A 57,671-nucleotide genomic window follows, 5' to 3' on the forward strand; every position below is an offset into this window, starting at 1 on the left:
AGTCATTGCTAACGTTACGGCTGAACCATCTACTTCTGCTGAAGAGATTCAGAACCACTTATTGGAGCAAATCTATTCACCCGTTCTATGGGAAGATACGGTAAGAAAACTAATGGACCTTGGTGTTGATACGTTTATTGAAATTGGTCCAGGTAATGTCCTTTCCGGTCTTGTCAAAAAGGTTAACCGTCGTGCATCTGTTCATGCAGTCGGAACTCCAGAACAACTCGATCAACTCATTGCTAAGTTAGGAGAGGAATAAACGATGGCTGAAAATAAAACGGCTCTAGTAACAGGAGCCTCCCGAGGTATTGGACGCGCAATTGCATTAGAGCTTGCTAAAGAGGGCATGAACATAGCTGTCAATTATGCAGGAAGTGAAGCGAAAGCAAATAGCGTTGTAGACGAAATTAAAGCAGTTGGTGGAAATGCGATTGCGATTAAAGCAAACGTAGCAAGCATGGAAGAAGTTCAGGGCATGATTAAGGAAGTTGTTTCAACTTTCGGAAGTCTTGAGGTGCTTGTGAATAATGCCGGCATTACACGTGATAATCTCATTATGCGCATGAAGGAAGAAGAGTGGGATTCCGTTATCGACACAAACTTAAAAGGTGTCTTTAACTGTACGAAGTCCGTTACTCGTCAAATGATGAAACAGCGCTACGGTCGCATTGTAAACGTAGCATCTGTCGTGGGTGTAGCTGGGAATGCAGGTCAAGCTAACTATGTAGCAGCGAAAGCAGGCGTGATCGGTTTAACGAAAACAACTGCTAAAGAGCTTGCTAGTCGCAACATTACGGTTAATGCGCTTGCGCCTGGTTTCATCGAAACTGATATGACAGACGAACTTTCTGATGAAGTGAAAAGCGGAATGAAAGGTCAAATTCCACTTGGAAGACTCGGTGCAGCTGAGGACATCGCTAAAGCAACGAAATTTCTCGTTTCTGACGATGCCAATTATATTACAGGTCAAACGCTTCATATTGACGGCGGCATGATCATGTAACTTTTTCAACAACATCTAGTTTTTTTGTTTTATATATCCTATAATAGCTTGAGGGGAGGTGAGTCTAATGGCAGATACACTAGAGCGTGTAACAAAAATTATTGTTGATCGTCTTGGAGTTGAAGAATCTGAAATTAAACCAGAAGCTTCTTTCAAAGACGACCTTGGTGCCGATTCCCTTGATGTAGTGGAATTAGTCATGGAACTTGAAGATGAATTTGATCTTGAAATTTCCGATGAAGATGCTGAGAAAATTGTAACAGTTGGCGATGTAATTGATTACATAAACAGCCATCAATAATCTTCAGGATCACCCTGAAGTTGTGGAATAAACCTCGCTAGCCTGGGGGTTTATTCCTATTAATGATTAAAGCTCCAGAGTACAAAGAGGATAGTGATAAGTCGTGGAGGTATCTATGTCCAAATCAAAACATTCACCAAAAACGAGAGCCAGACGTTTCAAACCTAAGCATTCACGACAACTCGTGGTTGGAGAGGCAATCAGATCGCAATTCACTGCTTTTCAAAAGGAAATTGGTGTATCGTTCGAAAATGAACAGCTTCTTTTTCAAGCTTTTACCCATTCATCCTATGTGAATGAGCATCGACTGCATCCGCAGATGGATAATGAACGTCTTGAATTTCTTGGAGATGCCGTACTTGAGCTTACGATATCAAGATACTTATATGAAAAGTACCCGAATATGAGTGAAGGCCAGCTAACGAAGCTAAGAGCCGCAATTGTTTGTGAACCATCACTTGTTCAGTTTGCAAATGACATGAATTTTGGACATCTCGTGCTTCTTGGCAAAGGAGAAGAGATGACGGGTGGTAGAATGCGCCCTGCCCTTCTTGCTGATGTATTCGAGTCATTCGTCTGTGCTTTGTATCTTGATCAAGGTCTTGAAGTCGTCTTTGAATTTCTTGAGAAGTTTGTTTATCCCAAAATTAACGCCGGTGCTTTTTCTCATGTGATGGATTATAAAAGCCAGCTTCAGGAAGTTATTCAGCGTGAAAGCCTTGGCGTGATTGATTACGTTATTACCGATGAAAAAGGACCCGCACATAACAGAGAGTTCTCCTCGAAAGTTATGTTAAATGGAAGTGATCTTGGTGTTGGGGTCGGACGCTCAAAGAAAGAAGCCGAACAAATGGCCGCTCAAAAAGCACTTATAAACTTAAAAGATCGTAATGAAAAAGAATCCTGATCCCAGGATTCTTTTTCATTAGATTCATTCTCTTTTAACTAACGATTTAGGATGCGCGCAATTTGCCTAGTTCAGCTAAGATTGCCTGCATTTCTGCAACACTAAGTGATTGTTTTTTGTTTAACATCACATAGATTTCATGAATATCTTCATAAGAAGATAAATCGAATGATTCTGGCTTAATCATGCCAGAATTGATCACCTGCATTTTTTCTTTAATGCTCTCAACCATAAAAGCTAGATTTTCTTCTGATTTAATGGAAAGATCCATTCGTAACACCTGCCTTATTCATTTGACTTAATTAATGACGACATGTCGCCATGCTATGTACCATTTCCCAATCAAGTAACAATGAGAGAGTCATTGTCTTGCTTTAGGGTTTTCCTTATTGTAACATGTCTCAGCTCAGTATCGTAGAGGTCATTGTTTTATGATAAAATAAGACAGTTAGTGATGAAAGTAAACCAAACGTTTTGATTCGCATACATAGATGAAACAGATGAGGGGGAAAGATGATGTTCCTCAAACGATTAGATGTAGTCGGCTTTAAGTCATTCGCCGATCGTATTTCAGTTGAGTTTGTCCCAGGAGTAACATCAGTTGTCGGCCCGAACGGGAGCGGCAAAAGTAATATAAATGACGCCATTCGCTGGGTACTTGGTGAACAATCAGCCAAGTCACTTAGAGGCGCTAAAATGGAAGATATCATTTTCGCAGGTAGCGATACGAGAAAGGCGGTCAACTTAGCAGAAGTAACGCTTACGCTTGATAATACAAATCAATATCTACCGATTGACTATAATGAGGTTAGTGTCACGAGGCGTGTATATCGATCGGGAGATAGCGAGTATTTATTAAATAACCAGACATGTCGTTTAAAAGATATCATTGAGCTCTTCATGGATTCTGGGCTAGGGAAAGAATCATTTTCCATTATTGGTCAAGGTAGAATTGAAGAGATTCTTAGTAGCAAATCTGAAGAACGTCGCAAGATTTTTGAAGAAGCTGCGGGCGTGTTGAAATATAAAACCCGCAAGACGAAGGCGGAAACTCGTTTAAAAGAGACAGAAGATAACCTCCATCGCGTCGAGGATATTCTTTATGAGCTGGAGGATCAAGTTGAACCACTCCGCATGCAGGCATCGATCGCCAAAGATTACTTGCAAAAGCGAGAAGACTTGGAAAAGATTGAAGCGGCACTAACGGTTCATGAAATTGAAGAGTATCATCAATCATGGAAGCAAAAGAAAGCTGAATTGGATTCGTTAAAGGAGAGAGAAAGCAGTCTCGGCGATTCCATTAAGGTTAAGAAAGAAGAGCTAACGAATATTAGATTAAAGCTTGATCAGTCTGAGAGTAAGTTAGAAGCTTATCAGCAGCAGCTCCTTGATACGAGTGAAGAGTTAGAGAAGCTTGAAGGAAAGAAAGAAGTGCTTAAGGAACGGAAAAAAAATGCGCATCAAAATCGCACTAATTTGAGTGAGCGTATGACGTTTTTACAAGAGAAAAAAAGTTATTATGAGAAAGAAATTGAGCATCACTATAAACGCTTTGATCAGCAAAAGAAAGAATTAAGTGACTTAAAGGCCAGTCTTAGAAAAGAAACAGAGCTTCTTTCTGATATTGAGCAAGACATTGAACAAGAACTTGATCGTATGAAATCGGATTACTTCGAGCTACTTAACGAACAAGCGTCGATTCGAAACGAAAACCGCTATCTTCAAGATCAGCTTTCTGTTCTTAATCAGCGTAAGGAGCGACTGGATGGAGATAATCATAAATACATTGAAGAACGAAGCGCTGTAGACGAAAAGAAAGAGGAACGTTCTGCAAAATTAGCCGAATCCAAGAAGCTACTTGAAGCTCACGTGTCTCGGTTCTATAAAAGCAAGCATGACGTGGAAGAGAAAAAGAAAGAGCTTGGTGAGAAAGAATCTAAGCTTTATCAAGCTTATCAATATATTCAACAATACAAGTCTAAGAAAGAAATGTTAGAAGAAATGCAGGATGATTATGCTGGTTTCTTCCAGGGTGTTAAAGAAGTACTCAAAGCTCGCGAAGACCTTACTGGGATTGAAGGGGCAGTTGCGGAACTAATAACAGTACCTAAAGATGTAGAGACAGCGCTTGAAACGGCCCTTGGCGGTGCGATGCAGAATGTCGTTGTTCGTGATGAGGCTGCAGGAAGACAGGCGATCTCATTCTTGAAGAAGAACCGTTCCGGAAGAGCCACTTTCCTTCCGCTGTCAGTCGTGAAATCAAGAAAAATTTCGAACTATGATTTAGATCGTGCTAAGGAAAATGAAGCTTTCGTAGGCGTGGCTTCCGAACTCATCACATACGATCCGAAGTATCAGGCCGTGATGGAGAACTTATTAGGCTCTGTTCTCGTAGCTAAAGACCTAAAGGGTGCAAACGAACTTGCAAAAATCATGCAATATCGAACGCGCGTCGTAACCCTTGAAGGTGATGTTGTTAATCCAGGTGGCTCTATGAGCGGAGGTAGTGTGAAGCAAAAATCATCATCGCTTCTAAGTCGTCAGCGAGATCTTGAACTACTGATCAACAAGCTTGACGATATGCAGAAGAAGACCGCTGTAGCCGAGCAGGAGATCAAGCAGGATAAAGCAATATTAGCGGATCTTGAAGAGAACCTTGATGAAATGCGCGAACGAGGAGAGAATCTTAGACTTGAAGAACAGTCTCTTCTTGGTGATTTGAGAGCAATTGAAGGAGACGAACGGAACACAAACGAACGTCTGCAGCTGTACGATCGAGAGAAGAAAGCGATCGATGAGGAAGTAGAAACTCATCAGAAGCGGCACGTGTATTTGACCGAACGTCTTGAGGTGATTACTCAACAAGCAGAAGAACTTGAAGGTAAGATCGAGAACCTGACTGCTAAGAAACAAACGCAGCAAACGTCTCGTGAGACAATACAAACTGAGATCACAGACCTTAAAGTGAAAGTGGCGGAGCACCAGCAATCATTCCAGAATCAGAAAGAGACGCTGGACCGCTTAACGTCTGAACAAAATGAAACGAATGCTCAGCTAACCGAAACAACCGAAGAATTTACGCTCCTATCAGAAGCTATGTCTTCCAATTCTAATGGTGAGGAGAAGCTTGACCAAAATATCGTCTCATTCCGATCTGAGAAAGAGAAGCTTCTTACAACACTACAGAATGAACGTGAAGTGAAGTTATCTTTACAACAGGAGATTGAATCTGTCAGTAGCAAGCTCGATCTATTAATCGCAGAGGAAAAGCAGCTTTCAGGATTAATGCAGGCCGTTGAGGTGCGGATTAACAGACTTGATGTAGAACTTGAGAACAGGTTAGCTATTTTAAGTGAAGAGTATGGACTGACTTATGAAGCGGCGAAAGAAAAGCACATTCTTACACTGGAACCTGAAGATGCTAAGCGTAAGCTAAAGCTCATTAAGCTAGAAATTGATGAGCTTGGTACCGTTAACCTTGGTGCGATAGATGAGTATGAACGAGTGAATGATCGCTATACGTTTCTTAGTGAACAGCAAGCGGATCTTCTTCAAGCGAAAAAAACATTGTATGATGTGATCGAGGAAATGGATCAAGAAATGAAAAAGCGCTTTGAAGATACATTTACTAAAATACGAGCGCAGTTCCAAATTGTCTTTAAGGAATTGTTTGGTGGAGGTAAAGCAGATCTCGTACTAACAGATCCGGATAATCTTCTTTCAACAGGCGTGGATATATTAGCACAACCGCCAGGGAAGAAACTTCAACATTTAGCGCTTCTATCGGGAGGAGAACGAGCTTTCACGGCCATCGCTCTCTTATTCTCGATTTTAAAAGTTCGACCTGTTCCGTTTTGCGTCCTGGATGAAGTAGAAGCAGCGCTAGACGATGCGAACGTCAATCGATTTGCGAAATATTTAAAGCAATTTAGTGAAAAAACGCAGTTTATTGTGATTACACACAGAAAAGGTACAATGGAAGAGTCTGATGTTCTATATGGCGTTACAATGCAAGAGTCAGGTGTATCCCGACTCGTTTCCGTTAGACTTGAAGAATCGAAGCAATTAATATCGCAATAATGAGTAGGGGGATTAAACGTGAGTTTTTTTAAAAAGTTAAAAGACAAGTTCACAACACAAACAGATGAAGTAAGCGGAAAATTTAAAGACGGTCTTGAGAAAACAAGAACATCTTTCTCAACAAAAATGAATAACCTCGTAAAAAACTATCGCAAAGTTGATGAAGATTTTTTTGAAGAGCTAGAGGAGCTTCTTATCAGTGCCGATGTGGGTGTTGCGACTGTAATGGATCTCATTGACGTATTAAAAGATGAAGCGAGAACGCGTAACATTAAAGATACGAAAGAACTGCAAAGCGTCATTTCAGAAAAGTTAGCAGAACTTCTTCATAAGTCCGATGAAGATGGCTCTCTTAATGTACAAGAAGAAGGTTTAACGGTTTTCTTGTTCGTTGGAGTTAATGGGGTAGGAAAGACAACTACTATTGGAAAGCTCGCACATAAGTTTAAACAAGAAGGAAAGAAAGTGGTTCTTGCAGCGGGGGATACGTTCCGAGCAGGAGCAATTGAGCAATTAGAAGTATGGGGTGAACGAGCTGAAGTTGATGTGATTAAACACCAAGCAGGCTCAGATCCAGCAGCAGTTGTATTCGATGCTGTTCAATCTGCTAAATCACGAAACGCAGATATATTGCTTTGTGATACAGCGGGGCGTCTTCAGAACAAAGTAAACCTTATGAATGAGCTAGAAAAAGTAAAACGTGTGATTCAACGTGAAGTGCCATCAGGTCCACATGAGGTGATTCTCGTTCTAGATGCCACTACAGGACAAAATGCGATGAGTCAGGCGAAGCAATTTGGACAATCAACAGACGTGTCTGGCATTGCGTTAACCAAGCTTGATGGAACAGCAAAAGGTGGAATCGTGCTTGCTATTCGACACGAACTGGATATCCCTGTTAAACTCGTAGGGCTTGGGGAGAAAATGGATGATTTGCAGGAGTTTGATCCTGATACATTCGTATACGGACTATTCTCTTCCATCATTGAAGAAGAGGAAGAAAACGAAGAATAAATTCTAAATTATTTGTGTTAAGAAAAAATCTTGACAAATAAAATGACGCATAGTAATATAATTAACGTAAAGGTGATTACCTTAACAAGGGGCTGTTAACAATGCTAGAGAAAACGATGAGAATTAACTCGTTATTCGACTTTTATCAGTCGCTTTTAACACCGAAACAGCGTAATTATATGGCATTGTATTACCTTGATGATTATTCACTTGGTGAAATCGCAGAAGAATTTCAAGTTAGCCGTCAGGCTGTCTATGATAACATTAAGCGAACTGAACAAATGATAGAAGAATATGAAGCAAAACTGTTGCTATTCGAGCGTTATATCAAAAGGCAAGAGCTGTTAGAAAAGCTTAGAGAAGCGATCGCGAGTGAGAATGAACACTCGAAGGCGCTGCCGTTGATTACATCGCTTGAAAAACTGGATTAGGAGGCGGCGAACATGGCATTTGAAGGGTTAGCCGACCGACTGCAAGACACCCTGCAGAAGATACGCGGTAAAGGGAAAGTAACGGAAGCTGACGTCAAAGAAATGATGCGCGAAGTAAGGTTAGCCTTGCTTGAAGCCGATGTTAACTTTAAAGTCGTAAAACAGTTTATCAATAAGGTCAAAGAGCGCGCCGTCGGACAGGAAGTTATGAAAAGCCTGACGCCAGGGCAGCAGGTCATTAAAGTCGTTAATGAAGAGCTGACAGCGCTAATGGGTGGCGAACAGAGCAAAATTGCTGTTTCAAGTCGCCCGCCGACTGTTATTATGATGGCCGGACTACAGGGTGCAGGTAAGACGACTACTGTCGGGAAGCTTGCAAACCATTTACGTAAAAATCACAACCGTAAACCACTATTAGTAGCGGCGGATATCTATCGTCCTGCTGCGATTAACCAGCTTGAAACGCTTGGTAAACAACTTAGTATGCCGGTGTTCTCGATGGGCGATCAGGTTAGTCCGGTTGAGATTGCTACTAAAGCAATCGAAAAAGCAAAAGAAGAGCATCTTGACTATGTCATTATTGACACAGCCGGTCGATTGCATATTGATGAAAATCTAATGCAAGAGCTAAAAGATGTTAAAGAAGCTGTTACGCCTGACGAAGTTTTCCTTGTCGTTGATTCGATGACAGGACAGGACGCTGTGAATGTAGCTGAAAGCTTTAATGATGCGCTTGATATAACAGGTGTCATTCTCACAAAGCTTGATGGTGACACACGCGGTGGCGCTGCACTTTCGATCAAGTCTGTAACAGATAAACCGATCAAGTTTGCTGGTATGGGTGAGAAGCTCGATGCACTTGAACCGTTTCATCCTGAGAGAATGGCATCGCGAATTCTCGGAATGGGAGACGTTTTAACGCTCATTGAAAAAGCCCAGACTTCAGTAGATGAAGACAAAGCTAAAGAACTTGAGAAAAAGATGCGAACGATGAGCTTTACGTTCGATGATTTCCTTGATCAGCTTGGTCAGGTTCGAAGCATGGGACCGCTTGATGAATTGATGGACATGATTCCTGGAATGAACAAAAAAGCCATGAAAAATGTCAGTGTTGATGAGAAGCAAATTGGCCGAGTTGAAGCCATTATTCAATCCATGACAACACGCGAGAAAGAAGAGCCTGATCTCATCAATGCGAGTCGCAAAAAAAGAATTGCCGTCGGTAGTGGAACATCTGTGCAAGATGTCAATCGTCTCTTGAAACAATTTGACGAGATGAAGAAGATGATGAAACAGATGACCAACATGTCTAAAGGCGGTAAGAAAAAAGGTAAGGGCATGAATTTCCCATTCATGCAATAAAAATGAAGTAAATTTTCTCTTTACAAGAGTATAAATTTATGATATTATATTTATTTATGTGAATATTTTTGGAGGTGAAACACATGGCAGTTAAAATTCGTTTAAAGCGTATGGGTGCTAAAAGAGCTCCTTACTATCGCGTAGTTGTTGCTGATTCACGTGCACCACGTGACGGACGCTTCATCGAGGAAATCGGTACTTACAATCCGGTTGCTAATCCAGTTGAAGTGAAAATCAACGAAGAGAAAGCTCTTGATTGGATGCTTAAAGGCGCTAAGCCTTCTGATACAGTACGTAACTTATTCTCCACTGCAGGTCTTATGGAGAAGCTTCACAACGCAAAAAACACAAAGTAATTTAACACCTTAGAGGAGGCTTTCTTGAAAGCCTCCTTTGGTGTATCTAGGTCCATCATTTTTAAAAAGGTGGTAGAGTATAATGGAAGCCCTGGTTGAAACAATTGTAAAAGCTCTTGTCGATTATCCTGATGATGTTCGTGTTGAAAAAGAAGAGACAAGCAGTTTGGATATATACAAGCTTCACGTTCATGCAGAGGACACAGGAAAGGTGATTGGGAAGCAGGGAAAGGTCGCTCGATCAATTCGTACGGTGATGAACGCCGCTGCTGTTCAGTCCAATAAACGTGTACAGTTGGAGATACTTTAGGGGGAGATGAAACTCCTCTTTTTTTGTTTTGGCTCACTCGAATGAAACTTTCAATTCACGTGCCTTTCACCAGATTCATAATCCATATCTAACGTTTATAAAAATTCTCATTGTTCGTAAGGGTTCTTTTTTTATGATAAGCTATATTATCTTATAGTGATGATATCTCGATTTTTGGCTCAATTGAATGAAATATCTGTTTCACTCGCCTTAGCCAAAAATCAATAACATTTATTAACATAGCCTTATGAGAACGTGGATTTAACATCAAATACGAAGGCTTTCCCTTTCAAAAGACTTGGCCAGAAGCCAGGTTTTTCTATTGCATCTATATATCATGTGAAAATCAGGTCCTATTTACATATGGAGGGCAGCGAGATGAAAATCATTGTAACGTATGATGTGAAACAAATTTTAACTGAAGAAAGCCGGGCTTCCTATCTAGACAAATGGCAAAAAGAACATGCCTCTCTTCTGCGGGAATGTGATCATCTTCAATTTGAAATGAAGCGCCTGCAAAAAAAACGCCCTTCTGATCAAAAGTGGATAGCTGATCAATTCGATAAAGAAATTCGGACAAGATCTGAACGAATGTCATTCCTTGATTTCAAAATGGATCAACTTGATCAGTTGACTTTAGGTTCTGAAATTCACGACGGTGAAATTCAATCCATTCAGGAAGTTCAAATTGGGGACGAGTGGCATGGAAGAGAGCAAAAAGGTAAAATAGTCGTAAAAGATGGGGTTGTGCAAAGCATCGTCCCTGACTCAAAAGGAAAGGATATTATGATATGACAGAATGGCTTAATGTAGGAAAAATCGTCAATACACATGGCGTGCGAGGTGAAGTACGCGTTATTTCTAGAACAGATTTTCCAGAGGAGCGTTATGCAATAGGCAACAAGCTGTACTTGTTTAAGGATGATGAGCCTGTATCTTTAACAGTTTCATCACATAGAAAGCATAAGCAGTTTGATTTGCTTACATTTGAAGGGTTTCACAATATAAACGAAGTACAGCACATGAAAGAAGGTATTCTGAAAGTAAAGGAAGATCAAGGCGGAAAGCTATCAAAAGAAGAATTCTACTACCGTGATATTATCGGGCTTGAAGTTCATACTGAAGATGGCGAGTATCTTGGTAAGGTAAAAGAAATTCTTTCACCAGGAGCAAATGATGTTTGGGTTGTTCAAACTGCCGGCGGGGGTAAGGATCTTTTGTTACCTTACATCGAGCAAGTGGTGAAACAGGTCGATTTAAGTGAAGGGAAAATTACCGTTCATTTAATGGAAGGACTTCGTGATTAGCATGAAGATTGATGTGCTTTCGCTGTTTCCTGAAATGTTCTCAGGTGTATTTAACCATTCGATTTTAAAGCGTGCTCAGGATAATGGGGCTGTGACTTATAATGTGACTAATTTTCGTGACTATAGTTCGAATAAGCATAAAAACGTTGATGATTATCCATACGGTGGGGGAGCTGGTATGGTGTTAACGCCTCAACCGGTTTTTGACGCTGTCGCCGATCTTTCAGCAGGAAAGCATCCACGCGTCATTCTGATGTGTCCTCAAGGAGAAAGGTTTACACAAAAGAAAGCGGAAGAGCTTGCGAAGGAAGATCATCTTATTTTCATTTGCGGTCATTATGAAGGTTATGATGAGCGTATTCGAGAAAATCTAGTAACGGATGAGATTTCCATTGGTGACTTCGTCTTAACAGGAGGAGAGCTTGGGAGCATGGTCGTTATTGACAGTGTTACAAGACTTCTCCCTGGAGTCCTTGGTAATGATACATCAGCTCCTATGGATTCGTTTAGTAGTGGTTTACTAGAGCACCCTCACTACACACGCCCTGCTGAGTATGCTGGGTTAAACGTGCCTGATGTGCTTCTATCAGGAAATCATGAGGCTATTCGTAAGTGGCGTCTTAAGGAATCGTTAAGGCGCACGTGGAATAGAAGACCGGATCTTCTTAGAGAGAAAGAATTGACGAAGGAAGAAGAGAAATTTCTTCAAGATATTAAGCGAGAAAAAGAGTGAATTCATTCTTGTAATCTAAAAAGTGCTATGCTATGATAACAGTTGTGGCATTAGTCACGTTATTACGATGTTCCGCTGTAATGAAAGATTATTTATATGAGCATCTGTGTGGAAGGAGGGTTACTTGATGCACAAGTTAATCCAGGATATCACAAAAGACCAACTTAAGTCGGATCTTCCTAATTTCCGACCAGGAGATACTGTGAAAGTTCACGTTAAAGTTGTCGAAGGTACTCGTGAGCGTATCCAGTTATTCGAAGGTGTTGTGATTAAACGACGTGGTGGCGGAATCAGTGAAACATTTACAGTTCGTAAGATTTCTTACGGAGTAGGTGTTGAGCGTACATTCCCTGTACATTCACCGAAAGTTGCTAAGCTTGAAGTTGCTCGTCGCGGTAAAGTTCGCCGTGCTAAGCTATACTACTTGCGTGCACTTCGTGGTAAAGCCGCTCGTATTAAAGAAATTCGATAAAGTTAGACGCGAAAGGGAGCTTGCATTGTCAGGCTCCTTTTTTCTATTGAAAAAAACTCATGTGAAATAAGTAACTTTCTATGATAAAATAAAGCGGGTTATAAAGGTTTGTAGGAAAGGCTAGAGGGGAAAGAAATAGGTAAAAAAGACCCTTTCATTAGGAGGAACGAGCATGAAAAGCACCAGATCAGCAGAGAAGAAAGATTCCTGGGAGTGGATACGTGCGCTCATCATTGCTTTTATACTAGCAGGAGCCGTTCGCTATTTTATTTTTGCTCCCATTGTTGTTGATGGCGAAAGCATGATGCCGACATTACAGGATCGTGATCGGATGATCGTGAACAAAATCAGCTATAATATTGGTGATGCTGAACGTTTCGATATCATTGTATTCGAGGCACCCGAAGGTAAAGATTATATTAAACGAGTGATTGGTCTGCCTGGAGATAAGGTGGAATACAAAGGCGATATGCTTTACGTAAATGGTGAAGCGGTTAAGGAGCCCTATCTAGAACCATATAAAGATGATTTGTTAGAAGGGAACTTAACGTACGATTTTGATTTAACTGGTGTAACTGGTGAAGCTACAGTTCCAGAAGGACAATTGTTTGTGATGGGGGACAATCGCCAGCATAGTAAAGATAGTCGTTCCATTGGCTTCGTTCCTGTTGAAAAAGTTGTCGGAGAAGCAAACGTTATTTTTTGGCCCTTAAATGATATACAAGTAATGGAGTGAGGATCTAGAATTTTTTGATACCTCATGATTTGAGAATAGGTGGAGATGGCATGACGATTCAATGGTTTCCCGGACATATGGCAAAAGCACGCCGGGAGATTACCGAGAAGCTTAAAATGATTGATGTTGTAATTGAACTAGTGGATGCACGCATCCCGCTTGCTTCAAGGAATCCGATGATTGATGAAATAGTTTCTTCAAAGCCAAGACTAATTTTGCTTAATAAAGCAGATATGGCGGATGATCAGAAAACAACTGAATGGAAACACTATTTTCAATCGCAAGGACATAAAGCATTGGCAATTGATTCGCAAACCGGTAAAGGCGTGAAAAGTATTCCTGCAGCAGCAAGAGAGCTAATGAGTGATAAGATTGATCGGATGATCGAGAAAGGCATGAAGCCGCGTGCGGTTCGGGCCTTAATCTTAGGAATTCCTAACGTTGGGAAATCTACCTTAATCAACCGTTTAGCGGGGAAGAAGATTGCTAAAACAGGAGATCGACCAGGTATTACAAAAAAGCAGCAGTGGATCAAAGTAGGCGATGAAATGGACCTTCTCGACACGCCAGGTATTTTATGGCCTAAGTTTGAAGATCAGATAACCGGATATAAACTGGCTGCTACCGGAGCGATTAAAGATGAAATCCTGGATTTTCAGGATATTTCGGTATATGTGCTCAAATTCATGAGTGAATATTATCCTAATCGCTTGAAGGATCGCTATCACCTTGAGGATATACCTGAAGATGTTGTAGAGTTGTTTGATGAAATTGGGAAAAAACGTGGCTTTTTAATGAGTGGCGGCTGGATTGATTACGATAAAACAGCTGAGACCGTGCTTCGTGAGCTTCGAAGTGGTAAATTGGGCGATGTGACACTTGAGACGCCAGAAAGGTAAGGCCATGAGCCTTACCTTTTTTAAATGAACTGAAGAGAAAGAGGAGATTCAATGAGTGAAAAACTAAAGTCAATTAAAGAAATTACCCAGATGTTGAAGCAAGGGCAATATACTAACGATGATTGGGAAGCATGGAAACAGGATACACGCAAAGGTGTGATGAGCTTAATTGCTAGAGAAGGAAAGAAAGAGCAAGAAAAAATAAAAATACTTCAAATGCATGAAGAGATGAGCGTCTTAGAAGCTCATTACAGAGAACAAGGTCGTCTTGCTATAGCAGGAGTCGATGAGGTAGGAAGAGGCCCTTTAGCAGGCCCTGTGGTTGCTTCAGCGGTCATTTTAAACCCTGACGTACCTATTCTTGGGCTGCAGGATTCAAAAAAACTGTCTCATGCGAAACTCAATGACTTGTTTGATCAGATACATAAGGATGCTATTTCAATTGGAATTGGCGTTGTTAGTTCAAGCGAAATTGATGAATTAAATATTTATCAAGCAACCAAAAAAGCAATGCAACAAGCCGTTGAGGGATTGAACGTCCAAGCTGATTTCTTACTAGTGGATGCCATGCACATCCCACTACAAATCGATCAGGAATCGCTCATTAAAGGTGACGCGAGAAGTGTTAGTATTGCAGCAGCCTCAATCGTTGCGAAGGTGACACGTGACCGCATGATGGTAAAATTAGCAGAAACTTATCCTCAATATGGATTTGAGCGACATGTGGGGTATGGAACGAAAGAACATCTCGCTGCTCTTGATCAATATGGTGTCACGGATGCACATCGAAAATCATTTGCTCCTGTAAGAGATCGCTTAGGCTTGCTATAAATGGTGTATGAATAGGCTGAAACAGTTGATACTATACCTATTCTAGTGTGAAGGAGCAATCATTTGTGAAAGATCCAGGACGTCCAGACAAAAACGACTCGTTTTATGAAGAAGCCGGAGAGGAATTTGGAGTTTACACACCTGCGGCCGCAAGAGAATTAACGATTACGGATCATAAAAAAAGAGAGCAAGAGAACTCACCTAAAAAAGCAGGAAGAGACGAACGGGAAGAGGGGAGATAGCCCCCTCTTCTTTTTTTGTAATTTTAGTCATCAATCTTGTTTCATCAATAAAAAGTTGAAAGTTTCGAGTATCGGTGAGACTCACGCAGCGTTTTTTGCGAAAAGTGGCAATTTTTACATCTAAGAAAGAGCGAAACAATCGCCATACAGCTACTTTCCTGGATAAATTGGAACAATATTTGCAAGAAAGAACAGAGACTTTATGCAAAAGGGTAGACAATCGGTGTGAATTTTCTATACAATGAAAACGTCGTCAAAGATTTGATTGACTAGGATAGGAGGATGAGAGAATGAATATCCATGAATATCAAGGAAAAGAAGTCCTAAGAAGCTACGGGGTATCAGTCCCTAATGGACAAGTCGCATACTCCGCGAAAGAAGCTGTGGACGTTGCAAAACAATTAGACAGCAAAGTTTACGTTGTAAAAGCACAAATCCACGCAGGTGGTCGAGGAAAAGCTGGCGGTGTTAAAATTGCCAAGAACCTTGAGGAAGTTCGTACATACGCTGAGGAGATCCTCGGAAAAACACTAGTTACTCATCAAACGGGACCAGAAGGTAAGGAAGTAAAGCGCTTACTTATTGAAGAAGGTTGCGATATTAAACAGGAATATTACGTTGGTCTAGTACTTGACCGTGTAACGTCAAGAGTGGTCATGATGGCATCTGAAGAAGGCGGAACTGAAATTGAAGAAGTGGCTGAACACAGCCCAGAGAAAATCTTCAAAGAAGTGATCGATCCAGCTGTAGGTCTTCAGGGTTACCAGGCTAGAAGACTAGCATTTAATATTAATATCCCGAAAGAACAAATCAATAAAGCAGTGAAGTTTATGCTTGGTTTATACAAAGTTTTTGTAGAAAAAGATGCTTCAATTGCGGAAATCAATCCTCTTGTAACAACTGGGGATGGGAACGTAATGGCTCTTGATGCTAAATTAAACTTTGATCCAAATGCGCTCTATCGCCATAAAGATATCCTTGAACTTCGTGATCTTGATGAAGAGGATTCAAAGGAAATCGAAGCATCAAAATATGAGCTTAGCTACATTGCTCTTGATGGTAATATCGGCTGCATGGTTAACGGTGCAGGGCTTGCAATGTCTACGATGGATATTATCAAGCATTACGGCGGCGACCCCGCTAACTTCCTTGACGTTGGGGGCGGCGCAACAGCTGAGAAAGTGACGGAAGCCTTCAAAATCATCCTATCAGACAAAAATGTTAAAGGTATTTATGTAAACATTTTTGGTGGGATCATGAAGTGTGACGTTATTGCTGAAGGTGTTGTAGAAGCTACGAAGCAAGTAGGTCTTGAAATTCCGCTTGTTGTTCGTCTTGAAGGCACAAATGTTGATCTTGGAAAGCAAATCCTGAAAGATTCTGGATTAAATATTACCGCTGCTGAGTCTATGGCTGACGGCGCGGAAAAAATCGTTTCATTAGTGAAGTAGAAAGGCGGGACTAGGAATGAGCGTATACATTAATCAAGATACAAAAGTCATCGTTCAAGGAATTACAGGATCAGTTGGTTTATTTCATACACAGCAAATGCTTGAGTATGGTACGAAAATTGTTGGTGGTGTAACGCCAGGTAAGGGCGGTACTGAAGTGGAAGGCGTTCCCGTATTTGATACAGTTGAGCAAGCTGTTCAAAAAACTGGTGCTAATGCTTCTGTCATCTATGTTCCGCCTGCTTTTGCAGCAGATGCGATCATGGAAGCGGTAGACGCTGAAATGGACCTTGCGATTTGTATTACGGAAGGTATTCCTGTCATCGATATGGTGAAAGTAAAGCGTTATATGGAAGGAAAGAAAACACGTCTTGTAGGACCGAACTGTCCTGGTGTGATTACTCCTGATGAATGTAAAATTGGTATTATGCCTGGATACATTCACAAAAAAGGTCACGTAGGAGTGGTTTCTCGTTCTGGTACATTAACGTATGAAGCTGTTCATCAGCTTTCTGAATCAGGAATCGGTCAATCCACTGCTGTTGGAATCGGCGGAGATCCTGTTAACGGAACGAACTTTATCGATGTCTTGCAAGCTTTCAACGAAGATGAAGATACGTACGCCGTCATTATGATCGGCGAAATCGGTGGTACGGCAGAAGAAGAAGCGGCAGAATGGGTGAAAGCAAACATGACAAAGCCTGTCGTTGGATTTATCGGTGGCCAAACGGCGCCTCCAGGAAAGCGCATGGGTCATGCCGGTGCAATTATTTCTGGCGGTAAAGGGACAGCTGACGAGAAGATCAAAACAATGGAGTCGTGCGGAATTAAAGTCGCACCTACACCTGCTGTAATGGGCGAAACGCTCATCTCTGTTCTTGAAGATAAAGGATTACTAGAGAAGTGCACAACACATAAGGCTTAATGGTAATAGCTCCCGTTCGGGAGCTATTTCTCTTATACATAACGAGAAATAATACATTTTAATGCTGATAGGGGAGAGGCATGGTTGAGAACGTTTAGAAGCCGGTTAATTCAGTTACATCAGTGCCGAGGAACTGACTGGAAAGTGCTGCGTTCATTTCTTACATTTGACCCAACGCTTCAAAGCATATATGATATGTCTGCTACTCAGTTAAGACAATTTCACATACCAGGAGAGCATGCGAGCTTATTATATGAAGATCTTCATATGAAAAAACCATGGAGGTTTTCTCATATTAAAGCAGGGGAAATTCGGGCTATTACGAGATTTGACGAAGCATACCCTGAAAGGCTTTCGCATATTTATGATGCACCGTGGGTTATATATTGTATCGGTAACACCGCGCTTCTTAATGAACAACGAGCCCTTAGTGTCGTCGGATCAAGAAATCATTCGCGTGATGCGGAAGCGATGATGAAACTTATTTTAACGCCAATCGTAACGAAAGGTTGGACGATCGTAAGTGGTCTTGCTCTCGGTGTTGATACTCTTGCACACCGGATCGCGCTTGATCACAATGCAGAAACGATTGCCGTCCTTGGAAGCGGGTTTAAGCATATCTACCCTAAAGAAAATCAGCTGCTTGCTTCAATAATTGCCAAAAACGGTCTTCTGCTTTCAGAATATCCACCAGATAGGGGACCAGAAAAACATCAGTTTCCTGAGCGGAATCGAATTATTAGCGGATTATCGCTTGGAACGTTTATTGTAGAAGCAAGAAAACGAAGTGGTTCGTTGATTACTGCTGATCAAGCGATGGATCAGGGACGAGAAGTTTTTTGCTTACCAGGCAGGATGACTGACTCGTACTTTGAAGGAACAAATCGACTTATTCAGCAGGGGGCTAAGCTAGTATTAGAGGCAAAAGATATACTTGATGAATTACCGAATTTTCATGAAAATAAAACTAGCACTATTTGACAAACGAGTTTTGACTATTTAATAATAAGGAAGATTTTAAAATTTACCTCAATGGGGGGAGGAAACGTATTGTGGCAGATTATCTAGTTATTGTTGAATCTCCCGCTAAAGCAAAAACAATTGAAAAATATTTAGGAAAGAAATATCAGGTGAAAGCCTCATTAGGTCATGTCATTGACCTGCCAAGAAGTCAGATGGGCGTTGATGTGGAAAACAACTATGCTCCTAAATATATAACAATACGCGGGAAAGGCCCTGTCCTTAAGGAAATTAAAGATGCAGCCAAAAAAGCGAAGAAAGTCTATCTCGCAGCTGACCCCGATCGCGAAGGGGAAGCGATTGCGTGGCATCTAGCTCACAGTTTGAAGATTGATGAGCAAACTGAATGCAGGGTCGTATTTAACGAAATTACAAAAGATGCGGTAAAGGATGCTTTCAAGCAGCCGAGACCAATTAACATGGATTTAGTGGATGCACAGCAAGCGCGTCGAGTACTTGACCGTCTTGTTGGGTATAACATCAGTCCATTATTATGGAAAAAAGTGAAGAAAGGCCTAAGTGCTGGACGAGTTCAATCCGTTGCAGTTCGCCTTATCATTGAAAGAGAGAAAGAGATTCAGAATTTCCAGGCAGAAGAATATTGGAAAATCAAAGCTTCTTTCGAAAAAGATGGAGAGCAATTCGAAGCTGGGTTTTACGGAGTGGATGGAAAGAAAACAGATCTTCAATCACGTGAAGACGTCGACAACGTGTTAAAGCGCATTGAAGGAGATCAGTTTGAGATCCAATCCGTTCAAAAGAAAGAACGTAAGCGAAACCCAGCCCTTCCATTTACAACATCTTCTCTTCAACAGGAAGCAGCAAGAAAGTTAAACTTCAGAGCGAAGAAAACAATGATGCTTGCTCAGCAGCTTTACGAGGGGATTGCGATTGGTAAACAAGGTACAGTCGGTTTAATTACGTACATGAGAACTGACTCAACACGCATCTCTGAAACAGCGAAGGATGAAGCGAAGGAATACATTCAAGGTAAATATGGAGACACATACTTATCAGCTAAAAAGCCTGCTAAGAAACAATCAGGTAAATCACAAGATGCTCACGAAGCGGTTCGACCGACATCGGTTATGCGTGATCCATCTGAGATGAAGGCTTACTTAAAGCGCGATCAGCTCCGTTTATACAAGCTCATCTGGGAGCGTTTTGTAGCCAGTCAGATGGCACCGGCTATTATGGACACGATGAGTGTAGATCTTGAGAACAACGGAACGATCTTCCGTGCGACTGGTTCTAAAGTGAAATTCAAAGGGTTTATGAAGGTGTACGTTGAAGGAAACGACGACAATAAAAAGGAAGAAGATAAAATGCTTCCTGACCTTGAAGAAGGCATGGATGTTTCTACGTCAGAAATTGATCCTTCTCAGCACTTCACACAGCCACCGCCGAGATATTCAGAAGCTCGCCTTGTTAAAACAATGGAAGAACTCGGTATAGGCCGCCCTTCTACTTACGCTCCTACGCTTGATACGATTCAACGTCGAGGGTATGTGGCGTTAGAAGATAAGAAATTTGTGCCAACTGAGCTCGGTGAAATTGTATTAGAACTGATTTTGGAGTTCTTCCAGGATATCATCAATATTGAATTCACTGCTGGATTAGAAAATGATCTTGACAAAATTGAGGATGGCGATGCAGAATGGATTTCTGTCATCAATGAATTTTATCAAAACTTCGAAAAGCGGCTGAAAGTAGCCGAGGAAGAAATGAAGGAAGTCGAGATTAAAGATGAACCCGCTGGAGAAGATTGTGAGAAGTGTGGTTCACCTATGGTCATCAAGATGGGACGCTATGGGAAATTCATGGCTTGCTCAAACTTTCCTGATTGCCGTAATACAAAACCAATCCTTAAAGAAGTTGGCGTTACCTGTCCGAAGTGTAAAGAAGGTAATGTTGTAGAGCGAAAAAGTAAAAAGAACCGTCTTTTCTATGGTTGCGATCGTTTTCCTGAATGTGATTTTCTTTCATGGGATAAACCAATCAAGAGACCATGTCCTAAATGCGGTGATTTACTTGTCGAGAAGAAAACGAAGAAAAAGAAAGAAATCAAATGCGTAAACTGCGATTTCGTTGAAGAAGAAAACTAGTAAGGGGTTATGGCAATGAGTAAACATGTGACGGTAATCGGTGCCGGACTTGCTGGAAGTGAAGCAGCGTGGCAACTTGCAAAGCAAGGAGTGGACGTTCATCTCTATGAGATGCGTCCTAAGAAGCAAACGCCTGCTCACCATACCGATAAATTTGCTGAGCTAGTATGTAGTAATTCACTAAGAGCGAATACGTTAACAAATGCAGTCGGCGTTTTAAAGGAAGAAATGCGTCGAATGGATTCAGTTATCATTAAGTCTGCTGACGAATGTGCCGTTCCGGCTGGTGGTGCACTGGCTGTGGATCGTCATGAATTCGCTGCGAAGGTAACGGAGAATGTTAAAAACCATCCAAACGTAACGGTTTTTTCGGAAGAGTGTACAAAAATCCCTGAAGGGCCAACAATTATAGCGACAGGCCCGCTAACTTCTAAGGATCTCTCAGATCAGTTAAAGGCTTTAAGCGGAGAAGAGTACCTATACTTTTATGATGCTGCTGCTCCTATTATCGAAACGGAAAGCATTGATATGGAGAAAGTGTATAAGAAGTCACGCTATGATAAGGGAGAGGCAGCTTACTTAAACTGTCCAATGACGGAAGAAGAATTTAATACGTTCTATGAAGCACTTATTTCAGCTGAAACGGTTCCGCTTAAAGAATTTGAGAAGGAAATTTTCTTCGAAGGATGTATGCCAATTGAAGTAATGGCCCAGCGCGGGCAGAAGACGATGACGTTTGGTCCTCTTAAACCTGTGGGTCTTGAGGATCCTAGAACAGGAAAGCGTCCTTACGCTGTCGTTCAACTAAGGCAGGATAATGCTTCTGGTACCCTATATAATATTGTTGGATTCCAAACGCATCTCAAATGGGGACCGCAAAAAGAAGTGATTCGCTTAATTCCTGGACTTGAGAACGCGGACATCGTACGTTATGGCGTAATGCATCGAAATACGTTTATTAACTCTCCGAACTTATTGAAAGCTACTTACCAATACAAAGATCGCGAGAATCTATTCTTTGCAGGTCAAATGACAGGTGTGGAAGGGTACGTAGAATCAGCGGCATCTGGACTAATCGCTGGATTTAACGCTGCTCGACTAATGAAGGATGAAGAGCCGCTAGTGTTTCCTGAAGAAACTGCGCTTGGTAGTCTAGCGAATTATATTACGACGGCTAATCCGGATAACTTCCAACCGATGAATGCTAACTTTGGTTTGTTCCCACCGCTTGAAACGCGAATTAAAGGCAAGAAAGAGCGTAATGAAACGATCGCTAATCGAGCGTTAGAAACAATTCAGAATTTTGTAAAAAGATTGTAAATTCCTATTGCTAAGGCTTCTAAATTGTGATACGATTTAGAAGCCTTTTGAGGTGATAACGATGAATAACAACCAACAAGCTCATATTCAATCATTTTCTGAGTATCTTCAGATTGAGAAGAATTGTTCACCACATACGATCTCAGGTTACTTACAGGACATTGAACATTTCAAGTCTTTTATGAAGCAGCAGACTATCGATGTCTTTGCTGCTGTTTCTTATGCAGATGTCAGAATTTATTTGACTGAGCTTCACGAGCGAGGTTACGCAAGAAAAACAGCAGCGAGAAAAATTTCAACGTTACGAAGCTTATATCGATTCCTTTTACGTGAAAACATTGTTGAGATTAATCCATTTACAATGAGCTCACTACCGAAGCAAGAGAAGCGCCTTCCGCAATTTTTGTATGAAAAAGAGCTCAATGTATTGTTTGATACGCCCGATACGTCGAAGCCGCTTGGTCAAAGAGACAGAGCTTTGCTCGAAGTATTGTACGGGTGTGGCATTCGCGTTAGTGAATGCGTTGCGCTTAATTTAGAAGACATTGATTTTGCGATTGGTACCATTTTTGTAATCGGTAAGGGGCGTAAGGAAAGATATGTACCAATTGGTAGTTTCGCTATAGATGCAATAAAAGAGTATTTAGAGGATGGACGAGTAAAACTCGGTTCGTCCGGAAAAGAGCCGACAAAAGCCCTGTTTTTAAACTTTAGAGGTAGTCGCGTGACAGCAAGAGGCGTACGAACAATTTTAGATAAGATTGTGAAAGACGCTTCGCTGCATGTACATATAAGTCCCCATGTGATGAGACACACATTCGCAACACATTTACTGAATGAAGGGGCAGACTTACGATCTGTTCAGGAGCTTTTAGGACATTCCGATTTATCATCTACTCAGATCTATACCCATGTGACGGGAGATCGATTGCGAAATATATACATGAACCATCACCCAAGAGCTTAATAGCTCGGGAGGAGGAACTTATGGGAGACTTTCATTCAACGACGATATTTGCAGTACAGCATAATGGAGAGTGCGCAATGGCCGGTGATGGCCAGGTGACATTTGGCAATGCCGTAGTCATGAAACATACGGCTAAGAAAGTAAGAAGGTTATTTCATGGGAAGGTGGTTGCTGGATTTGCAGGATCAGTTGCGGACGCATTCACTCTTTTTGAGAAATTCGAAAGCAAACTGGAAGAATTCGGCGGTAATCTACAGCGTGCTGCTGTTGAACTCGCAAAAGAGTGGCGCAGTGACCGTGTACTAAGAAAGCTTGAAGCCATGTTAATCGTTATGAATAAGGATGAGCTTCTGCTTATCTCAGGTACTGGTGAAGTGATCGAACCTGATGATGGCATTCTTTCCATTGGTTCAGGTTCTAACTACGCACTTTCAGCAGGTAGAGCTCTTAAGCGATACAGTGATAACAAAACCGCTGAAGAAATTGCGCGGGCCTCTATGGAAATTGCATCAGAAATTTGCGTGTACACAAATGATCAAATTATCGTAGAAACCATTTAGTATATAAACTGTATCTTTGGAGGAGATCGTATGTCTAATCCATTAACACCGAGACAAATTGTTGAAAAGCTTGATCAGTATATAGTTGGTCAGAATGACGCGAAAAAGGCTGTTGCCGTGGCATTGAGAAATCGTTACCGTCGGGGTCTTTTAAGCGATAAACTGAAGGATGAAGTGAATCCAAAAAATATTTTAATGATTGGGCCAACAGGCGTTGGTAAAACTGAAATTGCGCGACGACTGGCTCGTCTTGTCAATGCTCCTTTCATTAAAGTAGAAGCAACGAAATTTACTGAAGTGGGTTATGTAGGCCGAGATGTGGAATCAATGGTTCGCGATCTCGTTGAAACATCAATCAGACTTGTCAAAGAAGACCGAATGGAACAGGTGAAGGGCAGAGCGGAAGAAAATGCGAATAAACGCATTGTGGAACTGCTCGTACCGTCTAATAAGAAGCAGACACAATACAAGAATCCGCTTGAAATGTTATTTGGTAATCAGGGGCAAGAAGAAACAAATACCCAGGCTAGTTCAGAAGATCAGTCGATTGCTTCAAGACGAAAGCAAATAGCTCAACAGCTTGCGCTAGGTGAACTCGAAGATCGGATGATTACTGTTGAAGTGGAAGAACAAAACAATTCCATGATGGACATGTTCCAGGGAGCTGGCATGGAGCAAATGGGTATGAACATGCAGGATATGCTCGGAAATATCATGCCTAAAAAGAAGAAAAAACGTAAGCTTCCGGTGTCAGAAGCACGAAAGGTCTTAACGCAGGATGAAGCAGCAAAACTTGTGGATATGGATGAAGTCGCACAGGATGCAGTTTCAAAGACGGAACAAACGGGTATCATCTTCATTGATGAAATTGACAAGGTCGCGGGGAAAAGTCAGCAGTCAGCTGATGTATCCAGAGAGGGCGTTCAAAGAGACATATTGCCAATCGTAGAAGGTTCAACGGTAACAACGAAGTACGGTCCAGTAAAAACAGACCATATTTTGTTTATGGCCGCGGGGGCGTTTCACATGTCGAAACCATCTGATCTAATTCCTGAACTGCAAGGCCGATTCCCAATCCGCGTTGAGTTATCAAGTTTAACCGTAGACGATTTTAAACGTATATTAACAGAGCCTGATAATGCTCTTGTGAAGCAATACACAGCATTATTAGAAACAGAAGGTATTAAAGTTGAATTTTCTGACGATGCTATTCTTAAAATTGCTACGATTGCAACCGAAGTGAATCAGGACACTGACAACATTGGCGCAAGAAGACTGCACACAATTTTAGAAAAGCTTCTTGAAGATCTTTCATTTGAAGCACCGGACATTAATCTAGACAGCATCACGATTACACCAGAGTATGTTGAGGAAAAGTTAGCTTCTATTGCGAAGAACCGTGACCTCAGCCAATACATCCTATAATACATGCAGGAGGACAAAACTATGAATTTACTTGAAAAAACAAGAAAAATTAATGGAATGCTACAAAAATCTGAGGGGCCAGTTAACTTTACAGACATGGCTGAAACACTACGAGACGTCATTATGGCAAACGTATATGTCGTAAGCCGCAGAGGTAAGCTACTTGGAATCGCAATTAACCAAGAAATCGAAAACGAACGCATGAAGAAAATGTTTTCTGAGCGTCAGTTCCCTGAAGAATATACACAAAACCTGTTCAACATTGCAGAAACTTCTTCGAATCTGGATATCACAAGCGAGTACACAGCTTTCCCAGTAGAAAACCGTGACCTCTTTGAAAAAGGTCTTACAACAATTGTACCGATCGTTGGTGGTGGAAGCCGTCTTGGTACGCTCATCCTGTCACGTCTAAGCGACTCATTCTCAGATGATGATCTTCTATTAGCTGAATATGGTGCAACAGTAGTAGGAATGGAAATTCTTCATGAAAAAGCGGAAGAAATTGAAGAAGAAGCAAGAAACAAAGCGGTTGTACAAATGGCGATTTCTTCTCTTTCTTATAGTGAACTTGAAGCAATCGAGCACATCTTTGAAGAACTTGAAGGTAATGAAGGACTTCTAGTTGCAAGTAAAATTGCTGACCGCGTAGGCATCACTCGCTCTGTTATCGTAAACGCTCTTCGTAAGCTTGAGAGTGCTGGTGTTATTGAGTCTCGTTCTCTAGGAATGAAAGGAACTTACATTAAAGTTCTTAACGATAAATTCCTTGTAGAGCTTTCAAAACTTAAGACACAGTAATTCGTCTAAAGCTCCGAGATCTCTCGGAGCTTTTTTAATAGAATGTTGCCGATTTCAACAGTCCTTTTGCAAACGATGGAGTTGAATCCTAACCGTTTAAGCGTACTGTGAGAGTGAGTTTGTGTAGGTATTCATGGAATTTAAGATTTAAACTTGCGACTTGTCACTTGATATGATATATTAATCAACGGTGTTAATCACACACGCTTGTTGATTTGGAAAGTGGTGCTGCAGACGCAGTTTTTTCCGAAATAGATGCAAGCGGAGGATAAAAAAACCATTAGGAGGAACACAATCATGGCAGTAATCTCTATGAAACAGCTTCTTGAAGCTGGGGTACACTTCGGTCATCAGACTCGTCGTTGGAACCCGAAAATGAAACCTTATATCTTCACTGAAAGAAACGGTATCTACATTATCGATCTTCAAAAAACAGTGAAGAAAGTCGAAGAAGCTTATAACTTCGTTCGTGACATCGCTCAGGACGGTGGTAAAGTTCTTTTCGTAGGTACAAAAAAGCAAGCGCAAGATTCCGTTAAGGATGAAGCGATCCGTGCTGGTCAATACTACATCAACCAACGCTGGTTGGGTGGAACGCTTACGAACTTTGAAACTATTCAAAAGCGTATTAACCGCCTGAAGAGCCTTGAGAAGATGCAAGAAGACGGTACTTTTGAAGTACTACCTAAGAAAGAAGTTATGCTTCTTAAAAAAGAAATGGATCGCCTTGAAAGATTCCTTGGTGGTATTAAAGATATGAACGGCGTTCCAGACGCAATGTTCGTAATCGACCCTCGTAAAGAGCGTATTGCTATTGCTGAGGCTCGTAAGCTTAATATCCCAATCGTTGCGATCGTGGATACAAACTGTGATCCAGATGAGATCGACTATATTATCCCTGGTAACGACGATGCAATCCGCGCTGTGAAACTTCTTACTGCTAAAATGGCTGACGCTGTTATCGAAGTTAGCAAAGTAGAAGAAGAAGCAGAAGTTGAAGCGGTAGAAACTGAAGAAACATCTGTATAAGAACACAAAGGGGTGATAAAGGGGAACTCTAACCCCTTTATCACCTTTTTTTAACCCAAAAGGGTATGATTACATATCATAATTCAAGGAGGAATTACTAATGGCAGTAACAGCTCAAATGGTAAAAGAATTGCGTGCACAAACTGGTGCAGGTATGATGGATTGCAAAAAAGCTCTAACAGAAAACGACGGTGACATGGACAAAGCAATCGACTGGCTTCGTGAGAAAGGTATTTCTAAAGCAGCTAAGAAAGCTGACCGCGTAGCAGCTGAAGGTCTTGCAACGATCGCTGTTGAAGGTAACAAAGCAGTAATTGCTGAAATTAACTCTGAAACTGACTTCGTTTCAAAGAACGAAAGCTTTATTTCACTAATCAATGATATTTCGCATCACCTCCTTAGTACGAATCCTGAGTCTGTGGACGCAGCTCTTGAAAGCAAAATGGAAAACGGACAAACCGTTACTGAATTCATTAACGACAAAATTGCTAAAATCGGCGAGAAGATTTCTCTTCGTCGTTTCCAAATCATTGAGAAAACTGACGCTGACGCATTCGGCGCATACCTACACATGGGTGGACGCATTGGTGTTCTAACACTTCTTGAAGGCACAACTGACGAAGAAGTTGCGAAGGACGTTGCTATGCACACTGCAGCAGTTAACCCTCGTTTCGTATCTCGTGATGCTGTTCCAACTGAAGAAGTTGAACGCGAGCGCGAAGTATTGAAGCAACAGGCTCTTAACGAAGGTAAGCCAGAGAAAATTGTTGAGAAAATGGTAGAAGGCCGTATCAACAAATTCTTCGAAGAAATTTCTCTAGTTGATCAGCCGTTTGTTAAAGACACTGATCAAAAAGTTGGTAAGTACGTTGAATCTAAAGGCGCTACTGTAAAAGGCTTCATCCGCTACGAAGTTGGCGAAGGCATGGAGAAACGTGAAGATAACTTCGCTGAAGAAGTTATGTCTCAAGTGAAGAAGTAAAACAATGATAGGGAACACGTTGTGTTCCCTATTTTTCAAGAACAAATACTGATAAACATGCTGGAGGGTTAAAATGAGCGGAGCCAAGTATGAACGCGTTGTGTTAAAATTAAGCGGAGAAGCTTTGTCGGGTGGAGAAGGTCAAGGGATTTCACCGACAATCGTACAGTCAATCGCATCTCAAGTGAAAGAAATTCACGAAATGGGTGTGGAAGTGGCTGTCGTCGTTGGCGGAGGAAACATCTGGCGTGGTAAAGTAGGCAGTGAGATGGGAATGGACCGTGCTACTGCTGATTATATGGGGATGCTTGCAACAGTTATGAATTCACTAGCTATGCAGGATAGCCTTGAGAATATTGGAGTTGAAACACGTGTTCAAACTTCAATCGAAATGAGACAGGTAGCTGAGCCATATATTCGTCGTAAAGCGATTCGACACCTTGAGAAAAAACGCGTTGTCATTTTTGCGGCTGGTACGGGTAATCCATACTTCTCAACAGATACGACTGCTGCATTGCGTGCGGCAGAAATTGAAGCAGATGTTATTTTAATGGCGAAGAACAACGTAGACGGAGTTTACACAGCCGATCCTACAGTTGACGCTACTGCGAAGAAGTATGACACCCTTTCTTACCTTGATGTACTTAAGGAAGGCTTAGCTGTAATGGACTCCACAGCTTCTTCACTTTGTATGGATAATGACATTCCACTTGTTGTCTTTTCCATTATGGAAGAAGGAAACATTAAGCGCGCCATTTGCGGCGAAGAAATTGGAACAGTTGTAAAGGGGAGAAATTAAGATGACGAAAGAAATCTTGAAAAACGCTGAAGAACGTATGCAGAATGGAATTTCAAGCTTGAAGCGTGAGCTAGCAACACTAAGAGCTGGAAGAGCAAATGCTTCTCTACTTGATAAAATTCAAGTTGACTACTACGGTGCTCCAACACCAGTTAACCAGCTTGCTGGTATTTCTGTTCCGGAAGCACGTATGCTACTAATCCAACCTTATGATAAGACTTCAATCGGCGAGATCGAAAAAGCAATTCTTAAATCAGATCTTGGCTTAACACCTTCAAATGATGGGAATGTTATTCGTCTAACGATTCCAGCTCTAACAGAAGAGCGTCGTAAAGATCTTGTGAAACTCGTTAAGAAGTATGCGGAAGAAGGCAAAGTCGTGCTTCGCAACATTCGCCGCGATGCAAATGATGAGTTAAAGAAACAAGAAAAAGATGGCGATATTACAGAAGACGAGCTTCGCCGTGGCAACGACGATGTCCAAAAGCTTACTGACAAGTATGTAGCTGAAGCTGACAGTGTTGCGACTGATAAAGAAAAAGAAATCATGGAAGTCTAATTCAATAACATGTAAAATAAGATAATAAAAGGACCCTCTTTTCCCACAGGGGGTTTTTTTGTTAAGTAAGTGACACAATGGAGGATTTGCAATGCTTGGGAAGTTCTCGAACTGGATGAGAAAGAATGAAGATGAGGAACATTTAGAAATTAACACATCTGCAAATATCCCAGGACATATTGCGATCATTATGGATGGCAATGGACGCTGGGCGAAGAAGCGAGGTCTCCCGCGTGTGGCTGGCCACCGTGAAGGCGTTAAGGTTGTAAAGAAAATCGTAAGAAAGGCGAATGATCTGGGTGTTCAATATTTAACCCTGTATGCCTTTTCGACCGAGAATTGGAAACGACCAAAGGAAGAAGTAGACTTTTTAATGAAGCTCCCTGAGCAATTTCTACTTAGCCACCTGCCAGAATTGATCGAGCAGAACGTTCAAGTTAGAATTATGGGAGAACGAGAACAGCTGCCCCCCCATACGTTCAAAGCCATAAGCAAGGCAGTGAAAGAGACGAAAGACAATACCGGACTCATTCTTAACTTCGCGCTTAACTATGGTAGTCGTCATGAAATGAAAACAGCGATGCAGCGGTTATTAAGTGATGTAAGAAAGGGGATACTGACGGAAGAAGAGATTACGGAAGAGAAGATTTCTTCGTATTTACTCAGTAGCCAGTACCCGGACCCGGATTTATTAATAAGGACAAGCGGAGAAATTCGCTTAAGTAACTTTATGCTCTGGCAGTTAGCTTATACTGAACTTTGGTTTACGGAAGTTCTTTGGCCTGATTTTACAGAGCACCATTTTATTGAGGCCGTACAGGAATACCAGCGAAGAGGAAGACGTTACGGCGGGGTGTAAGTGTAGGAGGACATTAACGTAATGAAACAACGTGTTATTACGGGTGTGATTTTTGGCGCCCTTTTGTTAGGAATGATTATTGTAGGAGACTGGCCATTTATCATTTTGATGGCGCTTGTTGCCACTGTTGGAATGGTCGAACTGTTACTAATGAAGAAAATCACATTGGTTTCACTTCCTGGATTACTTGCTATCGTCGGAACGTGGATTCTTGTTATGCCTGACGACTGGATTGCGTCATTGACGTCGTCTGTATTCACCAAGATTGACCTCTTGTTCTTCGGCTTGCTTATTTTGCTTGCTATGACTGTCCTTACGAAGAATAAGTATAGTTTTGATGAAAGTTCATTTATTATGATGGCTTCGTTATATGTCGGTCTAGGTTTCTATTATTTTACAGCGACACGGTACCTGGGAGAAAATAATTTAGATGGTATGATTCATTTATTTTTCATTATTTTTCTTATATGGGCGTCTGACTCTGGCGCATATTTTGTAGGACGATCGCTCGGAAGGAAAAAGCTATGGCCTCATATATCTCCGAACAAAACGGTTGAAGGTGCAGTTGGCGGCGTTGTAATGGCAGTTCTTGTTGGCGTTGTTTTTCAATTGATTTATCCGGTGTATGATTCCATGATAGTTGTTTTGATCGTCTCCGTTCTAACTTCTGTTTTTGGACAGATAGGTGACCTTGTTGAATCAGCATTCAAGCGTCATTACGGAGTGAAGGATTCAGGCAGTATCTTGCCAGGGCACGGAGGGATACTTGATCGATTTGATAGTCTAATATTCGTTCTCCCTCTTCTGCATTTACTTAACCTGGTTTGATGAAACAGAGTAGATTGGAGGAACGGGTCGTTTGAAGAAAATAAGCTTATTGGGAGCATCTGGTTCTATCGGTATTCAGACTCTCGACATTGTGAGAATGCACCCTGACATGTTTTCTCTTGTAGCTGTTTCAGTAGGGAAAAATGTTCAAAAAGCGGTGGAAATAGCAGAGGAATTTAAGCCAAAGCTATTATCTGTTCAAAAGAAAGAAGATGCTGACTCGCTCAGAAGAACAACTTCAAGAAAGACAAAGATTGTCTATGGAGATGAAGGATTGCTAGAAGTAGCCTGTCATCACGATTCAACCGTTCTTGTAAATGCTATTCTCGGCAGTATCGGACTTTCTCCGACCCTTTCAGCGATTGAACAGGGAAAAACGATTGCTATTGCAAATAAAGAAACGCTTGTAACTGCTGGGCATCTCGTAACAGAGGCAGCCAAACGACATGGATCTGCCCTTCTGCCAGTAGATAGCGAACATTCAGCATTGTTTCAATGCTTGAATGGTGAAAAACAAGATCAAATGGAGCGCCTCATTCTTACAGCATCAGGTGGAAGCTTCCGTGATAAAACACGTGAAGAACTTGTAGGAGTTAGTGTGAATGATGCCTTAAATCATCCGAACTGGTCCATGGGTGCTAAGATTACCATTGATTCAGCTACAATGATGAACAAAGGCCTTGAAGTGATTGAAGCGCACTGGCTGTTTGGAACACCTTATGATCAGATTGATGTATTGCTTCATAAAGAAAGTATTATTCACTCGATGGTAGAGTACATAGACGGTAGTGTCATGGCCCATCTAGGTACTCCGGATATGCGAATTCCAATTCAGTATGCACTTAGCTATCCTGATCGACTTGAAATCAGAAATGCAAAACGGTTAAACTTATGGGAAGTTGGTAAGTTACATTTTGAGAAGGTTGATTACGACCGCTTCCGCGCATTAAAGTTAGCTTATGAAGCTGGCCGCGCCGGTGGTTCACTCCCAGCCGTCATGAATGCGGCAAACGAAACGGCCGTTGCAGCATTTCTGGAGGGAAAGATCGATTTCTTAACGATCGAAGAGCTCGTAGAACAGGCGATGGAAAACCACAGTATCGTTCAAAATGCATCGCTTGAAGAAATTCTTGCTGTAGATTCTGAAACAAGATTACGAGTTCAGTCATTAATTAAATAAAGGTGGTAAGTGGATATGAATACTGTGATTTCGATCATTATCATATTCGGAGCACTTGTCTTTTTCCATGAATTGGGTCACTTGCTCCTGGCAAAACGTGCAGGAATCTTGTGCCGAGAATTCGCCATAGGCTTCGGACCGAAAATTTTCACAATCAAGAAAGGTGAGACGGTTTACACGATCAGACTTCTGCCGCTCGGTGGATTTGTTCGAATGGCCGGCGAAGATCCTGAAATGATTGAATTGAAACCTGGACAGCGTGTTGGGCTTCTGTTTAATGATCAGAATAAAGTTGAAAAGGTTGTTATCAATCAAAAATCAGCTTACCCTAATTTAAAAGAAGTAACGGTTGAAGAAGCCGACCTTGAGCGTGGGCTTTATATTAAAGGATACGAAGACGAAGATGAACCAGCTACGGTATTCTCAATTGATGAAACATCTCATTATGTGATGGATGGATCTGAGTTTCAGATTGCGCCGTTTGATCGTCAATTCGGTTCAAAGTCGCTTTGGGACCGTTTCCTGGCCATTTTTGCTGGCCCAGTTATGAACTTTTTACTTGCGATTGTTATTTTCATCACGCTAGGCTTATTACAAGGGACGCCAACGAGCCAGGTTAACGAAGTCGTTGAAGGCAGTCCAGCTGAGCAAGCCGGTATGATGAATGGTGATGTTATTACTGAAATTAATGGGACTGAAATAACAGGCTGGAATAAGATGACGTCTATTATTCAGGATAACGCAAATAATCAACTAGGATTTAAAGTAGATCGTGAAGGTGAATCGGTCTCTTTATCCATTACTCCAGAAAAACAAGAGCTTTCTGAAAATCAATCTGTTGGTCGTATTGGGGTTTCCCCAGAATATCAAGTGGATTTCTTAGACTCTATCGTTTTTGGTTTTACATCAACGTATGAATTCGGAAAGGCCATATTCGTAGGACTTGGCCAGCTTGTAACGGGGCAGCTTTCCATCGATGCTTTCTCAGGACCTGTAGGAATTTATAGTTACACAGAAGAAGCTGCATCTGGAGGGCTCTATGTTCTCATGAGATGGGCTGGTTTCTTAAGTATTAACCTTGGTATTTTTAACTTATTGCCACTTCCTGCACTTGATGGAGGAAGACTACTATTCATCGGTGTGGAAGCGTTACGTGGCAAGCCAATTGATCCGCAAAAGGAAAGCTTAGTTCACTTTATTGGCTTTTCGTTTCTCATGTTACTCATGCTAGTAGTGACATGGAATGATATCCAACGCTTCTTCCTATAGGAGCCACGGGACCCGTTTTAAGAATGAAATGAGGTGCAGTAGATGAAACAATCTAAATATTTTAATCCAACCCTTCGAGATAATCCAGCTGATGCCGAAATTAAAAGTCATCAGCTCCTTGTCAGAGCGGGTTTTATACGTCAAAATGCTTCAGGTATTTATTCATACCTACCATTAGGAAAGAAAGTACTAATGAAAATTGAAGAAGTCATTCGAAAAGAGCTTGATGAAACTGGTGCACAGGAATTATTAATGCCAGCGATTCAACCTGCTGAGCTATGGCAGGAAACGGGGCGATGGGACGTTTACGGTCCTGAGCTAATGAGACTAAAGGATCGCCACGGTAGACCTTTTGCTCTCGGTGCTACTCACGAGGAGTTAATTACAAGTCTTGTTCGCGATGAGTTGAAATCATACAAGCAATTGCCGGTGACTCTTTATCAGATTCAAACAAAGTATCGTGATGAGCGTCGTCCACGCTTTGGTTTGCTTCGAGGAAGAGAGTTTATTATGAAAGATGCCTACTCTTTCCATTCTTCTGAAGAACAGCTTGATGAAGCCTACAATAATATGCATAGTGCTTATAGTCGAATCTTTAGTACCCTGGGCTTGAATTTTCGTCCTGTTGTGGCTGATTCGGGTGCAATGGGTGGTAAAGATACAGAAGAATTTATGGCATTATCTAGCGTTGGGGAAGATACGATCGCATATAGTGATTCTTCAGATTACGCTGCCAATATTGAAATGGCAGAAGTTCATGTAGCGTATGAGAAATCGGACGAGCCAGAGGCACCTTTAACTAAAGGGGAAGGCGAGGCTTCGTTAGAACGCCATATCCGTACTTCTCTTATCAAGGTAGAAGATGAGACCGTTCTTGTTCTTGTAAGAGGGGATCATGAATTAAATGACATCAAGGTTAAGCACCTATTCGCAACGGACATCGTAGAAGTCTTGAATGAAGAAGTTGATGTGAAAGAATTTAACGGCAAGGTTATTGCAGACAATGCAGTTAAAGCCATCGTCAACGGATCAATTAGTGGTAAACATGCTTATCAGAATGTTAATCCAGATCGAGACCTTTCCATTACAAGTTATGAAGACCTTCGTTTTATTCAAGAAGGAGATCCTTCTCCAGATGGCAATGGAACGATTGTTTTTGCGGAAGGCATTGAAATTGGCCAGGTGTTTAAGTTAGGAACAAAATATAGTGAAACAATGGGCGCTTCTTATCTTGATGAAGGCGGGAAAGCTAAGCCTATTATGATGGGTTGTTATGGGATCGGCGTTTCACGAACGCTTGCCGCGATCGCTGAGCAAAATGCAGATGACAATGGGCTGAAATGGCCTCTTGCTGTAACACCATTTCATGTTCACTTGATTACAATCAACGTGAAAGATGCTGATCAAACAGCTCTATCAGATCGTCTATATGAATCTCTACAGAATGAGCGTTATGATGTTCTTTACGATGATCGAAAAGAGCGTGCAGGTGTGAAGTTTAAAGATGCGGATCTCGTCGGTCTTCCATTACGCGTAATCGTTGGTAAGAAAGCAAACGATGAGATCGTGGAAGTGAAGCGAAGAGATACTGGAGAGTCAATTGAAGTATCAGTTGATAACTTGAACGAGACAATCCAGCAGCTTTTAACACAAATGAACTAAAATTGTGGATAGGTGCCAGTGGTACCTTCCACCTTTTTTTTCGTTACCTTTACGCATTTTTAAGAAGGAGGAACAATTGAATGGACCAGGATTTAAACATAAGAAAAGAACGTCTCCAACTGCTCCTTCAACAAATATCGATTCCTGATAAATTCGTTGATTATTTTAGAGATGGGTACATTTCGAAATTAACTGTATACAAAGAAACGAGAAAATGGCATTTTGATTTTCATTTTCCAGACGTTCTTCCGTTTCATGTATATGAACTATTTCGCAGTCGTCTGCAAGATGGATTAAAGCACATCGCTACAGTGACTTACGGAATCTCCACAGATAGTGGAGGAAATGAAGAATTAGCAATGGCATACTGGGACAATGTCGCTGAACTGATGAAAGAGCATTCGGCATCCCTAACAGCTGTATTGAAAAGTCAAACGCCTAAAATAAGTGGAAATAAGCTTATTGTAACGGTTCGTAATGAAACGGAAGCTGCAATCGCAAGACGAAAGCTATCTGGTCCTTTGTCAGAATGTTATACGCACGCTGGATTTCCGAAGTACATGCTTGAAGTAGAAGTTAAGGCTTCTGAACAGGATTATCAAAAATTTGTTGAACAAAAACAACAAGAAGATCAATCTAAAATGATGGAAGCCTTGATCGAAAAAGAAAAGGCAGATAAATCTTCAAGTAAAAACGTTCCAGATTCTCTTGTCATTGGTTACAAGATCAAAGAAGATCCAGTACCAATCGAAACTATTCAGGACGAAGAACGACGCATTGCTGTTCAAGGTTATGTCTTCCATGCTGAAACGAAAGAGCTTAGAAGTGGACGAACGCTATTAACGTTTAAAATAACGGACTACACGGATTCAATCCTTGTGAAAATGTTCTCCCGCGATAAAGAAGATGTTCCGATTTTAGAAGCAGTAAGAAAAGGAATCTGGGTGAAAGTACGCGGTGGGATCCAGAATGATACGTTTGTACGCGATCTTGTTATGATCGGAAACGACTTAACTGAAATCAAACCTGATTTACGAGTAGATGAGGCGCCTGAGGATGAAAAGCGTATCGAGCTACATGCTCACACGCAAATGAGTCAAATGGACTCCGTCAGTTCAACAGGGGAACTGATTACACAAGCAGCTAAATGGGGACATCCCGCTATCGCCATTACGGATCATAATGTTGTACAGTCATTTCCCGATGCATATGCAGCAGGACAAAAGAACGGTATAAAGGTTATCTATGGTTTAGAAGCAGACCTTGTGGATGATGGGGTACCGATGGCATACAATGAAGCTGATCGTGACCTTGAAACGGGTACTTACATTGTTTTTGACGTGGAAACAACCGGACTTTCGGCTGTTTATAATAAAATTATCGAGTTAGCAGCAGTGAAATTGAAAGATGGAGAAATCGTTGATAAGTTTGAGCGATTTGCTAATCCGCATCATCCTCTTTCCTCAACAACCATTGAACTAACGGGGATTACGGACGATATGGTCATGAACGCCCCTGAAATTGAAGACGTCTTAAAAGACTTCCACGAATTCATGGGAGATGACATTCTTGTTGCTCACAATGCTAGCTTTGATATGGGCTTCTTGAATGTAGGGTTACGTAATATTGGGTTAGGAGAAGCAACAAATCCAGTAATTGATACCCTTGAGCTTGCTCGTTTTCTCTATCCAGAAATGCGAAACCATCGCTTAAATACGCTTTGTAAAAAGTTTGATATCGACCTTACTCAGCACCACAGAGCGATTTATGATGCGGAAGCAACAGGGTATTTATTGTGGAAATTGGTGAAAGATGCACTTGAGCGTGAAATTACAAACCATAATATGCTGAATGATAATATGGGGCAAACTGGTTTCCAACGTACGCGTCCATCGCACACGATCATATTGGCGCAAAATGACGTAGGTTTAAAAAACTTGTTCAAGCTCGTTTCCCTTTCTCACATTGATTATTTCTACCGAACTGCACGTATTCCTCGTTCTAAGCTTGAGAAATACCGCGAAGGTCTGCTGATCGGTTCAGGCTGTGACAAGGGTGAAGTTTTTGAAGGGATGATGCAAAAGTCACCTGAAGAAGTAGAGGACATCGCGAAGTTTTATGACTATCTGGAAGTGCAGCCGCCACAAAATTACATGCATTTAATCGAGAAAGAACTTGTTCAAGATGAAATGGCGTTGCGTGAAATTATTGGTAAGATTGTTAAGCTTGGTGAGAAGTTAAATAAGCCAGTCGTCGCTACTGGTAACGTTCATTATCTCGAGCCAGAGGATCATATTTATCGTAAAATTCTTATTAAAGCACAGGCGGGTAACCCATTAAATCGCCAAACGTTACCTCAGGTTCATTTTAGAACGACGAACGAAATGCTTGATTGCTTCCATTTTCTTGGGGCAGATAAAGCGAAGGAAATTGTCGTACAAAAACCACAGCAAGTAGCCGACATGATCGATGACATTAAACCGATCAAAGATGATCTATTCACACCTCGAATTGAAGGTGCCGATGAAGAAATGCGTGAGATGAGCTATAACATGGCTCGAAGCATTTATGGTGATGAACTGCCAACAATAGTGGAAGAGAGACTTGAAAAAGAGCTAAAAAGTATTATTGGTCATGGATTCGCCGTTATCTACTTGATTTCTCATAAGCTAGTTAAGAAGTCACTAAACGACGGCTATCTCGTTGGTTCACGTGGGTCTGTAGGTTCTTCATTTGTTGCCACTATGACTGAAATTACTGAAGTGAACCCATTACCACCTCATTATGTTTGTCCATCTTGTAAGAAGTCACAGTTCTTTGATGACGGTTCTGTAGGATCAGGGTTCGATCTTCCAGACAAATCATGCGAAGATTGCGATGTACCTCTTACAAAAGACGGACATGATATACCGTTTGAGACGTTTCTTGGGTTTAAAGGTGATAAAGTACCCGATATTGATTTGAACTTCTCCGGGGAATATCAGCCGCGTGCCCATAATTATACGAAGGAACTGTTTGGAGAAGACAATGTATTCCGAGCAGGAACAATCGGTACAGTCGCTGAGAAGACGGCGTACGGTTATGTAAAAGGATATATGGGAGACCATGACCTTCACTATCGAGGGGCTGAAATTGATCGTCTCGTGTCGGGGTGCACAGGAGTAAAACGTACCTCTGGGCAGCATCCGGGTGGTATTATCGTAGTACCTGATTATATGGACATCTACGATTTTTCACCTATTCAGTTCCCAGCAGATGATAAAACATCCGCATGGAAAACAACCCATTTTGATTTCCATTCGATCCACGATAATCTGTTGAAGCTTGATATACTTGGGCACGATGATCCTACGGTTATTCGTATGCTTCAAGATTTAAGTGGAATTGATCCGAAAACCATCCCAACAGATGACGCTGAAGTGATGAAGCTCTTTAGTGGAACGGAATCTCTTGGAGTGACACAGGATCAAATTATGTGTAAAACAGGAACTTACGGAATCCCAGAATTCGGAACACGATTCGTTCGTCAAATGCTAGAAGATACGAAACCTAGTACATTTTCTGAGCTCGTTCAGATTTCAGGTCTTTCCCACGGTACTGATGTGTGGTTAGGTAATGCACAGGAATTGATTCAAGCTGGTACTTGTAACCTTAGTGAAGTAATTGGTTGTCGTGATGATATTATGGTTTATTTGATCTACAAAGGCCTTGACCCGTCCCTCGCATTTAAAATTATGGAGTTTGTGCGAAAAGGGAAAGGATTGCAAGAAGAGTGGGTAGCTGAAATGAAGAAACATGATGTGCCAGACTGGTACATTGATTCGTGCTTGAAGATCAAGTATATGTTCCCGAAAGCTCACGCAGCAGCATATGTGTTAATGGCTGTTCGGATCGCTTACTTCAAAGTTCACCATCCAATTCTTTTCTATGCAGCATACTTTACCGTAAGAGCCGATGACTTTGACATTGATACGATGGCGAAAGGATCCAACGCGATTCGCGCAAAAATCGAAGAAATCAATGAAAAGGGACTTGATGCTTCACCGAAAGAGAAAAACCTATTAACCGTGATGGAGATTGCGCTTGAAATGTCAGAACGTGGCCTCCGCATGCAGAAAGTAGATCTTTATCGATCAAAAGCGGCTGAATTCGTAGTCGATGGAGATTCGCTCATTCCTCCATTTAACTCTCTTCCGGGAGTAGGGACGAATGCAGCGATCAATATTGAAAACTCCAAAGAAGCCGGTGAATTTTTATCAAAAGAAGATTTACAGCAGCGAAGCAAGATTTCAAAGACTGTACTTGAGTACTTGGATGATCATGGATGTCTTGAAGGACTTCCAGATGCGAATCAACTTAGCTTATTCTAATGAGGCGCCTTCGCTTCTCTGTTGAATTGGTTATATGAGTATGGTATAGTAATTGTGGAAATACTAGTGAATACACACGCGACGGAAGAGTGGGGCTATCCCACTCTTTCGTTTTCGATTGGGACCCTGCTGTACAGGATCAGAAAGGAGGACAACCAATGAACGAAAATGTGATTACGGTTACTGAAGAACTAGTAAAACCAATAGTAGATGAAATGAACTTGGAACTTGTAGATATAGAATTCACACAAGAAGGCAAGAATTGGTTTCTCCGTGTCTATATCGATTCTCCTCGAGGCGTTGATATTGAGGAGTGCGGGATAATTAGCGAAAAGCTAAGTGAACAGCTTGATAAACAAGATCCAATTACACAACCATACTTCCTTGAAGTTTCTTCACCTGGTGCAGAACGTCCGCTCAAAAAACGTACGGACTTTGAGAAGGCAGTTGGCAAGCAAGTCTATGTTACAACCTATGAACCATTTAATGGTGAAAAGAGCTTTGAAGGTGTACTTTCGGACTTCGATGGAGAAATGGTTGTTATTGATCAGCGAGTGAAAACAAGAATTAAAAAGGTAGAATTACCTTATGAAAAAGTAGCAAGCGCAAGGCTTGCGGTTGTTTTTTAATTAAAGGGGAGAATGAAAAATGAAGAGTAGTGAGTTATTAGATGCGCTAAATATTCTTGAAAAAGAAAAGGGCATCAGCAAGGATATTATCGTTGAGGCGATTGAAGCAGCGCTTATCTCAGCATATAAGCGAAACTTCCATCAGGCGCAAAACGTTAGAGTTGACTTTAATCAGGATACAGGTTCGATCCGAGTATTCGCTCGAAAAGATGTCGTAGAAGAAGTGGAAGATTCTCGTCTTGAGATTTCACTTGAAGATGCGAAAGACATTGATCGCCAATATGAATTAGAAGATATCGTAGAAATTGAAGTAACGCCTCGTAATTTCGGTCGTATCGCAGCTCAAACAGCGAAGCAAGTTGTTACTCAGCGTGTCCGTGAAGCAGAACGTGGGATCATATTTAGCGAATTTATTGAACGCGAAGACGATATCATGACAGGAATTGTTCAGCGTCAGGATCATCGTTTTATTTATGTTGACCTCGGTCGTATCGAAGCACTTCTCCCTGCAGGTGAACAAATGCCGAACGAAACGTATCATTCCCATGATCGTATCAAGGTATATGTGACAAAAGTTGAAAAAACAACCAAAGGGCCACAGGTGATGGTTTCGAGAACTCATCCTGGTCTTCTTAAGCGTTTATTTGAACTTGAAGTACCGGAAATATTCGATGGAACGGTTGAAGTAAAGTCCATTTCTCGAGAAGCCGGGGATCGTTCAAAGATTGCGGTTCACGCAGAAGATCCTGAAGTTGATCCGGTTGGCTCATGTGTAGGACAGCGTGGTCAGCGTGTACAAGCGATTGTCAATGAGCTTAAAGGTGAGAAAATTGATATCGTAAGCTGGTCTGAAGACATAGTTGCATACGTAGCAAATGCACTAAGCCCTTCAAAAGTACTTAAAGTAAATGTAGACGAAGAAAATAAAATGACTCAAGTTATCGTACCTGACTATCAGCTTTCACTTGCAATCGGGAAGCGTGGCCAAAACGCACGTCTTGCTGCGAAGCTGACTGGATGGAAAATCGATATTAAGAGTCAATCTGAAGCGGAAGAGCTTGGCATCTATAGTGCTGATGAAGCTCCTCTATTCGAAGAGAATGACGTGGAAGATTCTGAGCTAGATTAAGCAAGATCAGGAGAGGTGTCCATCGTGCAAAAACGTAAAATTCCGATGCGGAAATGTGTCGCCTGTCAAGAAATGAAGCCTAAAAAAGAGCTTGTTCGAATCGTTCGTTCGCCTGAAGGGGTTATATCGATCGATCAAACGGGTAAAAAGAATGGACGGGGCGCATACCTTTGCAATAAAGAAGAGTGTTTCGTACTTGCTAAGAAGCGAGATTCTTTAGCGGCTCATCTAAAAGCAGAAGTGACGGAAGATATTTATGCTGACCTCGCAGAATCGCGGTCAAATTAAATGAAGAATAAGAATTGGGAGTCACTGTTAGGACTCGCTCAGCGCGCTGGCAAAGTCGTGTCTGGAGAAGAACTTGTGGTGAAGGAAATTCAGCGCAAGAGCGCAAGACTCGTATTAGTTGCGAGCGACGCATCTGATAACACAAGAAAGAAAATAACGGATAAAGCAACTACTTATAAAGTCCCAGTATGTTTTGTAACAGGGCGCTATGAGCTTGGACATGCAATTGGCAAAGTTCAACGAGTCACGATAGCCGTTACTGATGCAGGGTTTGCGAAGAAGCTCCACGCAATGCTCGATCAATAACTCGGGGGTGATCGTATGAGTAAGATGCGAATTCATGAATATGCAAAAGAACATAATACTACTAGTAAGGATGTTATCGAAAAGTTAAAAAGCATGAATATTACGGTAAACAATCATATGTCTGTGATTGATGATCAGGCCATTGATAAGCTTAATAACGATTCGAAACAATCCAAAAAGGGAAGCGACAAAAACAGTATGGAAAATAAAAACAATCGAAACAACCCAAAAGCAAATGCAAATCAAAAGAATAGCAAAAGCGCACCAAATAACCGTCGCGGTGGACGTCGTCCAAACCGCCGTGGAAAAGGACAGCCGCCTAAAAACACGGCTGCTCCAAGAAGACTGCCTTCTAAAGTAACTTTCATTGGTTCATTAACAGTTGGACAGCTTGCTGAAAAGCTAGGTAAAGATGCTTCTGAACTGATCAAGAAGTTAATGGGTCTTGGTGTTATGGCAACCATTAATCAGGAACTAGATAAAGATACAATGGAACTTATCTGTGATGATTATGGTGTAAAAGTGGAAGAAGAAGAGCTATTTGAAGTAACGGATCTTGATAATTACACTAGTGAAGATGAGGACGGAAAGCTTATTGAACGTCCTGCAGTTGTTACAATCATGGGGCACGTTGACCATGGTAAAACAACGCTACTAGACGGAATCCGTGATACAAAAGTAACGCAGGGTGAAGCTGGCGGTATTACGCAGCACATCGGTGCTTACCAGATCGAAGAAAATAACAAAAAAATTACGTTCCTTGATACTCCTGGACACGCTGCATTTACAACAATGCGTGCACGTGGTGCAAAAGTAACAGATATCACGGTTCTAGTTGTTGCAGCTGACGATGGCGTTATGCCACAAACGGTTGAAGCTATTAACCATGCGAAGGCAGCGGAAGTGCCAATTATCGTTGCGGTTAATAAGATGGATAAAGAAGGAGCAAATCCTGATCGCGTGATGCAGGAACTAACAGAGTATGAACTTGTTTCTGAAGCATGGGGCGGAGATACAATTTTCGTTAACCTTTCTGCCATTAAGCGTGAAGGAATTGATAATCTTCTTGAAACGATTCTATTGATTTCTGAAGTAGAAGAATTTAAAGCGAACCCTAATAAGCTTGCTACAGGTACAGTAATTGAAGCACAGCTAGATAAAGGACGCGGGCCAGTTGCAACACTTCTTGTTCAAGAAGGAACGCTTAAAGTTGGTGACCCAGTTGTAGTCGGAAACACATTTGGCCGTGTTCGTGCTATGGTCAACGATCTTGGTAAGCGTGTTGAAACAGCTGCACCTTCTACTCCTGTAGAAGTGACTGGTTTAAGTGATGTACCAAATGCTGGAGATCGCTTTGTAGCATTTGAAGACGAGAAGACAGCACGTCAAGTTGGTGAAGCACGAAATCAGCAGCAAATTGAAGCTCAGCGTAAAGAATCTTCTAAAATGAATTTGGATGATTTATTTGAAAAGATTCAGCAGGGCGATGTGAAAGATATCAACATTATCGTGAAAGCTGACGTACAGGGATCTGTTGAAGCACTTGCTGGCTCACTTCAGAAGATTGAAGTAGAAGGTGTTAAGATCAACATTATTCACACAGCTGTTGGTGCGATCACAGAGTCAGATATTATCCTTGCATCTGCTTCTAATGCGATCATTATCGGATTTAACGTACGTCCAGATTCCAATGCGAAGAAAGTAGCTGATTCTGAGCAAGTAGAAATTCGCTTGCATCGCGTGATCTATACAGCGATTGAAGAGATTGAATCTGCAATGAAAGGAATGCTTGATCCAGTTTATGAAGAAAAAGTGATTGGTCAAGCTGAAGTACGTGAAACGTTTAAAGTTTCTAAAGTAGGTACAATTGCAGGATCTTACGTAACAGAAGGTAAAATCACTCGTAATTCGGGCGTTCGTGTCATCCGTGACGGAATTGTCGTATTCGAAGGTGAAGTGGATACATTGAAACGCTTCAAAGACGACGCGAAAGAAGTGGCAAAAGGGTACGAATGTGGTATTACGCTTGCAAAATTCAATGACGTTAAAGAAGGCGACATCATTGAAGCGTATATTATGGTTGAAGTAAAGCCTAAGTGATTGGATATGTAGAATGTGAATGCATCATTTATGATGCGCAATCCTTGAAGGAAAAAAGATCTGTGCTTCAGTCGGTTATAAGCCGTCTGAAGCATTATAATCTCTCTGTTTCTGAGCTTGACAGCCAGGATTTATGGCAACATACCGTTATTGGTATTGTTACAACGGCTTCAAGCAAAACGGCATGCGAGCGTGAGCTCCAGCGTGCCGTCTCATTGATTGATTCACGTCCTGATATCGAACTCACTCGAGCAACTTATGAGTGGCTTTAGGAAAGAAACGAGGTGTAACGATGAGTAATGTTCGCGCAAATCGTGTTGGTGAACAGATGAAGAAAGAACTTGGTGATATAATCAGCAGGAAGATTAAAGACCCGCGCGTAGGTTTCGTTACAGTAACAGCTGTTGAAGTTACGAATGATCTACAGCAAGCAACGGTATTTATTACTGTCCTTGGTGATGAAGAGAAGAAAGAAGCTACCCTGAATGGTCTTGCGAAAGCAACTGGATTTATTCGTTCTGAAATAGGGAAACGCATTCGTCTTCGCAAAACACCGGAAATCTATTTTGAATTTGATGAATCGATCGATTATGGTAACAAAATTGAACGACTTCTTGCAGATTTAAATCAAGCGGATGAGTAGAAACGAAGGGATAGGCAGGAATGTCTATCCTTTCTCTATGTCATCAGATTGAAAGGAGGAAAACAATGAACGGCATATTACCACTAAAGAAACCAGCTGGAATGACGTCTCATGATTGTGTGGCGGTTACTAGAAAGCTATTAATGACAAAAAAAGTTGGTCATACAGGAACTTTGGATCCAGATGTAACAGGCGTTTTACCACTATGTATCGGCAGAGCAACTAAAGTGGCCCAGTATATGACGGATTTTTCTAAAACGTATGAAGCAGTGATTACACTAGGGTTTTCAACGACGACGGAAGATGCGTCTGGAGAGAAAGTGGAAGAAAAGAAAGTAGACAAACTGCCTTCAACTAACGATATAGAAGAAGCACTTGCTGCGTTTCGAGGTGAGATCGAGCAAGTTCCCCCAATGTATTCTGCTGTCAAAATTAACGGCAAACGACTTTATGAGTATGCTTTTAAAGGAGAAGTGGTGGATCGTCCATCTAGAAAGGTAACGATTCATGACCTAGAGTTAATTGGAGAGGTAACGCTTGAAGACGGAGCGGTCTCTATCCCTGTACGTGCCACGTGTAGTAAGGGGACATATATTCGAACACTTGCGGTTGATATTGGAGAAAAGCTAGGTTTTCCAGCTCACATGTCGTCTCTAATTCGGACAGCGTCCGGCCCATTTAAACTAGAAGAATGTTTGACATTTGATGAGATAAAACAGATGATAGAAGAGGAAACGCTATCTCTTTTTCCTATGGAATACGCTCTTTCTGCTATGCCATCCTTTACTGTTGATTCTGCGCTAGAAGAGAAGCTCCAAAATGGCGCTGTGCTTCCTCAGTTGGAAGAGATGACAGAGAATAGACTTGTTATGTACAATAGGGACGGAGAAGCAATTGCAATCTATCAAAAACATCCTGAGAAGCCGGGCTTAATGAAGCCTGAAAAAGTGTTTTCGAGATGAAGTTAGAAGGTGAAACCGTTGAAAACAATTTATTTATCGCATCCTCATCAGTTAAAATCTGAACATCCTGCCGTCATGGCGCTTGGATATTTTGATGGCATTCATCGCGGCCATCAGAAAGTAATTTCGACTGCGAAAGAAATCGCTGATGATAAAGGCGTAAAGTCAGCAGTTATGACGTTTTATCCCCATCCATCAGTCGTTTTGGGGAAGTCTACACCTCAAACAGAGGCCATTACACCACTTGATGATAAAATTGAGCTTATTGAGCAACTTGGAATTGACGTTCTTTATATCGTGAAATTTGATACAACGATTGCGGGATTAACACCTCAGCAATTTGTTGATGATTATATTATTGCCTTATCAGTTGTTCACGTTGTAGCAGGGTTTGATTTTACATATGGAAGTAAAGGAAGAGGAACGATGGACTCCCTTCCATTTCATGCCCGTAACCAGTTTAGTCAAACGGTGATTGATAAAGTATCTCAACATGACGAGAAAGTAAGCTCTACTTTAATTCGCTCATATATTCGTGAAGGGGCTGTCGAGAACGTGAAAGCCGTTCTTGGTCGGAACTACACGGTGAAGGGCACTGTTGTTCAAGGAGATCAGCGCGGCCGCACAATTGGCTTCCCAACGGCCAACGTCGATCTTAAAGACGAGTATCTCGTGCCAGCTACAGGTGTTTATGCAGTGCGCATGAAAACGGAAGGTAGCTGGATGAGTGGTGTATGCAATGTTGGATACAAACCAACCTTCTATGATGAAAAACCCGATCAGCCGTCACTGGAAGTTCACGTATTTGATTACAGTGGCAATTTGTATGGATCGTCCGTAGAGGTTGAATTCCATCAAAAGATTCGTGGAGAGGTTAAATTCTCTTCTGTTGATGACTTAATTGCCCAAATAGGTCAGGATGCGAAAGATGCAAGAGAAATACTGAAATAGATTTCCCTTGCATTTTAGAACAAAAACCTGTAATCTAATATCTGTACGACAAGTACACAACCTATACTGGGCTATCGAGTCACCGACGTTTGCGCGGTATCAGGGGATTAGAAATTAAGGAGGTGAAACGGATGGCAATCACACAAGAACGTAAGCAAGAGCTTATCACTAAGTTCAAAACTCACGAGAATGATACTGGTTCTCCAGAGGTTCAAATCGCTGTCCTTACTGAGGAAATCAACAATTTGAACGATCATCTACGTTTCCACAAGAAAGACCACCACTCTCGTCGCGGTCTTCTTAAGATGGTTGGTAAACGCCGTAATCTTTTAACGTATCTTCGTAACAAAGACGTTACTCGTTACCGCGAACTTATCAAAGAACTTGGTCTACGTCGATAATGATTCAGAAAAGCGGGATGTTTCCCGCTTTTTTATTAGGTTAAAAATACATAGATTTCTTCCTTTCTTTTTAGAAGCAAAAAGGTTAGGGTATAATAAAAGAAATGATTTTATTGGATGAGAGGAGTTCTCACATTAATGGCACAAGATAAGCAAGTGTTTTCAATCGATTGGGCTGGTCGCGAGTTGTCAGTTGAAATTGGTCAACTGGCTAAACAGGCGAGCGGTGCAGCATTGATCCGTTACGGCGATACAGCCGTACTAGCAACGGTTACAGGCTCTAAAGAGCCGAAAGACCTTCCGTTTTTCCCACTAACGGTTAATTATGAAGAACGATTATATGCAGTAGGTAAAATTCCTGGAGGATTCATCAAGCGTGAAGGACGTCCGAGTGAAAAAGCGATTCTTGCTAGTCGTTTAATTGATCGCCCGATCCGTCCATTATTCCCTGATGGTTTCCGTAATGAAGTTCAAGTTGTCAGCACAGTGATGAGCGTTGATCAAAACTGCTCTTCTGAGATGGCAGCTATGTTCGGTTCATCTCTAGCGCTTGGAATTAGTGATCTTCCATTTGATGGTCCAATTGCTGGCGTTATCGTTGGACGCGTTGATGGGGAGTTTATTGCAAACCCTAACGTTGAGCAGCTTGAACAGAGTGATATTCACCTAACTGTTGCAGGTACTAAAGATGCAATTAACATGGTTGAAGCTGGAGCTGAAGAAGTTCCTGAAGAAATCATGCTTGAAGGTATTCTTTTTGGTCACCAAGAAATTAAGCGCCTGATTTCATTCCAGGAAGAGATCATTGAAGCTACTGGAAAAGAAAAGCGCGAAGTTGTTCTTAAGACTGCAGATAAAACGCTTGAAGCAGCTCTTAGTGAACAGTACTTATCTGACATTAAAGAAGCTGTAAAAGTGATTGAAAAGCATGCTAGGCAGGAAGCAATTGATGCTGTAATGACGCGTGCAACTGAAGCATATGAAGAAAACGAAGAGTATAGTGCCGATGAAGTGAAATCAATTCTAAATAGCTTCGTTAAGCAAGAAGTTCGTCGTTTAATTCTAAAAGATAAAGTAAGACCTGATGGTCGTGGCGTTGATGAGATTCGTCCACTTGATTCTGAAGTAGGAATTCTACCAAGAACACACGGATCTGGATTGTTTACTCGTGGACAAACCCAGGCACTTAGCATTTGTACTCTTGGTGCACTAGGAGACGTTCAGATTCTCGATGGTCTTGGTACAGAAGAATCTAAGCGATTCATGCATCACTATAACTTCCCGAAATACAGCGTCGGCGAAACTGGACCAATGCGTGGACCTGGTCGTCGTGAGATTGGTCACGGTGCCCTTGGTGAGCGTGCACTTGAGAAGGTTATTCCAACTGAGAAGGATTTCCCATATACGATTCGTCTTGTATCTGAAGTTCTTGAATCAAATGGCTCTACTTCACAAGCAAGTATTTGTGCTAGTACGCTAGCGATGATGGATGCAGGTGTGCCGATTAAAGCACCAGTTGCAGGTATTGCAATGGGACTTGTAAGTGATGGCGAGGATGTAACAGTTCTTACAGATATTCAAGGCATGGAAGATGCTCTTGGTGACATGGACTTTAAAGTTGCTGGAACAAAGCAAGGTGTAACAGCTCTTCAAATGGATATTAAAATTTCTGGAATTAACGAAGACATCCTTCGTCAGGCTCTTGAGCAGGCGAAAAACGGTCGTCTCGCCATTCTTGAAAACATGATGAGTGCGATCAACGAACCTCGTACTGAGCTTTCTGCATACGCACCTAAGATTCTTACAATGTCAATTAAACCAGATAAAATCCGCGACGTTATTGGACCAAGCGGTAAAATCATCAATAAGATCATTGAAGAAACTGGCGTAAAAATTGATATTGAGCAGGATGGTTCGGTCTTTATTTCTTCTACTGAGCAAGAAATGAACGCAAAAGCGAAGAAAATGATCGAAGATCTTGTTAGAGAAGTGGAAGTAGGCACAACTTATCTTGGTAAAGTGAAACGAGTTGAGAAATTTGGAGCATTCGTTGAGCTATTTGCTGGGAAAGAAGGTCTGGTTCACATTTCTGAACTAGCTGAAGAGCGTACAAACAAAGTAGAAGACGTTGTTTCAATCGGTGATGAAATCATGGTTAAAGTGAAAGAAATCGATAAGCAAGGACGCGTTAACCTTTCTCGTAAAGAGATTTTGAAAGAACAGCGTGAACGTGAAGAACAAAGTCAAAAGAGCTAATGAATTCGGCTGAGGCCGAATTCATTTTTTTTTGCTGATTTTTGTTAGCTTATTCTGTTTCCTTTCATTTGGATAAATGTGACCGGCGTTGATTTCATCTAATGCAAACCTTTGTTTTTTGGTAACGAATTGTTTCACGTAAGTTCTAGAGCTTGCCCATCAAACATACCTTTTTTACAAAAGGGGGCAGATGAATGAAGAAATCCTGGATCCAATTTATTGTGTTTATCATGATCTTAGGCGTAGCAGCAGGTTCACTTCAGAACCCCTACACATCAATGTATTTAAGTGATTTGAAAGAACAAGCTACCTTGAACGTGAATGGAAGTCCACTATATGACGAGATTGCTGATGCGAAGGAAAGCATGGATATACCTCCAATTAATGCTGTAATTGATCGTGTTTGGAAAGGAATCCCAGGCTATAATGGTCTGATAATTGATGCAGAAGCTTCCTATGAAAAAATGAAGGGGAAGGCGTTTGATGAGAATCTACTTGTAAAAAAAGAAGTGAAGCCTGATGTTCAGTTAAATGATCTTGAGCCCACTGCAGTCTATAAGGGTAATCCTAAGAAGCCGATGGTCGCCTTTATGATAAACGTCGCTTGGGGAGAGGAATATTTACCTGATATGTTGCAACAGCTTAAGAAATATAGTGTTCATGCTACTTTTTTTCTTGATGGCTCATGGGCGAAGAAAAACCCTGATATCGTTCGTATGCTTGATGAAGAAGGACATGAAATCGGAAATCACGCCTATTCTCATCCTGATTTGAAACAGCTAAGCGACGCCGCTATCCGTAAAGAGCTTGAAGATACAAATCAAGTTATTGAAGCAACAATTGATAAACAACCTGTCGTTTTCGCACCACCAAGCGGAAGCTACGCGAATAACGCCGTTCAAATTGCTGATCAGCTTGGAATGCAAACAGTGCTCTGGTCTGTTGATACCGTGGACTGGAAAAAACCTGCACCACAAGTACTGACAGAGAGGGTGCTCCAAAATGTACACGCGGGTGCTCTTATACTCATGCATCCAACAGAACCGACAGAAAAAAGTCTTGAAGCGTTAATTCGCGGCGTAGAAAAGAGAGGATACCAGCTTGGGACAGTTTCACAAGTGTTAGATTCTAAACGACTTGAGAAAAGATGATAAAATTGTGTCCTTTCTTCATTAATGATATAGTGTTTTTGGAGTATGACGAAACATAATGGCTCGATACAGGAGGAACAGGTTTGATAAATAAAGTAACTTGTAAAAATGGTGTCAGAGTAGTACTAGAAAATATTCCAACAGTCCGTTCAGTTGCTATCGGAATTTGGATTGGAACTGGTTCTCGTTTTGAACCGAAAGAATTAAATGGCGTTTCACATTTCCTTGAACATATGTTTTTTAAAGGAACGGATAAGCGCAGTGCAAAAGATATTGCGGAATCCTTTGATAGCATTGGCGGTCAAGTTAATGCGTTTACATCAAAAGAGTACACGTGTTACTATGCAAAAGTTCTTGATGAGCACGCAGATTATGCTCTTGATGTATTAACTGATATGTTTTTCCATTCAACATTTGAAGCTGGAGAGCTTGCGAAAGAAAAGAATGTTGTACACGAAGAAATCAAAATGTATGAAGATACGCCAGATGATATTGTCCATGACATGCTGAGTCAGGCAAGTTATGGGGATCATGAGCTTGCGATGCCGATCCTTGGAACAGAAGAGACGTTAAAAGGATTCTCAGGTGACACGCTTCGTGATTACATGCAAACTCATTACACACCGGATAATATTGTGGTTTCGATTGCAGGAAATATTGATGAATCGTTCATGCATAAAGTAGAGAATGCATTTGAACACTGGGAAACTCCTGCTGGAAAACCTGAAGTACTCGCTCCGAAATTTCATTCAGGACAAATCGCTCGCCAGAAGGAAACGGAGCAAGCCCATTTATGTCTTGGGTACGCTGGACTTCCGTTTGGTACAGATGATATTTATAGTCTCATTGTGATGAACAATGTGCTCGGTGGAAGCATGAGCAGTCGTCTTTTCCAGGATGTTCGTGAAGATCAAGGACTTGCTTACTCAGTCTTTTCTTATCATTCTGCTTATCAGGATAGCGGGTTATTAACGATCTATGCAGGTACAGCTCAAAACCAGCTGGATCGCTTATATGAGACTATCCAGAAGACTTTAACGGAATTTAAGCGTGATGGCATTACAACGAAAGAGTTGAAGAATTGCAAAGAGCAGCTAAAAGGTAACTTGATGCTCAGTCTTGAAAGTACAAACAGCCGTATGAGCCGAAATGGTAAGAATGAATTGCTATTAAACCAACATCGTTCACTCGATGACATTATTACGAATATTGAGAGCGTTAATCATGAGAACGTAAACAGTATGATCCATTCGATGTTTACTGATGAATTTTCATGCTCGCTTATTAGTCCAAACGGTCAATTACCAGGTGGTATGAAATCCTAAGGACGCTTACCCGTCGAATTATAAGGCGGGTTTTTTCATGTCTTCCTTTAATAAACTACTCATAGACTATGGTATATAACGTGAACGTATTATTAGATAGTGGTTTACGATAGGACTTTCATCAATTTGTTTAAAGGGGGACATATGATGAGATTAAGTCAGCTTAGCGGTAAGGAGCTTATCGATATAGAAAAAGGGCGGAAGCTTGGTGTGCTTGGGCAAACTGATCTATTGTTTGATGAGAAAACAGGGTTATTAAAAGAATTGATCATTCCGAAATCGTCGTGGATGGGGTTAAAACGCAAAGAACAAGAAATTACGATTCCATGGGAGCACATAGAAACGATTGGAAGAGATATGATCATTTTGCAAAATCATCAAAAGGGTTAAAACTGGTACACCTCTTGATTCACCAAGCGGGCATACACCACATAGAATGTTGAGAAATTACAATAATCCCCGTAGTAAGACGTGGAAAAGGAAAGGGGAGGAACGATGCTAACGAATCAACATATCGCTGTTATTGGCGGTGATGCCCGCCAGCTTGAAATTATTCGAAAGTTAACCGAATTGAATGCCGATTTATATTTAATCGGATTCGATCAGCTTGATCATGGCTTTACAGGTGCAACGAAATGCACATTGGATGAAGTGAAGCTAACGACCCTTGATGCAATTGTCCTTCCAGTCAGTGGAACAACGATCGAAGGAGAAGTTGAAACGATCTTCTCAAATGAAAAAGTAGTGTTAACAGCAGATCAACTTAAACAAACGCCAGCCCATTGTACGGTATATAGCGGAATCAGTAATAGCTGTCTAAATGAGATGGTGGCTGAAGCATCCAGAACGTTAGTTCGCTTATTCGAACGAGATGATGTGGCCATTTATAATTCTATTCCGACTGTTGAAGGTACTGTTATGATGGTTATTCAGCATACGGATATTACCATTCATCAATCAAATATTGCGGTTCTAGGTCTTGGTCGAGTCGGGATGTCAGTTGCCAGAACATTTAATGCATTAGGGGCAAATGTTAGTGTTGGGGCTAGAAAACCAGAGCATATCGCGAGAATTGCGGAGATGGGATTAAAACCGTTTCATTTATCTGATCTCGTGAACCAAGTATCCCATTTAGATGTATGTATTAATACAATCCCAGCACAAATCGTCACATCTCAAGTTATTGCTAAAATGCCGTCTCATACGCTCGTGATTGACCTTGCTTCTAAGCCCGGAGGTACTGATTTTCGATACGCCGAAAAAAGAGGAATTAAAGCTCTTCTTGCGCCAGGCCTGCCTGGTATTGTGGCTCCAAAAACGGCCGGAAAAATCATCGCTAATGTTCTGACACAGCTGTTAATTGAGCGGTCTCAGAATGGAAAGGAGAACACTCCATGAGTTTGAAAGGTATGCACATTGGTTTTGGATTAACTGGTTCCCACTGTACGTATGATGCGGTCGTTCCACAAATAGAAGAACTTGTTCAACTAGGTGCTAAGGTGACGCCATTTGTTTCACATACGGTCATGAATACAAATACTCGCTTTGGCGATGGAGAAAACTGGATCGCTCGTATTGAGGAAATAACAGGTAATGAAGCAGTTAATTCGATCGTAAAGGCTGAGCCATTTGGTCCCAAAACACCACTTGATTGTATGGTTATCGCTCCAATAACAGGGAATTCTATTAGTAAATTTGCGAATGCGATGACAGAGTCTCCTGTATTGATGGGGGCAAAAGCAACTTTGCGTAATGAAAAACCAGTTGTGTTAGGCATTTCTACTAACGATGGGCTAGGATTAAATGGTACAAATATCTTAAGATTAATGTCGACGAAGAATATTTATTTCATTCCATTTGGTCAAGATGATCCAGTTAAAAAACCAAATTCACTCGTTGCACGGATGCCATCTTTAAGGGAAACTGTTGAAAAAGCACTTCTTGGCAGACAGCTTCAGCCGGTTTTAATCGAAAGGTATTTGGATTAGCCAATTGATTTATCTTTCTTTAAGATAGGTTTATGATAGAATAGAGAATAAAATCACCAGGAATGGGGAGAAACCTCGGTTTCTCCTTCTGTTGTGATGGATTTTGAATGGAATATGGGAGGAGAATAAGTCATGAGCGGGAAAAAATATCATGTAGCAGTAGTTGGAGCAACAGGCGCAGTCGGACAACAAATGATCAAAACACTAGAGGAAAGAGATTTTCCGATATCGACCTTAACGCTCCTTTCATCATCACGTTCTGCTGGTAAAAAAGTAACGTTTAAGGGTCAGGAAGTAACGGTGAAAGAAGCCACTCCTGAAGCATTTGAAGGGGTTCAGCTTGCGTTATTTAGCGCTGGTGGCAGTGTATCAAAAGCTCTTGCTCCAGAAGCAGTTAAACACGGAGCGATTGTTGTAGATAACACAAGTGCATTCCGTATGGATCCAGAAGTACCTCTTGTTGTACCAGAAGTGAACGAAGGGGATTTGAATGATCACAAAGGGATTATTGCGAACCCAAACTGCTCAACCATTCAAATGGTCGCAGCTCTTGAGCCGCTGAAACAAACATATGGCCTTACTAAAATTATTGTTTCTACTTATCAAGCTGTTTCAGGTGCAGGCGCAAATGCGGTTACTGAAATGAAAGAGCAGTCTAAAGCGGTGCTAAATGGTGAGGACTACGAGCCACAAATTTTGCCTGTTAAAGGTGATAAACAGCACTATCCGATCGCTTTCAATGCCATCCCACAAATCGATGTATTTGAAGACAACGGGTTTACTTATGAAGAAATGAAAATGATAAATGAAACGAAGAAAATCATGCATGATGCAGAGCTTCATGTTGCAGCTACTTGTGTGCGACTACCAATTGAAACAGGTCATGCTGAATCAGTCTATGTTGAAATTGGTCATGATGATGTAACAGTAGAAGATATGAAAGAACTATTGAGTAACGCACCAGGTGTAACGCTCAAAGACGACCCTGCAAACCAGGTTTATCCGATGCCCGTTGATGCTGTTGGGAAATCGGACGTTTTTGTCGGTCGTATTCGAAAAGATCTAAATCAAAAAAATGGCTTCCATATGTGGATTGTCTCTGATAATCTACTGAAGGGGGCAGCGTGGAATTCTGTTCAAATTGCTGAAAGCCTTGCAGCCCTAAATATATTGAAATAGACATAAGAAGGTGTTCTAAATGAAAGTCATCGTGCAGAAGTTTGGCGGTACTTCATTGAAAAGTGAAGACGGCAGACTGAGAGCTGTAAACCATATTAAAGATGCAGTGAGCGATGGATATAAAGTTGTCGTCGTCGTTTCAGCAATGGGTCGTAAAGGTGATCCATACGCGACTGACACTCTTCTTGGCCTCATTGGCGATCGAGAACGGAAGGTCACTTCAAGAGAATATGATCTACTTGTATCTTGTGGTGAGAGTATTTCTTCTGTCATATTCTCAAATCTCCTCTTAGGCGAAGGATTGAGAGCCACAGCTTACACCGGAGGTCAGGCAGGTTTCATGACAACGGCTGAGCATAGCAAAGCAAGAATTCTTGAAATGAAGTCAGAAAGACTACTGGAAGAGCTGAAAATGATGGATGTTGTCGTTGTGACAGGCTTCCAGGGCGTCACAAAAGACGGCGATGTAACGACTCTTGGTCGAGGTGGAAGCGATACGTCAGCAGCTGCGCTTGGTGCTGCCCTTTCAGCTGAATGGGTAGACATCTTTACGGATGTAGAAGGTATTATGACAGCTGATCCAAGAATTGTTGAGAAAGCACGTCCTCTCTCCATCGTGACATATAACGAAGTTTGTAATATGGCTTATCAAGGTGCGAAGGTTATTCACCCTCGCGCAGTTGAAATTGCTATGCAGGCGAAGATACCGCTCCGAATTAGGTCAACTTATTCTTCTTCGACAGGTACGCTCGTCACGTCTGCTACAGGAAAAACGACTGGTGAACAGGTGATAGATCGTTTAATTACGGGTATAGCTCATGTAAACGGCGTAACCCAAATTAAAGTGTATGCGAAAGAAGGACAATATGATCTTCAGTCACGCGTTTTTAAAGCTATGGCGCGTGAGGGGATCAGCGTTGATTTCATCAACATCAGCTTAACGGGTGTTGTTTATACGGTTATGGAGGAAATGACCGACAGAGCCGTTGCAACGCTAAATGAAATGGGCTACGAGCCTGAAGTCATCGAGAATTGTGCGAAAGTATCTGCAGTTGGAGCTGGAATGAGTGGTGTTCCTGGCGTAACAGCAAAGATTGTGGAATCACTTGCGCGAGAAAACATTGATATTTTACAGTCAGCTGATTCTCATACAACGATTTGGGTTCTTGTGAGACAGACTGACCTTTCAGCAGCAGTTAATGCGCTGCACGAAACGTTTTATCTTCATCTGGAGCCGGGGCAAGAAATGGAACAGATGATGGATCAGCTTTAAGTGATAGGCAAGGAGTGAAAGAAATGAATTTTGGAAAAGTACTAACCGCAATGGTCACCCCTTTCGATCGCAAAGGGTACGTGGATTTTGCGAAGACAGAGCAATTGGTCAACTATTTAATTAATAATGGAACAGAAGGTCTTGTTGTAGCGGGTACAACTGGCGAATCGCCAACGCTTTCTTCAGAAGAAAAAGTGGCGCTCTTTAAGCATTCTGTTAAAATCGCTGATGGCCGCGTACCGATTATTGCAGGAACAGGCAGTAATAACACGCACGCATCGATCGAGTTAACAAAAAAGGCAGAAGCTGCAGGCGTGGATGCGATTATGATCGTAGCCCCTTATTACAGCAAGCCTGGTCAAAAAGGTCTTTATGAGCATTTCAAAGCGATCGCAGAATCAACAAAGCTTCCAGTAATGATTTATAACATTCCTGGTCGTTCTGTTGTGAATATGACGGCAGACACAATTGTTGAGCTTTCTAAGATCAACAACATTGTTTCTGTTAAAGAAGCAAGTGGAGATCTTGACCAAATTACAGATATTATTACGCGCACAGAAGAGTCTTTCTCTGTTTATAGTGGAGATGACGGCTTAACTTTACCGATTCTTTCTATCGGTGGTGATGGCGTTATTTCTGTTGCGTCACACGTTCTTGGGAATGAAATGCAACAGATGATCTCAGCTTATCAATCTGGGGAAGTTAAGGAAGCGGCAGCGGTTCATCAAAAAATCCTGCCAATTATGAATGAGCTCTTTAAAGCACCAAGCCCATCCCCTGTTAAAACAGCTCTTCAGCTAAAGGGTATGGATGTAGGAAGTGTACGTCTACCGATGATTCCTCTAACAGCAGAGGAGCGCTCATCACTAGCCGCTGCGCTTAATAAATAATGTTAGAACGGATGCTTATGCATCCGTTTTTTTTTTGCACGGATTTTTTTTAGGCTCTATAATATTTGTTGGGGTTTAAGAAAATGAAGCACAAAAATACACGCAAGCTCCTATATCTTTTAAACTTGAATTGACGAGAAACAAGAAAAAGATTGGAGTTGCGTGTACGTGCATTTTAACATGAATTTACCCGGATTAGAAGAAGTGATGGTATCGAAAATGGAAGCCATTAATGGCCAGTATCATGTTCATATTGAAGTGCCAAAGAAGGCGCACCAGTGCCCCCAATGTGAAGAATGGACTGTACGTGTTCATGATTATCGGACTCAGAAAGTACAACACCTTAAAGTATTTGAGCGAACGGCTTTTTTGTTTTATCGCAAGCGCCGTTATGTGTGTGCCTGTGGGAAACGATTCGCTGAAAGGAATTCGATCGTCAATCGCTATCAGCGTCACTCAAAGGAATGGAATCAGGCCCTGGGATTACGCGTGGTACAGGGGAAGAATTTCAAGGATACCGCAGCCCAATTTCGTACGTCGCATTCAACTGCGATAAGGCGGTTTGATGAAGTCGCCGCACCAACGCTTCAAGAAGTGAGTGATCTTCCTCGTGTCATCGCTATTGATGAATATAAAGGAGATACCGATGAAGGAAAATATCAAGTTGTCATTGCGGATGGAGATACAAAGCAGCCTTTGGATATCCTTCCTAATCGCTCCATTGAGACCGTAAAGGACTATCTTCGCAAGAAGGGGTCGCGAGTTGAAGTGGTGATCATGGACATGAGCTATGCCTTCAAGTCAGCTGTTCAAAAGGCACTAGGAAAGCCAATCATCGTGGCTGATCGCTTTCATTTTTGTCGCTACATCTATTGGGCATTAGAGCGTGTACGAAGAAGAGTTCAACAGAATTTCCATGATTATGACCGTAAAAAGTGCAAGCGAATGAAGCATGTTTTTTACAAGCGATATGAGCAGTTGAGTGAGAAACAAAAGTGGTATCTGGACCGTTACCTTGGATTATCCGAGGAATTACGAAAGGCTTACGAGTTAAAAGAAGCGTTTCGAAGCTGGTTTGAGGAAGCGAAACGAATCGGTCAAGAGA

General features: G+C 41.5%; 58 protein-coding genes (2 of these 58 only partly in view). 57 read left to right on the plus strand and 1 reads right to left on the minus strand.

The window, feature by feature from the left end:
- The 4 genes from fabD to rnc form a co-directional block, all read left to right on the plus strand.
- A protein-coding gene (gene fabD / locus AC0VYO_RS09645) for an ACP S-malonyltransferase (protein WP_430242719.1) crosses the window boundary here: on the plus strand, positions 1 to 262 show its 3' end. Its footprint begins 680 nt before the window's first position; 262 of the gene's 942 nt are visible here — the last part of the coding sequence; the start codon falls outside the window, past its left edge; the stop codon is at positions 260 to 262.
- A gap of 3 nt (positions 263 to 265) precedes the next feature.
- Entirely contained in the window at positions 266 to 1,006 is a 741-nt protein-coding gene (gene fabG, locus AC0VYO_RS09650; RefSeq protein WP_475367271.1) for a 3-oxoacyl-[acyl-carrier-protein] reductase, read from the plus strand.
- 67 nt (positions 1,007 to 1,073) lie between these two features.
- Complete coding sequence (gene acpP, locus AC0VYO_RS09655; RefSeq protein WP_048309824.1) at positions 1,074 to 1,307, plus strand: acyl carrier protein; 234 nt, start codon at positions 1,074 to 1,076, stop codon at positions 1,305 to 1,307.
- Between the two features lie 115 nt (positions 1,308 to 1,422).
- Positions 1,423 to 2,214, plus strand: a complete 792-nt coding sequence (rnc, locus tag AC0VYO_RS09660; protein ID WP_194221396.1) for a ribonuclease III — start codon at positions 1,423 to 1,425, stop codon at positions 2,212 to 2,214.
- 46 nt (positions 2,215 to 2,260) lie between these two features.
- On the opposite strand, the gene AC0VYO_RS09665 is transcribed toward rnc, so the two are convergent.
- Complete coding sequence (locus tag AC0VYO_RS09665) at positions 2,261 to 2,485, minus strand: DUF1128 domain-containing protein (protein WP_194221397.1); 225 nt, start codon at positions 2,483 to 2,485, stop codon at positions 2,261 to 2,263.
- Positions 2,486 to 2,730: 245 nt separating this feature from the next.
- On the opposite strand from AC0VYO_RS09665, the gene smc reads away from it, so the two are divergent.
- From smc to AC0VYO_RS09930, 53 genes are all read left to right on the plus strand, one after another.
- The gene (gene smc, locus AC0VYO_RS09670; RefSeq protein WP_475368914.1) at positions 2,731 to 6,294 is read left to right on the plus strand and encodes a chromosome segregation protein SMC; all 3,564 of its coding nucleotides are present in this window, start codon (positions 2,731 to 2,733) and stop codon (positions 6,292 to 6,294) included.
- Between the two features lie 18 nt (positions 6,295 to 6,312).
- Positions 6,313 to 7,308, plus strand: coding sequence for a signal recognition particle-docking protein FtsY (gene ftsY, locus AC0VYO_RS09675; protein WP_194221399.1), 996 nt, complete (start codon positions 6,313 to 6,315; stop codon positions 7,306 to 7,308).
- 101 nt (positions 7,309 to 7,409) lie between these two features.
- Positions 7,410 to 7,739 (plus strand): putative DNA-binding protein, encoded by a 330-nt coding sequence (locus AC0VYO_RS09680; protein ID WP_194221400.1) that lies wholly within the window; start codon positions 7,410 to 7,412, stop codon positions 7,737 to 7,739.
- A 12-nt stretch (positions 7,740 to 7,751) separates the two neighbouring features.
- Positions 7,752 to 9,101, plus strand: coding sequence for a signal recognition particle protein (ffh, locus tag AC0VYO_RS09685; RefSeq protein ID WP_194221401.1), 1,350 nt, complete (start codon positions 7,752 to 7,754; stop codon positions 9,099 to 9,101).
- An 83-nt stretch (positions 9,102 to 9,184) separates the two neighbouring features.
- Positions 9,185 to 9,457 (plus strand): 30S ribosomal protein S16, encoded by a 273-nt coding sequence (gene rpsP / locus AC0VYO_RS09690; protein WP_098443358.1) that lies wholly within the window; start codon positions 9,185 to 9,187, stop codon positions 9,455 to 9,457.
- 82 nt (positions 9,458 to 9,539) lie between these two features.
- Positions 9,540 to 9,767 carry a KH domain-containing protein gene (locus AC0VYO_RS09695; protein WP_430242706.1) on the plus strand — a complete coding sequence of 76 codons (228 nt, stop codon included), beginning with the start codon at positions 9,540 to 9,542 and terminating at the stop codon, positions 9,765 to 9,767.
- 378 nt (positions 9,768 to 10,145) lie between these two features.
- Positions 10,146 to 10,562 (plus strand): YlqD family protein, encoded by a 417-nt coding sequence (locus AC0VYO_RS09700; RefSeq protein ID WP_430242703.1) that lies wholly within the window; start codon positions 10,146 to 10,148, stop codon positions 10,560 to 10,562.
- A complete protein-coding gene (rimM, locus tag AC0VYO_RS09705) occupies positions 10,559 to 11,074 on the plus strand; it encodes a ribosome maturation factor RimM (RefSeq protein WP_226612822.1) in 516 nt (171 codons plus the stop codon). Before AC0VYO_RS09700 ends, rimM begins: the two co-directional genes overlap by 4 nt.
- A 1-nt stretch (position 11,075) precedes the next feature.
- Positions 11,076 to 11,807 (plus strand): tRNA (guanosine(37)-N1)-methyltransferase TrmD, encoded by a 732-nt coding sequence (gene trmD, locus AC0VYO_RS09710; RefSeq protein ID WP_475367480.1) that lies wholly within the window; start codon positions 11,076 to 11,078, stop codon positions 11,805 to 11,807.
- 127 nt (positions 11,808 to 11,934) lie between these two features.
- Positions 11,935 to 12,279 (plus strand): 50S ribosomal protein L19, encoded by a 345-nt coding sequence (gene rplS / locus AC0VYO_RS09715; protein WP_098443362.1) that lies wholly within the window; start codon positions 11,935 to 11,937, stop codon positions 12,277 to 12,279.
- Positions 12,280 to 12,451: 172 nt separating this feature from the next.
- Complete coding sequence (gene lepB, locus AC0VYO_RS09720) at positions 12,452 to 13,015, plus strand: signal peptidase I (RefSeq protein WP_303531268.1); 564 nt, start codon at positions 12,452 to 12,454, stop codon at positions 13,013 to 13,015.
- Between the two features lie 50 nt (positions 13,016 to 13,065).
- Entirely contained in the window at positions 13,066 to 13,914 is an 849-nt protein-coding gene (gene ylqF, locus AC0VYO_RS09725; protein ID WP_194221406.1) for a ribosome biogenesis GTPase YlqF, read from the plus strand.
- Positions 13,915 to 13,965: 51 nt separating this feature from the next.
- Entirely contained in the window at positions 13,966 to 14,745 is a 780-nt protein-coding gene (locus AC0VYO_RS09730; RefSeq protein WP_430242694.1) for a ribonuclease HII, read from the plus strand.
- Positions 14,746 to 14,810: 65 nt separating this feature from the next.
- Positions 14,811 to 14,987: a hypothetical protein gene (locus tag AC0VYO_RS09735; protein WP_303531272.1), complete on the plus strand. Its 177-nt coding sequence runs from the start codon at positions 14,811 to 14,813 to the stop codon at positions 14,985 to 14,987.
- A gap of 290 nt (positions 14,988 to 15,277) precedes the next feature.
- Positions 15,278 to 16,438, plus strand: a complete 1,161-nt coding sequence (gene sucC, locus AC0VYO_RS09740) for an ADP-forming succinate--CoA ligase subunit beta (protein ID WP_194221409.1) — start codon at positions 15,278 to 15,280, stop codon at positions 16,436 to 16,438.
- 16 nt (positions 16,439 to 16,454) lie between these two features.
- Entirely contained in the window at positions 16,455 to 17,363 is a 909-nt protein-coding gene (gene sucD, locus AC0VYO_RS09745; protein WP_194221410.1) for a succinate--CoA ligase subunit alpha, read from the plus strand.
- 84 nt (positions 17,364 to 17,447) lie between these two features.
- Complete coding sequence (gene dprA, locus AC0VYO_RS09750; RefSeq protein WP_475368915.1) at positions 17,448 to 18,344, plus strand: DNA-processing protein DprA; 897 nt, start codon at positions 17,448 to 17,450, stop codon at positions 18,342 to 18,344.
- A 71-nt stretch (positions 18,345 to 18,415) separates the two neighbouring features.
- Complete coding sequence (gene topA / locus AC0VYO_RS09755; RefSeq protein WP_430242685.1) at positions 18,416 to 20,488, plus strand: type I DNA topoisomerase; 2,073 nt, start codon at positions 18,416 to 18,418, stop codon at positions 20,486 to 20,488.
- A 15-nt stretch (positions 20,489 to 20,503) separates the two neighbouring features.
- A complete protein-coding gene (gene trmFO / locus AC0VYO_RS09760) occupies positions 20,504 to 21,808 on the plus strand; it encodes an FADH(2)-oxidizing methylenetetrahydrofolate--tRNA-(uracil(54)-C(5))-methyltransferase TrmFO (protein WP_427391991.1) in 1,305 nt (434 codons plus the stop codon).
- Positions 21,809 to 21,869: 61 nt separating this feature from the next.
- Positions 21,870 to 22,775 (plus strand): tyrosine recombinase XerC, encoded by a 906-nt coding sequence (gene xerC, locus AC0VYO_RS09765; RefSeq protein WP_475367274.1) that lies wholly within the window; start codon positions 21,870 to 21,872, stop codon positions 22,773 to 22,775.
- 20 nt (positions 22,776 to 22,795) lie between these two features.
- Positions 22,796 to 23,335: an ATP-dependent protease subunit HslV gene (hslV, locus tag AC0VYO_RS09770; RefSeq protein ID WP_098443372.1), complete on the plus strand. Its 540-nt coding sequence runs from the start codon at positions 22,796 to 22,798 to the stop codon at positions 23,333 to 23,335.
- Between the two features lie 30 nt (positions 23,336 to 23,365).
- Positions 23,366 to 24,760 carry an ATP-dependent protease ATPase subunit HslU gene (gene hslU / locus AC0VYO_RS09775; RefSeq protein ID WP_475367276.1) on the plus strand — a complete coding sequence of 465 codons (1,395 nt, stop codon included), beginning with the start codon at positions 23,366 to 23,368 and terminating at the stop codon, positions 24,758 to 24,760.
- 21 nt (positions 24,761 to 24,781) lie between these two features.
- The gene (codY, locus tag AC0VYO_RS09780; RefSeq protein WP_194221417.1) at positions 24,782 to 25,558 is read left to right on the plus strand and encodes a GTP-sensing pleiotropic transcriptional regulator CodY; all 777 of its coding nucleotides are present in this window, start codon (positions 24,782 to 24,784) and stop codon (positions 25,556 to 25,558) included.
- Positions 25,559 to 25,855: 297 nt separating this feature from the next.
- Positions 25,856 to 26,587, plus strand: coding sequence for a 30S ribosomal protein S2 (gene rpsB, locus AC0VYO_RS09785; protein WP_098443375.1), 732 nt, complete (start codon positions 25,856 to 25,858; stop codon positions 26,585 to 26,587).
- A gap of 100 nt (positions 26,588 to 26,687) precedes the next feature.
- On the plus strand, positions 26,688 to 27,569 hold the full coding sequence (gene tsf / locus AC0VYO_RS09790; protein ID WP_430242671.1) for a translation elongation factor Ts: 882 nt from the start codon (positions 26,688 to 26,690) through the stop codon (positions 27,567 to 27,569).
- 73 nt (positions 27,570 to 27,642) lie between these two features.
- On the plus strand, positions 27,643 to 28,368 hold the full coding sequence (gene pyrH, locus AC0VYO_RS09795) for a UMP kinase (protein ID WP_194221419.1): 726 nt from the start codon (positions 27,643 to 27,645) through the stop codon (positions 28,366 to 28,368).
- Position 28,369: 1 nt separating this feature from the next.
- A complete protein-coding gene (frr, locus tag AC0VYO_RS09800) occupies positions 28,370 to 28,927 on the plus strand; it encodes a ribosome recycling factor (protein WP_194221420.1) in 558 nt (185 codons plus the stop codon).
- Positions 28,928 to 29,018: 91 nt separating this feature from the next.
- On the plus strand, positions 29,019 to 29,786 hold the full coding sequence (locus tag AC0VYO_RS09805; RefSeq protein ID WP_194221421.1) for an isoprenyl transferase: 768 nt from the start codon (positions 29,019 to 29,021) through the stop codon (positions 29,784 to 29,786).
- Positions 29,787 to 29,807: 21 nt separating this feature from the next.
- The gene (locus tag AC0VYO_RS09810) at positions 29,808 to 30,614 is read left to right on the plus strand and encodes a phosphatidate cytidylyltransferase (protein WP_194221422.1); all 807 of its coding nucleotides are present in this window, start codon (positions 29,808 to 29,810) and stop codon (positions 30,612 to 30,614) included.
- 31 nt (positions 30,615 to 30,645) lie between these two features.
- Positions 30,646 to 31,794 carry a 1-deoxy-D-xylulose-5-phosphate reductoisomerase gene (gene dxr, locus AC0VYO_RS09815; RefSeq protein ID WP_475368916.1) on the plus strand — a complete coding sequence of 383 codons (1,149 nt, stop codon included), beginning with the start codon at positions 30,646 to 30,648 and terminating at the stop codon, positions 31,792 to 31,794.
- Positions 31,795 to 31,809: 15 nt separating this feature from the next.
- Positions 31,810 to 33,063, plus strand: coding sequence for an RIP metalloprotease RseP (rseP, locus tag AC0VYO_RS09820; protein ID WP_475368917.1), 1,254 nt, complete (start codon positions 31,810 to 31,812; stop codon positions 33,061 to 33,063).
- Between the two features lie 42 nt (positions 33,064 to 33,105).
- Positions 33,106 to 34,725 (plus strand): proline--tRNA ligase, encoded by a 1,620-nt coding sequence (locus AC0VYO_RS09825; RefSeq protein ID WP_475368918.1) that lies wholly within the window; start codon positions 33,106 to 33,108, stop codon positions 34,723 to 34,725.
- Between the two features lie 80 nt (positions 34,726 to 34,805).
- Complete coding sequence (locus AC0VYO_RS09830) at positions 34,806 to 39,095, plus strand: PolC-type DNA polymerase III (protein ID WP_194221426.1); 4,290 nt, start codon at positions 34,806 to 34,808, stop codon at positions 39,093 to 39,095.
- A 158-nt stretch (positions 39,096 to 39,253) separates the two neighbouring features.
- A complete protein-coding gene (gene rimP, locus AC0VYO_RS09835) occupies positions 39,254 to 39,724 on the plus strand; it encodes a ribosome maturation factor RimP (protein ID WP_430242657.1) in 471 nt (156 codons plus the stop codon).
- Between the two features lie 19 nt (positions 39,725 to 39,743).
- Positions 39,744 to 40,853, plus strand: a complete 1,110-nt coding sequence (nusA, locus tag AC0VYO_RS09840; RefSeq protein WP_475368919.1) for a transcription termination factor NusA — start codon at positions 39,744 to 39,746, stop codon at positions 40,851 to 40,853.
- Positions 40,854 to 40,877: 24 nt separating this feature from the next.
- Positions 40,878 to 41,141 carry an RNase P modulator RnpM gene (gene rnpM, locus AC0VYO_RS09845; protein WP_475368920.1) on the plus strand — a complete coding sequence of 88 codons (264 nt, stop codon included), beginning with the start codon at positions 40,878 to 40,880 and terminating at the stop codon, positions 41,139 to 41,141.
- Positions 41,142 to 41,447, plus strand: a complete 306-nt coding sequence (locus tag AC0VYO_RS09850) for a YlxQ family RNA-binding protein (RefSeq protein ID WP_194221429.1) — start codon at positions 41,142 to 41,144, stop codon at positions 41,445 to 41,447.
- A gap of 15 nt (positions 41,448 to 41,462) precedes the next feature.
- The gene (infB, locus tag AC0VYO_RS09855; protein WP_475368921.1) at positions 41,463 to 43,547 is read left to right on the plus strand and encodes a translation initiation factor IF-2; all 2,085 of its coding nucleotides are present in this window, start codon (positions 41,463 to 41,465) and stop codon (positions 43,545 to 43,547) included.
- Positions 43,544 to 43,819, plus strand: coding sequence for a DUF503 domain-containing protein (locus AC0VYO_RS09860; RefSeq protein WP_226612841.1), 276 nt, complete (start codon positions 43,544 to 43,546; stop codon positions 43,817 to 43,819). The genes infB and AC0VYO_RS09860 overlap by 4 nt, the downstream gene beginning before the upstream one ends.
- A gap of 20 nt (positions 43,820 to 43,839) precedes the next feature.
- Entirely contained in the window at positions 43,840 to 44,190 is a 351-nt protein-coding gene (gene rbfA, locus AC0VYO_RS09865) for a 30S ribosome-binding factor RbfA (protein WP_098443391.1), read from the plus strand.
- A 65-nt stretch (positions 44,191 to 44,255) separates the two neighbouring features.
- On the plus strand, positions 44,256 to 45,152 hold the full coding sequence (gene truB / locus AC0VYO_RS09870; protein ID WP_475368922.1) for a tRNA pseudouridine(55) synthase TruB: 897 nt from the start codon (positions 44,256 to 44,258) through the stop codon (positions 45,150 to 45,152).
- 18 nt (positions 45,153 to 45,170) lie between these two features.
- Positions 45,171 to 46,103, plus strand: a complete 933-nt coding sequence (gene ribF / locus AC0VYO_RS09875; RefSeq protein WP_475368923.1) for a bifunctional riboflavin kinase/FAD synthetase — start codon at positions 45,171 to 45,173, stop codon at positions 46,101 to 46,103.
- Between the two features lie 131 nt (positions 46,104 to 46,234).
- Positions 46,235 to 46,504 (plus strand): 30S ribosomal protein S15, encoded by a 270-nt coding sequence (rpsO, locus tag AC0VYO_RS09880; protein ID WP_048309782.1) that lies wholly within the window; start codon positions 46,235 to 46,237, stop codon positions 46,502 to 46,504.
- A 138-nt stretch (positions 46,505 to 46,642) separates the two neighbouring features.
- Complete coding sequence (locus tag AC0VYO_RS09885; protein WP_303531297.1) at positions 46,643 to 48,760, plus strand: polyribonucleotide nucleotidyltransferase; 2,118 nt, start codon at positions 46,643 to 46,645, stop codon at positions 48,758 to 48,760.
- A gap of 194 nt (positions 48,761 to 48,954) precedes the next feature.
- Positions 48,955 to 49,911 carry a polysaccharide deacetylase family protein gene (locus AC0VYO_RS09890; protein WP_475367281.1) on the plus strand — a complete coding sequence of 319 codons (957 nt, stop codon included), beginning with the start codon at positions 48,955 to 48,957 and terminating at the stop codon, positions 49,909 to 49,911.
- Between the two features lie 83 nt (positions 49,912 to 49,994).
- Entirely contained in the window at positions 49,995 to 51,236 is a 1,242-nt protein-coding gene (locus AC0VYO_RS09895; RefSeq protein WP_430242634.1) for a M16 family metallopeptidase, read from the plus strand.
- Positions 51,237 to 51,383: 147 nt separating this feature from the next.
- A complete protein-coding gene (locus AC0VYO_RS09900) occupies positions 51,384 to 51,626 on the plus strand; it encodes a YlmC/YmxH family sporulation protein (protein ID WP_194221437.1) in 243 nt (80 codons plus the stop codon).
- A 105-nt stretch (positions 51,627 to 51,731) separates the two neighbouring features.
- Positions 51,732 to 52,634 (plus strand): dipicolinic acid synthetase subunit A, encoded by a 903-nt coding sequence (gene dpaA / locus AC0VYO_RS09905; protein WP_475367282.1) that lies wholly within the window; start codon positions 51,732 to 51,734, stop codon positions 52,632 to 52,634.
- Positions 52,631 to 53,224, plus strand: coding sequence for a dipicolinate synthase subunit B (locus AC0VYO_RS09910; RefSeq protein WP_194221439.1), 594 nt, complete (start codon positions 52,631 to 52,633; stop codon positions 53,222 to 53,224). Before dpaA ends, AC0VYO_RS09910 begins: the two co-directional genes overlap by 4 nt.
- A gap of 132 nt (positions 53,225 to 53,356) precedes the next feature.
- A complete protein-coding gene (asd, locus tag AC0VYO_RS09915; protein ID WP_430242630.1) occupies positions 53,357 to 54,403 on the plus strand; it encodes an aspartate-semialdehyde dehydrogenase in 1,047 nt (348 codons plus the stop codon).
- 19 nt (positions 54,404 to 54,422) lie between these two features.
- Positions 54,423 to 55,676, plus strand: coding sequence for an aspartate kinase (gene dapG, locus AC0VYO_RS09920; RefSeq protein ID WP_194221441.1), 1,254 nt, complete (start codon positions 54,423 to 54,425; stop codon positions 55,674 to 55,676).
- Between the two features lie 23 nt (positions 55,677 to 55,699).
- On the plus strand, positions 55,700 to 56,566 hold the full coding sequence (gene dapA, locus AC0VYO_RS09925; protein WP_475367284.1) for a 4-hydroxy-tetrahydrodipicolinate synthase: 867 nt from the start codon (positions 55,700 to 55,702) through the stop codon (positions 56,564 to 56,566).
- 162 nt (positions 56,567 to 56,728) lie between these two features.
- Positions 56,729 to 57,671 carry the 5' portion of an ISL3 family transposase gene (locus AC0VYO_RS09930; protein WP_475367286.1) on the plus strand. 281 nt of this gene lie beyond the right edge of the window, so only the first 943 of its 1,224 coding nucleotides appear in the window; it begins with the start codon at positions 56,729 to 56,731; its stop codon lies beyond the right edge, outside the window.

The organism is Anaerobacillus sp. 63XJN7_4_ISO-PGPR-S23-413, assembly GCF_056173725.1.

What these genes read in the sequence shown, in the direction of transcription:
- fabG (WP_475367271.1), top strand. Translation starts at nt 266, where the DNA reads ATGGCTGAAAATAAAACGGCTCTAGTAACAGGAGCCTCCCGAGGTATT.
- acpP (WP_048309824.1), top strand. Translation starts at nt 1,074, where the DNA reads ATGGCAGATACACTAGAGCGTGTAACAAAAATTATTGTTGATCGTCTT.
- rnc (WP_194221396.1), top strand. Translation starts at nt 1,423, where the DNA reads ATGTCCAAATCAAAACATTCACCAAAAACGAGAGCCAGACGTTTCAAA.
- AC0VYO_RS09665 (WP_194221397.1), bottom strand. Translation starts at nt 2,485, where the DNA reads ATGGATCTTTCCATTAAATCAGAAGAAAATCTAGCTTTTATGGTTGAG.
- smc (WP_475368914.1), top strand. Translation starts at nt 2,731, where the DNA reads ATGTTCCTCAAACGATTAGATGTAGTCGGCTTTAAGTCATTCGCCGAT.
- AC0VYO_RS09680 (WP_194221400.1), top strand. Translation starts at nt 7,410, where the DNA reads ATGCTAGAGAAAACGATGAGAATTAACTCGTTATTCGACTTTTATCAG.
- ffh (WP_194221401.1), top strand. Translation starts at nt 7,752, where the DNA reads ATGGCATTTGAAGGGTTAGCCGACCGACTGCAAGACACCCTGCAGAAG.
- rpsP (WP_098443358.1), top strand. Translation starts at nt 9,185, where the DNA reads ATGGCAGTTAAAATTCGTTTAAAGCGTATGGGTGCTAAAAGAGCTCCT.
- AC0VYO_RS09695 (WP_430242706.1), top strand. Translation starts at nt 9,540, where the DNA reads ATGGAAGCCCTGGTTGAAACAATTGTAAAAGCTCTTGTCGATTATCCT.
- AC0VYO_RS09700 (WP_430242703.1), top strand. Translation starts at nt 10,146, where the DNA reads ATGAAAATCATTGTAACGTATGATGTGAAACAAATTTTAACTGAAGAA.
- rimM (WP_226612822.1), top strand. Translation starts at nt 10,559, where the DNA reads ATGACAGAATGGCTTAATGTAGGAAAAATCGTCAATACACATGGCGTG.
- trmD (WP_475367480.1), top strand. Translation starts at nt 11,076, where the DNA reads ATGAAGATTGATGTGCTTTCGCTGTTTCCTGAAATGTTCTCAGGTGTA.
- rplS (WP_098443362.1), top strand. Translation starts at nt 11,935, where the DNA reads ATGCACAAGTTAATCCAGGATATCACAAAAGACCAACTTAAGTCGGAT.
- lepB (WP_303531268.1), top strand. Translation starts at nt 12,452, where the DNA reads ATGAAAAGCACCAGATCAGCAGAGAAGAAAGATTCCTGGGAGTGGATA.
- ylqF (WP_194221406.1), top strand. Translation starts at nt 13,066, where the DNA reads ATGACGATTCAATGGTTTCCCGGACATATGGCAAAAGCACGCCGGGAG.
- AC0VYO_RS09730 (WP_430242694.1), top strand. Translation starts at nt 13,966, where the DNA reads ATGAGTGAAAAACTAAAGTCAATTAAAGAAATTACCCAGATGTTGAAG.
- sucC (WP_194221409.1), top strand. Translation starts at nt 15,278, where the DNA reads ATGAATATCCATGAATATCAAGGAAAAGAAGTCCTAAGAAGCTACGGG.
- sucD (WP_194221410.1), top strand. Translation starts at nt 16,455, where the DNA reads ATGAGCGTATACATTAATCAAGATACAAAAGTCATCGTTCAAGGAATT.
- trmFO (WP_427391991.1), top strand. Translation starts at nt 20,504, where the DNA reads ATGAGTAAACATGTGACGGTAATCGGTGCCGGACTTGCTGGAAGTGAA.
- xerC (WP_475367274.1), top strand. Translation starts at nt 21,870, where the DNA reads ATGAATAACAACCAACAAGCTCATATTCAATCATTTTCTGAGTATCTT.
- hslV (WP_098443372.1), top strand. Translation starts at nt 22,796, where the DNA reads ATGGGAGACTTTCATTCAACGACGATATTTGCAGTACAGCATAATGGA.
- hslU (WP_475367276.1), top strand. Translation starts at nt 23,366, where the DNA reads ATGTCTAATCCATTAACACCGAGACAAATTGTTGAAAAGCTTGATCAG.
- codY (WP_194221417.1), top strand. Translation starts at nt 24,782, where the DNA reads ATGAATTTACTTGAAAAAACAAGAAAAATTAATGGAATGCTACAAAAA.
- rpsB (WP_098443375.1), top strand. Translation starts at nt 25,856, where the DNA reads ATGGCAGTAATCTCTATGAAACAGCTTCTTGAAGCTGGGGTACACTTC.
- tsf (WP_430242671.1), top strand. Translation starts at nt 26,688, where the DNA reads ATGGCAGTAACAGCTCAAATGGTAAAAGAATTGCGTGCACAAACTGGT.
- pyrH (WP_194221419.1), top strand. Translation starts at nt 27,643, where the DNA reads ATGAGCGGAGCCAAGTATGAACGCGTTGTGTTAAAATTAAGCGGAGAA.
- frr (WP_194221420.1), top strand. Translation starts at nt 28,370, where the DNA reads ATGACGAAAGAAATCTTGAAAAACGCTGAAGAACGTATGCAGAATGGA.
- AC0VYO_RS09805 (WP_194221421.1), top strand. Translation starts at nt 29,019, where the DNA reads ATGCTTGGGAAGTTCTCGAACTGGATGAGAAAGAATGAAGATGAGGAA.
- AC0VYO_RS09810 (WP_194221422.1), top strand. Translation starts at nt 29,808, where the DNA reads ATGAAACAACGTGTTATTACGGGTGTGATTTTTGGCGCCCTTTTGTTA.
- rseP (WP_475368917.1), top strand. Translation starts at nt 31,810, where the DNA reads ATGAATACTGTGATTTCGATCATTATCATATTCGGAGCACTTGTCTTT.
- AC0VYO_RS09825 (WP_475368918.1), top strand. Translation starts at nt 33,106, where the DNA reads ATGAAACAATCTAAATATTTTAATCCAACCCTTCGAGATAATCCAGCT.
- AC0VYO_RS09830 (WP_194221426.1), top strand. Translation starts at nt 34,806, where the DNA reads ATGGACCAGGATTTAAACATAAGAAAAGAACGTCTCCAACTGCTCCTT.
- rimP (WP_430242657.1), top strand. Translation starts at nt 39,254, where the DNA reads ATGAACGAAAATGTGATTACGGTTACTGAAGAACTAGTAAAACCAATA.
- nusA (WP_475368919.1), top strand. Translation starts at nt 39,744, where the DNA reads ATGAAGAGTAGTGAGTTATTAGATGCGCTAAATATTCTTGAAAAAGAA.
- AC0VYO_RS09850 (WP_194221429.1), top strand. Translation starts at nt 41,142, where the DNA reads ATGAAGAATAAGAATTGGGAGTCACTGTTAGGACTCGCTCAGCGCGCT.
- infB (WP_475368921.1), top strand. Translation starts at nt 41,463, where the DNA reads ATGAGTAAGATGCGAATTCATGAATATGCAAAAGAACATAATACTACT.
- rbfA (WP_098443391.1), top strand. Translation starts at nt 43,840, where the DNA reads ATGAGTAATGTTCGCGCAAATCGTGTTGGTGAACAGATGAAGAAAGAA.
- truB (WP_475368922.1), top strand. Translation starts at nt 44,256, where the DNA reads ATGAACGGCATATTACCACTAAAGAAACCAGCTGGAATGACGTCTCAT.
- rpsO (WP_048309782.1), top strand. Translation starts at nt 46,235, where the DNA reads ATGGCAATCACACAAGAACGTAAGCAAGAGCTTATCACTAAGTTCAAA.
- AC0VYO_RS09885 (WP_303531297.1), top strand. Translation starts at nt 46,643, where the DNA reads ATGGCACAAGATAAGCAAGTGTTTTCAATCGATTGGGCTGGTCGCGAG.
- AC0VYO_RS09890 (WP_475367281.1), top strand. Translation starts at nt 48,955, where the DNA reads ATGAAGAAATCCTGGATCCAATTTATTGTGTTTATCATGATCTTAGGC.
- AC0VYO_RS09900 (WP_194221437.1), top strand. Translation starts at nt 51,384, where the DNA reads ATGAGATTAAGTCAGCTTAGCGGTAAGGAGCTTATCGATATAGAAAAA.
- dpaA (WP_475367282.1), top strand. Translation starts at nt 51,732, where the DNA reads ATGCTAACGAATCAACATATCGCTGTTATTGGCGGTGATGCCCGCCAG.
- AC0VYO_RS09910 (WP_194221439.1), top strand. Translation starts at nt 52,631, where the DNA reads ATGAGTTTGAAAGGTATGCACATTGGTTTTGGATTAACTGGTTCCCAC.
- asd (WP_430242630.1), top strand. Translation starts at nt 53,357, where the DNA reads ATGAGCGGGAAAAAATATCATGTAGCAGTAGTTGGAGCAACAGGCGCA.
- dapG (WP_194221441.1), top strand. Translation starts at nt 54,423, where the DNA reads ATGAAAGTCATCGTGCAGAAGTTTGGCGGTACTTCATTGAAAAGTGAA.
- dapA (WP_475367284.1), top strand. Translation starts at nt 55,700, where the DNA reads ATGAATTTTGGAAAAGTACTAACCGCAATGGTCACCCCTTTCGATCGC.